At 69.5% G+C, this 57671-nt stretch carries 40 protein-coding genes (1 of these 40 only partly in view); 6 read left to right on the forward strand and 34 right to left on the reverse strand.

The features are described 5' to 3' along the window. Positions 1 to 1775 (reverse strand): Ig-like domain repeat protein (locus ACWDU4_RS14365; RefSeq protein ID WP_450114584.1); only part of this gene is annotated, 1775 nt, incomplete at its 3' end. Positions 1776 to 2054: 279 nt separating this feature from the next. On the opposite strand from ACWDU4_RS14365, the gene ACWDU4_RS14370 reads away from it, so the two are divergent. Then, positions 2055 to 2177 (forward strand): hypothetical protein, encoded by a 123-nt coding sequence (locus ACWDU4_RS14370; RefSeq protein ID WP_450114585.1) that lies wholly within the window; start codon positions 2055 to 2057, stop codon positions 2175 to 2177. A 398-nt stretch (positions 2178 to 2575) separates the two neighbouring features. Here the strand turns inward: ACWDU4_RS14370 and truA are convergent, their stop codons facing one another. The 8 genes from truA to infA all read right to left on the reverse strand — a co-directional run bounded on the left by truA (position 2576) and on the right by infA (position 7329). Further along, positions 2576 to 3448 carry a tRNA pseudouridine(38-40) synthase TruA gene (gene truA / locus ACWDU4_RS14375; RefSeq protein ID WP_450114628.1) on the reverse strand — a complete coding sequence of 291 codons (873 nt, stop codon included), beginning with the start codon at positions 3446 to 3448 and terminating at the stop codon, positions 2576 to 2578. Between the two features lie 41 nt (positions 3449 to 3489). Beyond that, complete coding sequence (gene rplQ / locus ACWDU4_RS14380; RefSeq protein WP_450114586.1) at positions 3490 to 4005, reverse strand: 50S ribosomal protein L17; 516 nt, start codon at positions 4003 to 4005, stop codon at positions 3490 to 3492. Positions 4006 to 4040: 35 nt separating this feature from the next. After that, complete coding sequence (locus ACWDU4_RS14385; RefSeq protein WP_450114587.1) at positions 4041 to 5105, reverse strand: DNA-directed RNA polymerase subunit alpha; 1065 nt, start codon at positions 5103 to 5105, stop codon at positions 4041 to 4043. Positions 5106 to 5238: 133 nt separating this feature from the next. After that, positions 5239 to 5844: a 30S ribosomal protein S4 gene (rpsD, locus tag ACWDU4_RS14390; protein WP_450114588.1), complete on the reverse strand. Its 606-nt coding sequence runs from the start codon at positions 5842 to 5844 to the stop codon at positions 5239 to 5241. Positions 5845 to 5865: 21 nt separating this feature from the next. Next, positions 5866 to 6279, reverse strand: a complete 414-nt coding sequence (gene rpsK, locus ACWDU4_RS14395; RefSeq protein WP_003938066.1) for a 30S ribosomal protein S11 — start codon at positions 6277 to 6279, stop codon at positions 5866 to 5868. Further along, entirely contained in the window at positions 6279 to 6650 is a 372-nt protein-coding gene (rpsM, locus tag ACWDU4_RS14400) for a 30S ribosomal protein S13 (RefSeq protein ID WP_450114589.1), read from the reverse strand. The genes rpsK and rpsM overlap by 1 nt, the downstream gene beginning before the upstream one ends. Before the next feature lie 264 nt (positions 6651 to 6914). Beyond that, a complete protein-coding gene (gene rpmJ, locus ACWDU4_RS14405; RefSeq protein ID WP_003938068.1) occupies positions 6915 to 7028 on the reverse strand; it encodes a 50S ribosomal protein L36 in 114 nt (37 codons plus the stop codon). A 79-nt stretch (positions 7029 to 7107) separates the two neighbouring features. Further along, complete coding sequence (gene infA, locus ACWDU4_RS14410; RefSeq protein WP_003418601.1) at positions 7108 to 7329, reverse strand: translation initiation factor IF-1; 222 nt, start codon at positions 7327 to 7329, stop codon at positions 7108 to 7110. A gap of 227 nt (positions 7330 to 7556) precedes the next feature. Here infA and dtd point away from each other — a divergent pair, with 227 nt between their 5' ends. After that, a complete protein-coding gene (dtd, locus tag ACWDU4_RS14415; RefSeq protein WP_450114590.1) occupies positions 7557 to 7988 on the forward strand; it encodes a D-aminoacyl-tRNA deacylase in 432 nt (143 codons plus the stop codon). 60 nt (positions 7989 to 8048) lie between these two features. On the opposite strand, the gene map is transcribed toward dtd, so the two are convergent. The 24 genes from map to rpsJ all read right to left on the reverse strand — a co-directional run bounded on the left by map (position 8049) and on the right by rpsJ (position 20871). Then, positions 8049 to 8843, reverse strand: coding sequence for a type I methionyl aminopeptidase (gene map / locus ACWDU4_RS14420; protein ID WP_450114591.1), 795 nt, complete (start codon positions 8841 to 8843; stop codon positions 8049 to 8051). Positions 8844 to 8863: 20 nt separating this feature from the next. After that, entirely contained in the window at positions 8864 to 9409 is a 546-nt protein-coding gene (locus ACWDU4_RS14425) for an adenylate kinase (protein ID WP_450114592.1), read from the reverse strand. Further along, positions 9406 to 10719, reverse strand: coding sequence for a preprotein translocase subunit SecY (gene secY, locus ACWDU4_RS14430; protein WP_450114593.1), 1314 nt, complete (start codon positions 10717 to 10719; stop codon positions 9406 to 9408). The genes ACWDU4_RS14425 and secY overlap by 4 nt, the downstream gene beginning before the upstream one ends. 198 nt (positions 10720 to 10917) lie before the next feature. Beyond that, positions 10918 to 11358 (reverse strand): 50S ribosomal protein L15, encoded by a 441-nt coding sequence (gene rplO / locus ACWDU4_RS14435; protein ID WP_450114594.1) that lies wholly within the window; start codon positions 11356 to 11358, stop codon positions 10918 to 10920. Between the two features lie 2 nt (positions 11359 to 11360). Next, complete coding sequence (rpmD, locus tag ACWDU4_RS14440) at positions 11361 to 11540, reverse strand: 50S ribosomal protein L30 (protein WP_345341335.1); 180 nt, start codon at positions 11538 to 11540, stop codon at positions 11361 to 11363. A gap of 2 nt (positions 11541 to 11542) precedes the next feature. Continuing rightward, a complete protein-coding gene (rpsE, locus tag ACWDU4_RS14445) occupies positions 11543 to 12196 on the reverse strand; it encodes a 30S ribosomal protein S5 (protein WP_450114595.1) in 654 nt (217 codons plus the stop codon). Positions 12197 to 12227: 31 nt separating this feature from the next. Then, on the reverse strand, positions 12228 to 12635 hold the full coding sequence (gene rplR / locus ACWDU4_RS14450) for a 50S ribosomal protein L18 (RefSeq protein ID WP_450114596.1): 408 nt from the start codon (positions 12633 to 12635) through the stop codon (positions 12228 to 12230). A 1-nt stretch (position 12636) separates the two neighbouring features. Then, positions 12637 to 13176, reverse strand: a complete 540-nt coding sequence (gene rplF / locus ACWDU4_RS14455; RefSeq protein ID WP_450114597.1) for a 50S ribosomal protein L6 — start codon at positions 13174 to 13176, stop codon at positions 12637 to 12639. A gap of 14 nt (positions 13177 to 13190) precedes the next feature. Next, positions 13191 to 13589 (reverse strand): 30S ribosomal protein S8, encoded by a 399-nt coding sequence (rpsH, locus tag ACWDU4_RS14460; RefSeq protein ID WP_345341327.1) that lies wholly within the window; start codon positions 13587 to 13589, stop codon positions 13191 to 13193. A 321-nt stretch (positions 13590 to 13910) separates the two neighbouring features. Next, complete coding sequence (locus ACWDU4_RS14465) at positions 13911 to 14096, reverse strand: type Z 30S ribosomal protein S14 (RefSeq protein ID WP_050063877.1); 186 nt, start codon at positions 14094 to 14096, stop codon at positions 13911 to 13913. A gap of 3 nt (positions 14097 to 14099) precedes the next feature. Then, positions 14100 to 14663, reverse strand: coding sequence for a 50S ribosomal protein L5 (gene rplE, locus ACWDU4_RS14470; protein WP_142100157.1), 564 nt, complete (start codon positions 14661 to 14663; stop codon positions 14100 to 14102). A 1-nt stretch (position 14664) separates the two neighbouring features. Then, complete coding sequence (gene rplX / locus ACWDU4_RS14475) at positions 14665 to 14979, reverse strand: 50S ribosomal protein L24 (RefSeq protein WP_450114598.1); 315 nt, start codon at positions 14977 to 14979, stop codon at positions 14665 to 14667. Beyond that, on the reverse strand, positions 14979 to 15347 hold the full coding sequence (gene rplN / locus ACWDU4_RS14480; protein ID WP_007531925.1) for a 50S ribosomal protein L14: 369 nt from the start codon (positions 15345 to 15347) through the stop codon (positions 14979 to 14981). Before rplN ends, rplX begins: the two co-directional genes overlap by 1 nt. Before the next feature lie 273 nt (positions 15348 to 15620). Further along, the gene (gene rpsQ / locus ACWDU4_RS14485; protein ID WP_345341315.1) at positions 15621 to 15902 is read right to left on the reverse strand and encodes a 30S ribosomal protein S17; all 282 of its coding nucleotides are present in this window, start codon (positions 15900 to 15902) and stop codon (positions 15621 to 15623) included. Further along, entirely contained in the window at positions 15899 to 16135 is a 237-nt protein-coding gene (rpmC, locus tag ACWDU4_RS14490; protein WP_007531922.1) for a 50S ribosomal protein L29, read from the reverse strand. The genes rpsQ and rpmC overlap by 4 nt, the downstream gene beginning before the upstream one ends. Beyond that, positions 16135 to 16551, reverse strand: coding sequence for a 50S ribosomal protein L16 (rplP, locus tag ACWDU4_RS14495; protein ID WP_345341311.1), 417 nt, complete (start codon positions 16549 to 16551; stop codon positions 16135 to 16137). The genes rpmC and rplP overlap by 1 nt, the downstream gene beginning before the upstream one ends. A gap of 3 nt (positions 16552 to 16554) precedes the next feature. Beyond that, the gene (rpsC, locus tag ACWDU4_RS14500; RefSeq protein WP_387478763.1) at positions 16555 to 17349 is read right to left on the reverse strand and encodes a 30S ribosomal protein S3; all 795 of its coding nucleotides are present in this window, start codon (positions 17347 to 17349) and stop codon (positions 16555 to 16557) included. Continuing rightward, positions 17349 to 17750 (reverse strand): 50S ribosomal protein L22, encoded by a 402-nt coding sequence (gene rplV, locus ACWDU4_RS14505; RefSeq protein WP_450114599.1) that lies wholly within the window; start codon positions 17748 to 17750, stop codon positions 17349 to 17351. Before rplV ends, rpsC begins: the two co-directional genes overlap by 1 nt. Continuing rightward, on the reverse strand, positions 17747 to 18028 hold the full coding sequence (gene rpsS, locus ACWDU4_RS14510) for a 30S ribosomal protein S19 (RefSeq protein ID WP_005518370.1): 282 nt from the start codon (positions 18026 to 18028) through the stop codon (positions 17747 to 17749). Before rpsS ends, rplV begins: the two co-directional genes overlap by 4 nt. A 13-nt stretch (positions 18029 to 18041) precedes the next feature. Continuing rightward, the gene (rplB, locus tag ACWDU4_RS14515; protein ID WP_378487261.1) at positions 18042 to 18878 is read right to left on the reverse strand and encodes a 50S ribosomal protein L2; all 837 of its coding nucleotides are present in this window, start codon (positions 18876 to 18878) and stop codon (positions 18042 to 18044) included. Positions 18879 to 18918: 40 nt separating this feature from the next. Next, positions 18919 to 19224: a 50S ribosomal protein L23 gene (rplW, locus tag ACWDU4_RS14520; protein ID WP_007531907.1), complete on the reverse strand. Its 306-nt coding sequence runs from the start codon at positions 19222 to 19224 to the stop codon at positions 18919 to 18921. Next, a complete protein-coding gene (gene rplD / locus ACWDU4_RS14525; RefSeq protein ID WP_450114600.1) occupies positions 19221 to 19892 on the reverse strand; it encodes a 50S ribosomal protein L4 in 672 nt (223 codons plus the stop codon). The genes rplW and rplD overlap by 4 nt, the downstream gene beginning before the upstream one ends. Next, on the reverse strand, positions 19889 to 20545 hold the full coding sequence (gene rplC / locus ACWDU4_RS14530) for a 50S ribosomal protein L3 (RefSeq protein WP_450114601.1): 657 nt from the start codon (positions 20543 to 20545) through the stop codon (positions 19889 to 19891). Before rplC ends, rplD begins: the two co-directional genes overlap by 4 nt. Positions 20546 to 20565: 20 nt before the next feature. Beyond that, positions 20566 to 20871, reverse strand: a complete 306-nt coding sequence (gene rpsJ / locus ACWDU4_RS14535) for a 30S ribosomal protein S10 (RefSeq protein ID WP_003938093.1) — start codon at positions 20869 to 20871, stop codon at positions 20566 to 20568. Positions 20872 to 21439: 568 nt separating this feature from the next. Between rpsJ and ACWDU4_RS14540 the strand changes: the two genes are divergently transcribed. The 4 genes from ACWDU4_RS14540 (at position 21440) to ACWDU4_RS14555 (ending at position 24833) form a co-directional block, all read left to right on the forward strand. Continuing rightward, a complete protein-coding gene (locus ACWDU4_RS14540; protein ID WP_450114602.1) occupies positions 21440 to 21916 on the forward strand; it encodes a hotdog fold domain-containing protein in 477 nt (158 codons plus the stop codon). Positions 21917 to 22156: 240 nt separating this feature from the next. Next, positions 22157 to 23125 (forward strand): ATP-binding cassette domain-containing protein, encoded by a 969-nt coding sequence (locus ACWDU4_RS14545; protein WP_450114603.1) that lies wholly within the window; start codon positions 22157 to 22159, stop codon positions 23123 to 23125. Further along, a complete protein-coding gene (locus ACWDU4_RS14550; protein WP_450114604.1) occupies positions 23122 to 23973 on the forward strand; it encodes an ABC transporter permease in 852 nt (283 codons plus the stop codon). Before ACWDU4_RS14545 ends, ACWDU4_RS14550 begins: the two co-directional genes overlap by 4 nt. Beyond that, on the forward strand, positions 23970 to 24833 hold the full coding sequence (locus ACWDU4_RS14555) for an ABC transporter permease (RefSeq protein WP_450114605.1): 864 nt from the start codon (positions 23970 to 23972) through the stop codon (positions 24831 to 24833). Before ACWDU4_RS14550 ends, ACWDU4_RS14555 begins: the two co-directional genes overlap by 4 nt. 119 nt (positions 24834 to 24952) lie before the next feature. On the opposite strand, the gene ACWDU4_RS14560 is transcribed toward ACWDU4_RS14555, so the two are convergent. Next, a protein-coding gene (locus ACWDU4_RS14560) for a non-ribosomal peptide synthase/polyketide synthase (RefSeq protein WP_450114606.1) crosses the window boundary here: on the reverse strand, positions 24953 to 57671 show its 3' portion. It continues 10763 nt past the right edge of the window; the window shows 32719 of its 43482 coding nt (coding positions 10764-43482); its start codon lies beyond the right edge, outside the window — the gene reads right to left on this strand; its stop codon occupies positions 24953 to 24955.

Here is a 57671-nt window from a genome sequence, read left to right on the forward strand (position 1 = left end):
GGGGCACCGATGTTGGTGTCACCGTCCTTGAACTGCACCGTGCCACCCGTCGGCGCCGGCGACACCGTCGCCTTCAACTCCACCGACTGCCCGGTGGTCGCGGTACCCGGAGCCTCCAGCGACGTGGTCGTCGCAACGTCCACCGGCGCGGGATCGGTCACCGTCACCGACGACACAGCCGACGTCGACGTCAGGAACCCGGCAACACCGGAGTAGACAGCGGTGATGCTCTTGCCACCCGCGGCATCGAAGGTGTGCGACAACGTCGCCACACCACCCGTGATGGCAACGGGGGCACCGATGTTGGTGTCACCGTCCTTGAACTGCACCGTGCCACCCGTCGGCGCCGGCGACACCGTCGCCTTCAACTCCACCGACTGCCCGGTCGTCGCCGACGCAGGCACCTCGAGCGAGGTCGAGGTCGCCGCATCCGGGTCGGTCACCGTCACGGCGCCGACGGCCGAGGTGGAACCGAGGAACCCGGCCGCACCCGAGAACACCGCGGTGACGTTCTTGGCACCCGCAGCATCGAAGGTGTGCGACAACGTCGCCACACCACCCGTGACCGCAACCGGCGCACCGATGTTCGCGTCACCGTCCTTGAACTGGACGGTTCCGGCGGCATCGGCCGGGGTGACGGTTGCCTTCAACTCCACGGCCTGCCCCGTCGTCGCCGACGCGGGCACCTCCAGCGACGTCGTCGTCGCGATATCCGGAACCGACACCGCAATCGAACCCACCGCCGATGTCGAGGTGAGGAACTCGCCCGCACCCGAGAAGACAGCAGTGATGTTCTTGCCACCCGCAGCATCGAAGGTGTGCGACAGGGTCGCGGCTCCACCGGTGACCGCAACGGGCGCACCGATGTTCGTTGCACCGTCCTTGAACTGCACCGTGCCACCGCTCGGGGCCGGAGCGACCGTCGCCTTCAACTCGACGGCCTGACCGGTGGTCGCGGTCGCCGGGACCTGGAGGGTGGTCGTGGTCGCCACGTCGGCGACCCCGACGGACACGGACTGTGCCGCCGACTGGGATTCCGCGGCGGTCGCCGTAGCGAGGAATTTCGCAGTAAGGCTGTGGTTGCCTGCGGTCGTCGGAGTCCAGCCGATCGACACGGCATTACCCACGAGCGGTCCCTGACCGATCTTGGTGGTGCCGTCGTAGAACTCGACCGTGTTACCCGCCGCGCCACCGGTGACCGTCGCCGTCAACTGCGACGACTGCCCCACCTTCGCACCCGTGACCGCGGCGAGGGTGGTGGTGGTCGCACTCTTGGCGACGGTGAGGGTCGGACCCTTGTTCGTGTACGTGCCCGAACCGAGACCGCTGGTGTAGTTCATCCACGTCGACAGCGCCGTGTCGCGCGCACAGTCCGCCCCGACGGTGTACGAGAACTCGAAGGTCCGATCCGTCCCGTTGACCAGGTTACCCACCGGCCACTGTGTCGCACCGCCCTTGACCTTAGTGTTGTCCGCGGCCACCGTGTCCACACCGATCGCAGACCCGTTCATCTTCGCGGAACCGTTGACGTACGTGAGGCACGTCGGGTGGTAGTCCGACACCGTGTAGATGTACTCACCGACGATGTTGGTGCGCTGGAACTTCGTCGACGACGTGATCACGTCACCCGCGTTCGGCGTCGTATTGCTGATGGTGCGGGTGAATCGGCTCGCACCGTCATCCCACGTCACGGACCCGGATGCGGCAGACGCCACCCCACCGACAACGGCGACGCTGAGCGTCGCCAGGGTGGCAGCACTTACCGTCCCCACCACCCGCCTCACAATCGGACGAGACATCATTTCTCCTCACGAACCAGGGGCGCGCCAATGAGCGACAAGCGCGCAAATTCAGATCACCTTAGCCAGCCCGTGGCCGGACCGTGACCGAATCGTGGAATTCTCCCAGACATCCGTCCAAGATCGTTTCCCCAGCTCACCGTGCCAATAAGAGAAGGGGCACGTTACCTCGCCAAACCGTTGGTCACGAGGGAGGCAAGCTCCTGACACGCCTCCGCATCCCCCAGCCAGGGTCGCCTCGGTTACCTGCCGGCGTTGGATCCGGACCATCGTCGCGGCGGCCAGGTCCGCGACGAACGCCGTGTGCCCGTCCCGGCGGTCGCCGGCCACCACGGCGCCTTCGCCGACACTCCGAAGTGGATCAGCGTCGAGGAGTAGAAGTGCCGGAGCCCGTGATCGCGACCGACAGGCCGCCGGACCAACGCCCGAGCGGACACCCGCTCGGTCAGGGCCGCGTTGTCGTCGGATGGGAGCAGCGCGCTTGCACGTCACACGGCGGAAGCCGGCGACTCCGGTCTCATCCCCTTCGCCTCACTTCCGGTTGTCGTATCCGATCGCGAGGATCTGGAAGATCCATCCGGAAACGGCGAATGCCCTGGCACCGGCCAGGGCATTCGATTGGCAGCCCGCTTCCCTCATGCCGCCCGCGCAACCTACGCGCATGGTCCGAGAGATCAGCACCACCGCGCGGCCACGTTCCCGGAAGCGATCACACCGGCCTGCACTCCGAAGTCGATCCGTCCACGACGAGTCGGACTGCAGGAACCCCGCCGACGTCAGTCGCCGCAGCAGCCGCCGGGCAGTGCGCGCACCTCGCGGGTCGCGGCGTTCCGGGCGGCGAGGTCCCGCTCGTCCGGGTAGTCCACCCGCACGAGGCTCAGTCCGTGTGCGGGCGCCACGAGAACGGAACTCGACCGTTCCCGTTCCTGCAGCAACGCGGTCGTCCAGTCGACGGTGCGCCGACCCTCCCCCACGGCCAGCACCGCACCGACCAGACTGCGGACCATCGACCAGCAGAACGCATCCGCGCTGACGTGGGCGGTCAGGATGTCACCCTCGCGCGTCCAGTCGAAGCGCTGAAGTTCGCGAACCGTCGTCGCGCCCTCCCGGCGCCGGCAGAACGCGGCGAAGTCGTGCAGCCCGAGCAGCGCATGGGATGCGGTCTGCATGGCGTCCAGGTCGAGCACCTTCGGCACCGACACGGTGTCGCGGGCCCGCAGCGGCTCGGCACCGTACCTCGCAGTCGTGACCCGGTACTCGTAGTGCCGACGGATCGCCGAGAACCGGGCGTCGAACTCGGCGGGTGCGGCGGTGATCGCCTTGACGCGCACATCCGGCGGGAGGAAGCGTGCGAGCCTGCGCACCAACCGATCCGGATCGTCGAGGCCGGCTCCGTGGCGCGGCCCGTTCGCCGATTCGCCGGCGCCGGACATGTCGAGGTCACAGTGCGCGACCTGCCCGCAGGCGTGCACCCCGGCGTCGGTGCGGCCGGCGACCGTCAACTGCACCGGCTGCCGCAACACCGTCGAGATCGCCTCTTCGAGCACCCCGCACACCGTCCGCAGACCGGGCTGACGGGCCCACCCCGCGAAGTCGGTGCCGTCGTAGGTGATGTCCAGTCGAAAGCGAACGAACCCGCCCTCCCGGATGGGAGCGACGGGTTCGTTCGCAGGTTCTGACGCGTTCAGCGTTAGTCCTTCTTGGCCTCGTCGGCGGACTCGGCCTCGGCGGCCGGGGCCTCCTCGGCAGCAGCCTCGACGACCTCGGTCTCCTCGACCTTGGTCTCCTCGGCCTTGGCCTCCTGCGACGCCTGGACGCGGCGAGCGCGGTTGGCCTCGGAGGTGACCGTCTGCTCCTTGACGAGCTCGATGATCGCCATCGGAGCGTTGTCACCCTTGCGGGGGACGGTCTTGATGACGCGGGTGTAGCCGCCATCGCGCTCCGCGTAGAACGGGCCGATCTCCGCGAACAGGGTGTGCACGACATCCTTGTTGCGGATGACCTTGAGAACCTCGCGACGGTCGGCGAGGGTTCCACCCTTGGCCTTGGTCACGATCTTCTCGGCGTACGGACGCAGGGCCTTGGCCTTGGCCTCCGTGGTGGTGATACGACCGTGCTCGAAGAGCGCGGTGGCCAGGTTGGCGAAGATCGCCTTCTGGTGCGAAGCCGACCCGCCGAAGCGGGCACCCTTCTTGGGCTTGGGCATGATGAATCTCCTAGTAAAGGACCTTCAGTGAGCTGTTACAGCTGCTCGGTCTCGGCATAGTCCTGGTCGTTGCCTTCACCCTCGTTGAAGGCACCGGCATCGGTGTCGCTCCAGGTCCCGGTGGCGGCGTCGTAGCCCGCAACCGTGGACGGATCGAACGAAGCCGGGCTGTCCTTGAGGGACAGGCCGAGCGAGTGCAGCTTGACCTTGACCTCGTCGATGGACTTCTGCCCGAAGTTGCGGATGTCGAGCAGGTCGGACTCGGTGCGACCAACCAGCTCGCCGACGGTGTGAACACCCTCGCGCTTGAGGCAGTTGTAGGACCGGACCGTCAGGTCCAGATCCTCGATCGGCAGTCCGAAGGAGGCGATGTGATCGGCCTCGGCGGGCGAGGGTCCGATCTCGATGCCTTCTGCTTCGACGTTCAGCTCACGGGCCAGGCCGAAGAGCTCAACCAGGGTCTTGCCCGCCGAAGCGAGCGCGTCCCGCGCGGTGATGGAGTTCTTGGTCTCCACGTCGAGAACGAGCCGATCGAAGTCGGTGCGCTGCTCGACGCGGGTGGCCTCCACCTTGTAGGTGACCTTGAGCACCGGCGAGTAGATCGAGTCGACCGGAATGCGGCCGATCTCGGCGCCGGACGCCTTGTTCTGGACGGCGGGAACGTAACCGCGACCGCGCTCGACGACGAGCTCGATCTCCAGCTTGCCCTTGTCGTTCAGGGTGGCGATGTGCAGATCCGGGTTGTTCACCGTGACGCCGGCCGGAGGCACGATGTCGCCTGCAGTCACGGCACCGGGGCCCTGCTTGCGGACGTACATGGTGACCGGCTCGTCCTCTTCGGAGCTCACGACCAGGCCCTTGAGGTTCAGGATGATGTCGGTGACATCCTCCTTCACACCGGGGACGGTGGTGAACTCGTGCAGGACGCCGTCGATGCGGATGCTGGTGACAGCAGCGCCGGGGATCGACGACAGCAGGGTGCGGCGAAGCGAGTTGCCGAGGGTGTACCCGAAGCCGGGCTCAAGGGGCTCGATGACGAACTTCGAGCGGTTGTCAGCGATGACCTCTTCGGTCAGCGTGGGTCGCTGCGAAATGAGCATTTGGTTTTCCTCCTGTACGGGCGTCCGCTATTTGACACCCACGTTGGATGGCGCCTTCGGCGCTCGTGCGCGGTCTGCGAGTCCGAGTCGTGAAACCCGGGAACACACAAACCGCGCACGAGCCGTGGGGCTTTTACTTCGAGTAGAACTCGACGATCATCTGCTCCTGCAGCGGCACCTGGATCTGTGCGCGCTCCGGCTCCTGGTGAACCAGGATCCGCAGGCGACCCGGGACGACCTGCAGCCAGCCCGCGGCGGGGCGCTCGGTGTAGGTCTCACGCGCGATCTGGAACGGCAGCGTCGCCAGCGACTTCTCCTTGACATCGATGATGTCGTACTGGGAGACGCGGTAGCTGGGGATGTCGACCTTCTTGTTGTTCACAAGGAAGTGACCGTGGCTGACCAGCTGACGGGCCTGACGACGCGTACGGGCCAGGCCGGCGCGGTACACGACGTTGTCGAGACGGGTCTCGAGGATGCGAAGCAGGTTCTCGCCGGTCTTGCCGGGGCGAGCGTTCGCCTCCTCGTAGTAGCGACGGAACTGCTTCTCCATGACGCCGTAGGTGAAGCGAGCCTTCTGCTTCTCCTGCAGCTGGAGCAGGTACTCGCTCTCCTTGATCCGCGCGCGGCCGTGCTGGCCCGGCGGGTAGGGGCGACGCTCGAACGCCTGGTCGCCTCCAACGAGGTCGACACGCAGGCGACGCGACTTACGGGTAACGGGACCGGTATAACGAGCCATGATTCTTTACCTTCCTTCCCGTTAGACGCGACGCCGCTTGGGCGGGCGGCAGCCGTTGTGCGGCTGGGGGGTGACATCGGAGATGGTGCCGACCTCGAGACCGGCGGCCTGCAGCGAACGGATCGCCGTCTCACGTCCGGAGCCCGGGCCCTTGACGAAGACGTCGACCTTCTTGACGCCGTGCTCCTGCGCCTTGCGGGCAGCGTTCTCGGCGGCAAGCTGCGCGGCGAACGGGGTGGACTTACGCGAGCCCTTGAAGCCCACGTGGCCCGACGATGCCCACGAAATGACGTTGCCGTTCGGGTCCGTGATGGACACGATCGTGTTGTTGAAGGTGCTCTTGATGTGAGCGGCACCGTGCGGGACGTTCTTCTTGTCCCTGCGACGCGCCTTCTGGGTCTTCTTCGGACCGGTGCTACGTGACTTCGGAGGCATTACTTCTTCTTCCCTGCGACGGTGCGCTTCGGACCCTTACGGGTACGCGCGTTGGTCTTGGTGCGCTGTCCACGCACGGGCAGACCACGACGGTGGCGCAGGCCCTGGTAGCAGCCGATCTCGATCTTGCGACGGATGTCGGCCTGGACCTCGCGGCGCAGGTCGCCCTCCACCTTGAGCTCGGAGCCCTCGATGTAGTCGCGGAGCTTGGTGAGGTCGTCGTCGCTCAGGTCCTTGCTACGCAGGTCCGGGCTGACGCCCGTGTTCGCGAGAATTTCCTTGGAGCGGGTACGGCCGACACCGTAGATGTAGGTCAGTGCGATCTCCATCCGCTTTTCGCGGGGAAGATCGACACCCATGAGTCGTGCCATCTGGCATTCCTTTTCGGTGTGCGGAGGTCTACTCCCAGCCCATCCCCTGTGCCATCACGGCCGGCCGTGTCCAACTGGACGGACCGGGCCGTGAAACGTCTTTCAACTAACTCAGTGGGGCCCCAGCCTCCGTGCCGGGGGTGTACCGACGCCTGCCTGTGGACTCGAACACCCGAAGGTGCCACGCCCGGTGGCCGTAAACGCCGGCTGGTGCTGGAAGGTCATCTGTGCTTGTTGCCAAGCAGATCTTCGAGGAGAAGCGATCTAGCCCTGACGCTGCTTGTGGCGCAGGTTCTCGCAGATCACCATGACCCGCCCATTACGGCGGATCACCTTGCACTTCTCGCAGATCTTCTTGACGCTCGGCTGAACCTTCACGTCTGTCTAATCTCCTGATGTGTCGCCCACCGGCAGGTGGACATACCTCTCCCAGACCAGGAGTGGCCCGGGAAGCTTGTTACTTGTACCGGTAGACGATGCGACCGCGAGAAAGGTCGTAGGGCGACAGCTCTACGACGACCCGGTCTTCCGGCAGGATGCGAATGTAGTGCTGACGCATCTTGCCGCTGATGTGTGCGAGGACCTTGTGGCCGTTCTCCAGCTCAATGCGGAACATCGCATTGGGCAGTGGCTCGACAACTCGTCCCTCGACCTCGATGGCCCCGTCTTTCTTTGCCATATCCTCCGCGATCCGTTGGTGGGCATCGTTCTCCGTTACGGTGGTGCGGACGCGATGGAGAACCGGCTGCTCGCTTGCTTCGAGTGCACCCCGAGAACGACGCGGGAAGCGGGACCGAAACAGCGCACGACCGGCACGCAGGACGCACCATTGATCCACTTTACCGGAGTTCTCCCACCAGGCCAAATGCGCCGCGTCCACCCTCCCTCCGCGAAAGGACGATGCCCGTGCGTGCGGTCGTACAACGAGTGACCGAGGCCTCGGTCGAGGTCGACGGGACGATCGTCGCCCGCATCACGCCCGACGGACAGGGTCTGCTCGTCCTGCTCGGAGTCGGGCACGACGACACCGAGACCACCGCGGCCACGTTCGCCGCGAAGATCTGGAAGCTCCGAATCCTGGAAGGCGAGAAGTCCGCCTCCGACGTCGATGCCCCCGTCCTCGTCGTCAGCCAGTTCACCTTGCTCGGCGACGCCCGCAAGAGTCGCCGGCCGTCGTGGTCGGCGGCGGCTCCACGCCCCGTCGCGGAACCACTGGTCGATGCGTTCGCCGCAGCGCTGCGCGACTTCGGCGCCACCGTGGAAACAGGCCATTTCGGGGCCCACATGCGGGTGTCCTCGGTGAACGACGGACCGGTCACCCTGGTCATGGAGGCGTGAGCGAAACGACGAACGGGCAGTCGCACACTGTGCGACTGCCCGTTCCGTTGAGAAGGAGTGCTACTCCGGCCGGAGCGTCAGGATCCGCGGACCGTCCTCGGTCACTGCCACGGTGTGCTCCCAGTGCGCGGCGCGGGACCCGTCGATCGTGACGACGGTCCAGTCGTCATCGAGGGTCTCGGTCTCCGTGGTCCCCAGCGTCAGCATCGGCTCGATCGCCAGCACCGATCCGACGACGAGCTGCGGACCCTTACCGGGCGCACCCTCGTTCGCCAGAAACGGATCCATGTGCATCTCTCGACCGATGCCGTGCCCGCCGTAGCCGTCGACGATGCCGTAACGGCGATCGTGCGCACGCTCGGCGGCGTGGGTGCCCTCCTCGATCGCGTGCGAGACGTCGGTGAGCCGGTTGCCCGGCAACATCGCCGCGATACCGGCCTCCATCGACAGTCGCGTCGCCTCGCTGAGGTCGCGGTCCGCATCGATGATGTCGCCGACCCCGAACGTCCAGGCCGAGTCGCCGTGCCAGCCGTCGAGGATCGCGCCGCAGTCGATGGAGACCAGGTCCCCCGCCACCAGGATCTCGTCGGCGGACGGGATGCCGTGCACGACACGATCGTTCACGGACGAACAGATCGACCCGGTGAACCCGTGGTAGCCGAGGAACGACGGCACCGCGCCGGCGTCCCGGATCGTCTGTTCGGCGATCCGGTCCAACTCGAGGGTGCTGACCCCCGGCTTGGCCGCCGCCCGCACGGCCACCAGAGTGGCGCCGACGATCGCCCCCGCCGCCGCCATGGCGTCGAGCTCACCGGCGGTGCGGAACGGAACGACCTTCTTACGACGAAACCCCACGAACAAATCCCTCTTGGTTGTTACTTGCCGAGCGCGGCGAGCGCGCGGGCGTTGACCTCGTCGACCGTGCCGACGGCGTCGACGGTGACGATGCTGCCTGCGTAGTAGTCCAGCAGCGGAGCGGTCTCCTCGCGGTAGACCCGCATCCGGTTGCGGATGACGTCCTCGGTGTCGTCGGCGCGCCCACGGGCCAGCATCCGCTCGACCACGACGTCGTCGTCGACGTCGAACGCAAGGACGCCGTCGAGCGTGACGTTCAGCCCGGCCAGGATCGCCTTCAGCGCCTCGGCCTGGTCCACCGTCCGGGGGAAGCCGTCGAGGAGGAACCCGTTCGCGGCATCGGGCTCGGCGACCCGGGCCTTGACCATGTTGTTCGTGATCTCGCTGGGCACGAGGTCGCCGGCGTCCATGTACTTCTTCGCCTCGAGACCGAGAGCCGTCTGCTGCCCGATGTTCGCGCGGAACAGGTCGCCCGTCGAGATGTGCGGAACGCCGAGCTTTTCCGACAGGATTTCGGCCTGCGTGCCTTTACCGGCACCGGGAGGACCAACGAGGACGAGTCTCACTTCAGGAACCCTTCGTAGTTGCGCTGCATGAGTTGGCTCTCGATCTGCTTGACGGTGTCGAGGCCGACGCTGACGAGAATCAGGACGGCCGCACCACCGAAGATGCTGCTGCCCGCGGTTCCCTTCGCAAGGAAGAGATTGGGCAGGACCGCGATCAGACCGAGATAGATGGCGCCCGGCAGCGTGATGCGGCTGAGCACGTACTGGAGGTAGTCCGCCGTGGGTCGGCCGGGACGGATACCGGGAATGAAGCCGCCGAACTTCTTCATCTCATCGGCGCGCTCCTCCGGGTTGAAGGTGATCGCGACGTAGAAGTACGTGAAGAAGACGATGAGCAGGAAGTAGATGAGGATGTAGACCGGGTTCGACGGGTTCACCAGGTACTCGTTGATGATCCGCTGCCACCAGCTCGGATCGGTCGAGCTGGCCGCGCCCGTCAGCTGGGCGATCAGGTTCGGCAGGTACAGCAGCGAGGACGCGAAGATCACCGGGATGACGCCGGCCTGGTTCACCTTCAGCGGCAGGTACGTTGACGAGCCGCCGTACATCTTGCGGCCGACCATGCGCTTGGCGTACTGGACCGGGATCCGGCGCTGGCCCTGTTCCACGAAGATGACGCCGGCGAGCAGCACCAGCGCGGCGACACACACCGCGGCGAAGATCAGTCCGCCACGCGAATCGAGGATCGCCTTGCCCTCGGACGGCAGCCGGGACGCGATGCCGGAGAAGATCAGCAGCGACATGCCGTTACCCACGCCACGCTCGGTGATCAGCTCACCCATCCACATCACCAGTGCGGCACCGGCAGTCATCACCAGCACGATGGTCACCAGCGAGAACACCGAGTCGTCGGCGAGGATCGGTTCGCTACACCCCTGGAGCAGCTGCCCCCGCGCCGCGAGCGCCACGATGCCGGTGGCCTGCAACACGGCCAGCGCGATCGACAGGTACCGCGTGTACTGGGTCATCTTCGCCTGACCCGACTGGCCCTCCTTGCGGAGCTCCTCGAATCGCGGGATCACGACTGTCAACAACTGGACGATGATGCTCGCCGTGATGTACGGCATGATGCCGATCGCGAACACCGACAGCTGCAGCAGCGCGCCACCGGAGAAAAGATTGATCAGCGAGTAGATGCCCGCCTGGTCGCTCCCCGAGATCTGGTCGATACACGCCTTCACGTTGCCGTAGTCGACACCGGGAGACGGCAGCGTCGCACCGAACCGATAGAGCGCGATCAAACCGAGTGCGATGAGGATCTTCCGCCTCAGGTCGGGAGTCCTGAAGGCCGAGACGAAGGCGGAAAGCAAAGATCCTCCTGGGCACGACGAGAGTGAGGTGGGCGGAACGCCCGATGGTCGAGTGAACTCTAGAACTCTAGCAGTGGCGTGCGGAGCGACTGCTGGGCAATCCCACAATTGCCGGCCACAAATGCCGACACCGGCCGCCGAACGACGACGGCCGCGGCACCTCGCGGTGCCGCGGCCGTCGCGGTGTTCAGAATCCGATCACAGTTCGGTGGCGGTGCCACCGGCAGCGGTGATCTTCTCCTTGGCGGCACCGGTGAACTTGTTCGCGGTGACCTGAACGGCAACCGTGAGTTCGCCGTCGCCCAGAACCTTCACGAGCCGGTTCTTGCGAACCAGGCCCTTGGCGATGAGCTCCTCGACGCCGATCTGGCCGCCCTCGGGGAACACCCGAGCGATGTCGGCCACGTTGACGACCTGGTACTCGACCCGGTTCGGGTTCGTGAAGCCCTTGAGCTTGGGCAGCCGCATGTGCAGCGGCATCTGCCCGCCCTCGAAGGCGGCCGGCACGTTCTTGCGGGCCTTGGTGCCCTTGGTGCCGCGACCGGCGGTCTTGCCCTTCGAACCCTCACCACGGCCGACGCGGGTCTTGTCGGTCTTGGCGCCCGGCGCAGGCCGGAGATGGTGCAGCTTGATGGTCATGGTTAGACCTCCTCAACTGTGACGAGGTGGCGAACCACGTTGATCAGGCCGCGGTTCTGGGCGTTGTCCTCACGGACGACGCTCTTGCGGATGCCCTTGAGGCCGAGCGTCCGCAGGCTGTCGCGCTGGTTCTGCTTGGCACCGATCGAGCTCTTGACCTGGGTGACCTTCAGTTCGGCCATGATCAGACTCCCTGTCCCGCACGTGCGCGCAGCATGCCGGCCGGGGCCACGTCCTCGATCGGCAGACCGCGACGAGCGGCCACCTCCTCGGGACGCTGCAGACCCTTGAGGGCGGCAACGGTCGCGTGCACGACGTTGATCGCGTTGTCGCTACCGAGCGACTTGGCAAGGATGTCGTGAACACCGGCGCACTCGAGCACGGCACGCACCGCACCACCGGCGATCACACCGGTACCCGGGCTGGCCGGACGGAGCATGACGACGCCGGCAGCGGCCTCGCCCTGCACCGGGTGAGTGATGGTGCTGCCGATGAGCGGCACGCGGAAGAAGCCCTTGCGAGCCTCCTCGACACCCTTCTGGATGGCCGCGGGAACTTCCTTGGCCTTGCCGTAGCCGACGCCAACGAGTCCGTTGCCGTCGCCCACGATCACGAGAGCGGTGAAGCTGAAGCGCCGACCACCCTTGACCACCTTGGACACGCGGTTGATCGCAACCACGCGCTCGATGTGGTTCGACTTCTCCGCAGCGTTGTCGCGACGGTTGTCGCGGCGGTCACGACCGCCACCACGGTTGTCGCCACCGCGGCTGTCGCCACCGGCGGGTCCGTTCTGTCCGGCGGGTCCGCTGCCGCCGTCACGCCTCTGACGTCCCGGCATCAGACTGTCCTTCCGTTCGAAATCTTGGTCATCAGAACTTCAACCCGCTTTCGCGAGCGGCGTCCGCGAGGGCCGCGATACGGCCGTGGTAGCCGTGGCCACCGTGGTCGAAGACCACGGCTTCGATGCCGGCAGCCTTGGCGCGCTCGGCGATCAGCTGACCGACCTTCGCGCTGAGGGCCTTCTTGTCGCCCTCGGCGGCACGCAGGTCCGCCTCGGTGGTCGACGCCGCGGCCAGGGTGTGGCCGGCGAGGTCGTCCACGAGCTGGACGTGGATGTGCCGGGAGGACCGGTTCACGACGAGACGGGGACGCTCGGGCGTGCCGGAGATCTTCTTGCGCAGACGGAAGTGACGACGCGTCTTCGACAGACGACGCGTGGTGGACACGTCCTTGCCCAGCGGAATCCGCTTGGCCTTCTGGTTTGCAGTCTGGCTCATATCACTTACCCGTCTTTCCGACCTTGCGGCGGACCTGCTCACCCTCGTAGCGGATGCCCTTGCCCTTGTACGGGTCGGACTTGCGCAGACGACGGATGTTGGCGGCGATCTGGCCGACCTTCTGCTTGTCGATGCCGGAGATCGAGAACTTGGTCGGCGACTCGACCGCGAACGAGATGCCCTCGGGCGCCTCGATCGGAACCGGGTGGCTGTAGCCGAGCGAGAACTCGAGGTCCTGGCCCTTGAGCGCGACGCGGTAGCCGACGCCGTGAATCTCCATCTTGGTGGTGTAACCCTGGGTCACACCGGTGATGAGGTTCGCGACGAGGGTGCGCGACAGACCGTGCAGCGCGCGGCTGCGACGCTCGTCGTCGGGACGGGTGACCAGCAGGGCACCGTCCTCACCCTTGGCGATGGCGATCGGCTCGGAGATCGTCAGCGACAGCTGGCCCTTGGGGCCCTTCACTGCGACGTCCTGCCCGTCGATGGTCACCTCGACACCCGAGGGGACGGTGACCGGAATCTTTCCAATACGCGACATTGTGGTGGCCTCCCTTACCAGACGTAGGCGAGGACTTCGCCGCCCACGCCCTGCTTGGCCGCCTGACGGTCCGTGAGCAGGCCGGAGGACGTGGAGATGATCGCCACGCCGAGGCCGCCGAGAACCTTGGGCAGGTTGGTGGACTTCGCGTAAACCCGGAGGCCGGGCTTGGAAACACGACGGACGCCGGCGAGGCTGCGCTCACGGCTGGGGCCGTACTTGAGGTCGACGATGAGGGTCTTGCCCACCTCGGCGTCCTCGGTGCGGTAGTCGGAGATGTAGCCCTCGCGCTTGAGGATCTCGGCGATGTTCGCCTTGATCTTCGAGTGCGGCAGCTTCACCTCATCGTGGTACGCCGAGTTGGCGTTGCGCAGACGCGTCAAGAAGTCTGCGATGGGATCGGTCATGGTCATGGTTCGACCTCGACACCTTTCTCGCTGCGGTTCCCATGCACCACCGGAAGACCGGTCGTGGGCCTACAACAATTCGGCTGGTCCGGGCGACGTTCGTCGGCCGGATTGAGTCGTGCCGTTCGAGCATCGCCGGCACGCAAAGGGCCGACGTTGCACAGGCAACCGCTCTAGTGTAGGCAAAACCCCAGCACAGGCCAAATCGGCCGAGGTTCGCCCACTCCCCCGCACGGATCCCACACCGGAATCCACGGCGAAGGCCGTCAAATACAGCGAGGGCGCGGACCCCATCGGAGTCCGCGCCCTCACCTCACGTGCGTGGTGTCACCAAGAGCTCTTGTGAACACCCGGCAACTCGCCGGCGTGCGCCATCTCACGCAGGCACACGCGGCACAGACCGAACTTGCGGTAGACCGCGTGCGGACGGCCGCACTTCTGGCAGCGGGTGTACGCGCGAACCGCGAACTTGGGCTTCTTGTTGGCCTTGTTGACCAGTGCCTTCTTCGCCATGGCTCAGTTCTCCTTGAACGGGAAGCCGAGGTGCTTGAGCAGGGCACGGCCTTCTTCGTTGTTGGTGGCGGTCGTCACGACGGTGATGTCCATACCGCGCGGGCGATCGATCTTGTCGACGTCGATCTCGTGGAACATCGACTGCTCGTTGAGACCGAAGGTGTAGTTGCCGTTGCCGTCGAACTGCTTGCCGGACAGGCCACGGAAGTCCCTGATTCGGGGAAGAGCGATCGACACGAGACGGTCGAGGAACTCCCACATCCGGTCGCCACGGAGGGTGACGCGGGCACCGATGGGCATGCCCTCACGCAGCTTGAACTGCGCGATGGACTTGCGGGCCTTACGGATCTCGGGCTTCTGACCGGTGATCAGAGCGAGATCGGCAACCGCGCCGTTGATCAGCTTCGCGTCACGAGCGGCGTCACCGACACCCATGTTGACGACGACCTTGACCACGCCGGGGATCTGCATGACGTTGGCGTACTTGAACTCTTCGTTCAGCGCGTCCTTGATCTCGGCGCGGTAGCGCGCCTTGAGCCGGGGCTGAATCTTCTCGGTGCTCGTCATATCAGATGTCCTTCCCGTTCTTACGGGAGATCCGAACCCGCTTGCCGTTCTCGTCGGTCCGGTAGCCCACGCGGGTGGGGTTGCCGTCCGAGTCGATGACCGCGACGTTCGAGACGTGAATCGGGGCCTCCTGCGTCACGATGCCGCCGGAGGAGGCGCCGCGCTGGTTCGCAGAAACCGCGGTGTGCTTCTTGATCCGGTTCACACCCTCGACGAGGACCTTGTCGGTCGCCGGGTAGGCCTGGATGACCTTGCCCTTGGCGCCCTTGTCCTTGCCCGAGATGACCAGAACGGTATCGCCCTTGTGCACCTTCATCACAGCACCTCCGGCGCGAGCGAAACGATCTTCATGAACTTCTTGTCACGCAGCTCGCGGCCGACGGGGCCGAAGATGCGGGTGCCACGCGGATCGTGGTCCGGCTTGATGAGCACGGCGGCGTTCTCGTCGAACTTGATGTACGAGCCGTCCGGACGGCGGCGCTCCTTGGTGGTGCGCACGACGACGGCCTTGACGACCTCGCCCTTCTTGATGTTTCCACCCGGGATGGCGTCCTTGACGGTGGCGACGATGATGTCACCGATCCCGGCGTAGCGACGAGACGAGCCACCGAGAACGCGGATGCAGAGAATCTCCTTGGCACCCGTGTTGTCGGCGACGCGAAGTCGCGACTCCTGCTGAATCACTGATCTCTCCTAGACCTGGATTTTCGTACGTAGCGGATTACCGACCCGATACGCGCGGTCTGTCCCCGGCCGGCCGCATGCGGACATGCGGAGGCGCAGGCAACCGCTCTAGTGTAGGGAATCGACCTCGGGAAACCAAATCGGCGAAACCGATCATCCCTGGTAGAACCCATCACGGCCGAACGGCCCGCCCCTGAAACCCGGGACGGGCCGTTCGACAGTTGACTCACGCGTACGGGCACGTAGTGCCTGTTCGGCGAGGGCTCGAAAAGCCTACTTGGCCTTCTCGAGCACCTCGACCAGACGCCAGCGCTTGGTCGCCGACAGCGGTCGGGTCTCCATCAGCTGAACGCGGTCGCCGATGCCGGCCAGGCCGTTCTCGTCGTGCGCCTTCACCTTGGTGGTACGGCGGATGATCTTGCCGTACAGCGGGTGCTTCACACGGTCCTCGAGCTCGACGACGATCGTCTTCTCCATCTTGTCGGAGACGACGTAGCCGATGCGGACCTTGCGGGTCCCACGCTCTTCGGTCACTGCGGTGTCCTTCTCACTCATGCCGCGTCACCCGCATCCGGGCCGGCGGCGAGGCCGAGCTCACGCTCGCGCATAACGGTGTAGACGCGCGCGATCTCGTGACGAACGGTGCGCAGCCGACGGTTGTTGTCCAGCTGACCGGTCGCCATCTGGAAGCGAAGGTTGAACAGCTCTTCCTTCGACTCGCGGAGCTTGGTGACCAGCTCCTCCTCGGTGAGCTCGCGGAGCTCAGCGGCGGGGGTTCCAGTAGCCATCAGAACTGCTCCTCCCTGGTGACGATCCGGCACTTGCACGGGAGCTTGTGCATCGCGCGACGCAGGGCCTCGCGAGCGATCTCCTCATTGGGGTAGCTCATCTCGAACATGACCCGACCGGGCTTGATGTTCGCGACCCACCACTCCGGCGAACCCTTACCGGAACCCATGCGGGTCTCGGCGGGCTTCTTGGTGAGCGGGCGATCCGGGAAGATGTTGATCCAGATCTTGCCGCCACGCTTGATGTGGCGCGTCATGGCGATACGAGCGGACTCGATCTGACGGTTGGTGATGTACGCCGGCTCGAGAGCCTGGATGCCGTACTCACCGAAGGTGACCTGGGTGCCACCCTTGGCCGCACCCGAACGGCTCGGGTGGTGCTGCTTGCGGTGCTTGACCCGACGTGGGATCAACATGCGTCAGCCCTCCTGATTCGATTCGGTCGAGGCCGGAGCCTCGGCGGTGGCGGCGCGACCGGCCTCGGTGCTGGTCGCGGTGGTGCCCGAGGCACCGGAGCGACGCGGACGGCTCGGACGCTCGCGGCGCGGACGCTCGGCCGGCGCGGCGGCGGACAGCTCACGCTTGCCACCGACGATGTCGCCCTTGTAGATCCAGACCTTCACGCCGATACGACCGAAGGTGGTCTTGGCCTCGTACAGGCCGTAGTCGATGTCCGCGCGCAGCGTGTGCAGCGGAACCCGACCCTCACGGTAGAACTCCGAGCGGGACATCTCGGCACCGCCGAGACGGCCGGAGCACTGCACCCGGATGCCCTTGACGTTCGGCTGACGCATGGCCGACTGAATGGCCTTGCGCATGGCGCGACGGAACGCGACACGGTTCGAGAGCTGCTCGGCGACGCCCTGCGCCACCAGCTGGGCCTCGGCCTCGGCGTTCTTGACCTCGAGGATGTTCAGCTGGACCTGCTTGCCGGTCAGCTTCTCGAGCTCGGCGCGGATACGGTCGGCCTCGGCGCCGCGGCGGCCGATGACGATGCCCGGACGCGCGGTGTGGATGTCGACGCGGACCCGGTCACGGGTGCGCTCGATCTCGACCTTCGCGATGCCGGCCCGCTCCATGCCCGTGGCGAGGAGCTTGCGGATCGCGACGTCTTCCTTGACGTACTCCGCGTACTGCTTGTCTGCGTACCAGCGGGACTTCCAGTCGGTGGTGATACCCAGGCGGAAGCCGTGCGGGTTGATCTTCTGGCCCACTACTGAGCACTTCCCTTCCGGCGATTGCGGTTCGAGGTGCCGGCCTTGGGCAGGCTCTCCACGATGACCGTGATGTGGCTGGTGCGCTTGCGGATGCGGAACGCACGGCCCTGGGCACGCGGCTGGAAACGCTTGAGGGTGGCACCCTCGTCCACGTACGCGGTGGCGACGACCAGCGTGCTGGGGTCAAGGCCGAGGTTGTTCTCGGCGTTGGCAGCGGCGCTGGCAACGACCTTGGCGACCGGCTCGCTGGCGGCCTGCGGTGCGAACTTGAGGATGTTCAGGGCGTCCTCGACGGAACGACCACGAACCAGGTCCACGACACGACGGGCCTTCATCGGCGTCACGCGCACGTGGCGCGCGATCGCCTTGGCGGTGGGGTTCTGAGTTTCAGTGCTCATCGACGCTTGCTCTTCCGGTCGTCCTTGATGTGACCCTTGAACGTGCGGGTCGGTGCGAACTCACCGAGCTTGTGACCGACCATCGAATCGGACACGAACACCGGCACGTGCTTCCGACCGTCGTGAACGGCGAACGTGTGACCGATGAAATCGGGGATGATGGTCGAACGACGCGACCAGGTCTTGATGACCTGCTTGGTGCCCTTCTCGTTCTGCACGTCCACCTTCGCGAGGAGGTGGTCGTCGACGAACGGGCCCTTCTTAAGACTGCGAGGCATAGTTCACTCCCTCCTAGCGCTTCTTGCCGGTACGACGGCGGCGGACGATGAGCTTGTCGCTCGGCTTGTTGGGCTTGCGGGTGCGGCCTTCCGGCTTACCCCACGGGCTGACCGGGTGGCGACCACCGGAGGTCTTACCCTCACCACCACCGTGCGGGTGGTCGACCGGGTTCATCACGACACCACGGACGGTCGGGCGCTTGCCCTTCCAGCGCATGCGGCCGGCCTTGCCCCAGTTGATGTTGGACTGCTCGGCGTTGCCGACCTCGCCGATGCTGGCGCGGCAGCGCACGTCGACGCGGCGGATCTCACCCGACGGCATACGCAGGGTCGCGTACGGACCCTCCTTGCCGAGGAGCTGGATGCTGGCGCCGGCGGAGCGGGCCATCTTGGCGCCGCCGCCCGGACGCAGTTCCACCGCGTGGATGGTGGTACCGGTCGGGATGTTGCGCAGCGGCAGGTTGTTGCCGGGCTTGATGTCGGCGCCGACGCCGGACTCGACCCGTGCACCCTGCTTGAGGTCCTTCGGCGCGATGATGTAGCGCTTCTCGCCGTCGGCGTAGTGCAGCAGCGCGATGTTCGCGGTGCGGTTGGGGTCGTACTCGATGTGCGCGACCTTGGCCGGCACGCCGTCCTTGTCGTTGCGACGGAAATCGATCAGCCGGTAGGCGCGCTTGTGTCCGCCACCCTTGTGTCGGGTGGTGATGCGACCGTGTGCGTTACGACCGCCACGACCGTGCAGCGGGCGGATGAGCGACTTCTCGGGCGTCGACCGAGTGATCTCGGCGAAGTCCGAGACGCTCGAGCCGCGACGGCCCGGGGTAGTCGGCTTGTACTTACGGATTGCCATGAGTCTTCTCGTCCTCTATATCTCGTCAAGTCCCGCTCGCTTACGCGACCGGGCCTCCGAAGATCTCGATGGGCTTGCTGTCGGCCGAGATGGTCACGAGCGCGCGCTTGGTGTCCTTGCGCTTGCCGTAGCCGAACCGGGTCCGCTTGCGCTTGCCCTGACGGTTGGCGGTGTTGACGCTGGTCACGGTGACGCCGAAGACCTTCTCCACGGCAATCTTGATCTGCGTCTTGTTCGAGTCCGGGTGCACCAGGAAGGTGTAGGTGCCTTCCTCGATCAGTCCGTAGGACTTCTCGGAGATGACCGGCGCGAGCAGGATGTCGCGGGGATCGGCGATGGTGCTCACTTGCTCTCCTCCTTCTGCGCCGACTCGGCCGGGCCGTGGATGAACGTGTTGAGCGCCTCGACACTGAACACGACGTCGTCGCTGTTGAGCACGTCGTAGGTGTTCAGCTGGTCGGGGGCGATGGGGTGCACACCCTCGAGGTTCTGCACGCTCTTCCAAGCCGCGATGTCCTCACGGCCGACGACGAGCAGGAACTTCTTGCGACCCGAGATCTCGCCCAGGAACTTGCGGGCGCTCTTGGTGGACGGGGTCTGCCCGGCAACCAGTTCGGTGATCACGTGGATGCGCTCGTTGCGGGCCCGGTCGGAGAGGGCACCGCGGAGGGCGGCTGCCTTCATCTTCTTCGGGGTCCGCTGGCTGTAGTCGCGCGGCTTCGGGCCGTGGACGGTGCCACCACCGGCGAACTGCGGCGCGCGGGTCGAGCCCTGACGGGCGCGGCCGGTGCCCTTCTGCCGGTACGGCTTCTTGCCACCGCCGCGGACCTCGCCGCGGGTCTTGGTGGAGTGCGTGCCCTGACGTGCCGCGGCCAGCTGAGCGACGACGACCTGGTGCATCAGCGCGATGTTGGCCGTCGCATCGAAGATCTCGGCGGGCAGGTCGACGGTGCCGTTGGTGCCGCCGTCGGCGTTGCGGACGTCGAGGGTGAGCTTGGTTGCGGTCTCGGTCATGCGGACGCACCACCCTTCACTGCGGTCTTGACGATCACGAGGCCACCCTTGCGGCCGGGGATCGCACCCTTGATCAGAAGCAGGCCGGCCTCGGCGTCCACCTTGTGGACGGTGAGGTTCTGCGTGGTGACGCGGTCGCTACCCATGCGGCCCGACATGCGCATGCCCTTGAACACGCGGCCCGGGGTGGCGCAGCCACCGATCGAACCGGGGCGACGGTGAACGGCCTGCGCACCGTGGGAGGCGCCCTGACCGGCGAAGCCGTGACGCTTCATGGTGCCGGCGAAGCCCTTGCCCTTGGAGGTGCCGGTGACGTCGACGTAGGCGCCGTCCTCGAACACAGCGGCGGTGAGCTCCTGGCCGACCTCGTACTCGCCGGCGTCGGCGACGCGCAGCTCCACGACGTGGCGGCGGGGGGTGACACCGGCCTTGGCGAACTGGCCGGAGGTCGGCTTGTTCACCTTGCGGGGGTCGATCGCGCCGTAGGCGAGCTGCACGGCGCTGTAGCCGTCACGCTCCTCGGTGCGGATCTGGGTGACGACGTTCGGTCCGGCCTTGACGACGGTGACCGGAACGACCCGGTTGTTCTCGTCGAAGACCTGGGTCATGCCGAGCTTGGTGCCCAGGATGCCCGTGATCTTGTTCTCAGTCATTGTTGTTGTCTCCGCCGCGCTCACTGGATGTTGACATCGACGCTGGCCGGCAGGTCGATGCGCATGAGCGCGTCGACCGTCTTGGGCGTCGGGTCGAGGATGTCAATGAGCCGCTTGTGGGTGCGCATCTCGAAGTGCTCGCGCGAGTCCTTGTACTTGTGCGGCGAACGGATGACGCAGTACACGTTCTTTTCGGTCGGCAACGGCACCGGTCCGACCACACGGGCCCCGGTACGGGTCACCGTCTCCACGATCTTGCGCGCAGACGCGTCGATCGCCTCATGGTCGTAGGCCTTGAGCCTGATGCGGATCTTCTGTCCCGCCACGCTTGTGTCCTCTTCCTTGCCCGATGTGATTAGGCCCTCGCGACTCGCTGTGTCTGTCGATCACGTGGAGCCGCTCGTTTGCACGTAGACCCGTCAGGGGCTACCTCGTCTGCACAGTTCCCACCCACTTCCGGGCGAAGAAGAACGTTGGCGATCGGACTGCACGCCCGATGCCGATCGGGATGTCCGATCCGCTGCCGCTGTTCATCTGTCATGGAACTGTTCCCGGTCCACGCGGTCGGGCGTGTCGCCCTCCCGCTCATCCCCCGACCCGTGTTTGCACACGGATCGGCCAGCGGAATGTGTTCCGGGCTGCACCCCAGGCGGGGCGCAGGTGGTCACTGCTTCCGTCTTGCGACGATTGTCCTGCATTGGCCGGACCGGGAACCACCGGCGGAATCTATCCGCGCGAGCTTCCGGTCCTCGACCCTTTCTCGCCAGGCGAAGGCCGTGCGCGTGCACGTCCCTGGCCCAGGCAACCTGAACAGTATGCCGGAGACCGGTCCGGACTTCAAATCCGGGCGGACGGACACCCCGTATCGAACTTACTTCAGAGTAAGATTCCGTCATGACCACCACGACCACCACCTACCGGACCTGGCAGCGGCTCCCCCGGAACCGCGTCGGATCCACACTGTTCTCCCTTGGCATGTGCATCCGCGTGCCCTACTTCGCCACCGTCCTCCCCCGCGTCGTCGCACTGGAGCCCGGCCATTGCGAGGTCCGAGCCCCGAAATGGTGGGGTGTGCACAACCACATCGGCACCTACCACGCGATCGCGGCGTGCAACCTCGCCGAGGCCGCGATGGGCATGCTCGCCGAGGCCACCGTCCCACCCACACACCGGTGGATTCCGAAGGCCATGCACACGCAGTACCTGACGAAGGCGACCACCGGACTGCACGCGACCGCCACACTGCCCTCGCTGCCCGACTTCGCCGCCATCACCGAGGGCGCCGACCTGGTCGTGCCCGTTTTCATCCGCGACAAGGCGGGCACCGAGGTCGTACACGCCGACATCACCGTCTGGGTCACGCCGAAGTAGCGGCCGCTCCTGCGCAACCCCACCGGCCGACACAAGGAACACCACGACGTGACCTGCTTCACATCCAGTTGTCGGCCGCCTGCGCGCCGGCACGCGCAGCATGCCCGCCCGGACCACGGGACGGAATCATCGGACGCGAGCAACGCGACGTTACCGACGCGTAGATCGTCAGCGATTTGCAGGCAACCGCGGTCCCCCGGTCTGCCTCGGCGTTCTCCGATGCGTGACATACTCGCTGGCATGCCTACACCCCACTCTGCCGTCCTGGTCGAGGGAATCCGCAAGTCCTTCGGTGAAGTGCAGGCGCTCAGGGGGGTCAACTTCGAGGTGCCTCGCGGCACCGTGCTCGGAATCCTCGGCCCCAACGGCGCTGGCAAGACGACAACGGTCAACGTGCTGTCCACCCTGCTGCGCCCGGATTCGGGGCGCGCGCTGGTCGCCGGTCACGACGTCGTCACCCAGGCACCGGCGGTGCGGCGATCGATCATGATGACCGGTCAGTACGCGGCGCTCGACGAGCAGTTGACGGCACGGGAGAACCTCGTGCTTTTCGGGCGTCTGATGGGACTCAACCGCCAGTCCGCCAAGGCACGCGCCGAGGAACTGCTGCGCCAGTTCGACCTCGAGTACGCGGCCGAGCGCAAGGTCGCAGGCTACTCGGGCGGTATGCGCCGACGCGTCGACATCGCGTGCGGCCTGGTGACCCGGCCCGAGGTGGTCTTCCTCGACGAGCCGACGACCGGCCTCGACCCGCGCAGCCGGCAGGGCGTCTGGTCGCTCGTCTCGACACTCAAGGAGCAGGGCATCACCATCCTGCTGACCACGCAGTACCTCGAAGAGGCCGACGTGCTCAGCGACAACATCGTCGTCATCGACCGGGGCACGGTGATCGCGGAGGGCACCGCCGACCAGCTCAAGGAACGCACCGGCGGCAGCTACTGCGAGGTCGTGCCGCTCCGGCTGGCGGACCTGCCGCGTGTGCACGCGGTGCTGACCAGCCTGGTGCCGCCGGAGTACGTCACCGCAACCGGCCACGATCGGCTGTCGATCCCCGCCCAGTACGGCGCGCAGACGCTCGCCGAGGTGCTGCGCCGGCTCGACATCTCCCGGATCCCCCTCGCCGACATCGCGCTGCGGCGGCCGTCGCTCGACGACGTGTTCCTTGCACTGACCGGTCAGCCGGCCGCCGAAGAGAGCGAAGCATCATGACCGCCATCGCTGCGCGCGCAGCACAGTCGGACGAGACCCCACCCGAGCCACAGTCCAAGGCCGTGGCCCGCGTCGGCCGGCACCGTCGGCCGGAACTGTCGGCAACCGGACAGTGGCTCGCGCTGACCGGCCGCAACGTTCGCGGCATGTGGACGAGTGGGCAGCTGTTCATCGCGATCCTCGCACCCGCGATCTTCACGATCGGCTTCTACCTGCCGCTGCGCTTCGTGATGAAGTTCCAGGGCATCGACTACGCCCAGTTCGTGATGCCGATCATCGTGCTGCAGGCGATGGCCTTCACCGCCATCTCCGCCGCGGGCAAGGCCGCACTCGAAGCCGTCAACGGCATGAACGCGCGATTCCAGACGATGCCCATCTTCGCCGGCGTTCCCTTGGCGTCCCGGATGACGGCGTCGTTCGTGCACTGCACCATCTCGCTGATCGCCGCACTCGTCTACGGCCACATCATCGGATTCCGGTTCACCGGCGGCATCGGCAACGCCACGCTGTTCGTGGCGATGTCACTGGCGATCGCGATGACGCTGTCGCTGGGCGGCGACCTGATCGGCACGCTGAGCAAGAGTCCCGAGATGACCAGCCAGGCGTTGACGCTGCCGCAGCTGATCCTCGGTATGTTCTCGGCCGGCTTCGTTCCGGTCTCGCAGTTCCCCTCGTGGTCCCAGGCGTTCGTTCGCAACCAGCCGATCTCCCAGTTCGCGATCTCGATGCGCGCGATCGCCGACGGCTCCGTGACTATGCACCTGATGACGCCCGCCGTGCTGTGGTGTCTGGGGCTCTTCGCGGTGATCGCTCCGCTGACCGTGTGGGCGAACGTGAGGCGCAAATGACCACCGCACCAACCCACGAGCGGCGCGAAGACGCCCCGATCACCGAGATCACCTTCCACGAGACCACCGAGGTGTACCCGGAGGACTCCCGGCAGGCACTGGTCACGCACAGCCTGCTGCAGACGCAGCGGCTGTTGACCCGGTGGCTCCGCGACCCGTACACGATGCTGCAGGCGATCGTGTACCCGTCGCTGATGCTGATCATGTTCAACGCTGTGCTGGGGATCTCGGTCACCAAGGCCACCGGCGTCAACAGCGTGTACGGCTACGCACCCATGATCGCGCTGGTCGGCTCGATGTTCGGTTCCATCGCCAGCGGCATGCAGCTGAAGATGGAGTGGCGCCGCGGCCTGCTCAGCCGATTCTGGATCCTGCCGGTCCATCGGGCGTCGGGCCTGGTCAGCCGGCTACTGGCCGAGGCGGTCCGCATCCTGCTGACGACAGTGCTGATTCTGACGGTCGGATTCGCCCTCGGGTTCCGCTTCAACCAGGGCCTCATCGCCGGGTTCGCAATGATCTGCGTGCCACTGCTGATGGGTCTGGGGTTCGCGACCATGGTCACCGCGCTGTCGGTGAGCGCCGCCAAACTGCCCCTCGTGGAACTGCTGTCCCTGGTGTGCTCGCTGCTGATGTTCTTCAACTCCGGCTTCGTCCCCACCGCGGCGTACCCGACCTGGCTGCAGGGCTTCGTCGAGAACCAGCCGATGTCCACGGCCATCGACGCGATGAAGGGGCTGAGCCTGGGCGGTCCGGTCGCCGAACCGCTGATCAAGACCACACTGTGGGCCGTCGGGATGATCGCGCTCTTCACCTGGCCCGCGGTCCGCGGCTACCGCAAGGCGGCCGGCACCCCCATCTGATCCCATCCGATCCGTCCCGGGGACGGCGTAGCCGAGATTCACCTACGCACCACCCGAACACAGCGCTCAACGAAAAGGGCCCCACCGCATCGCGGTGGGGCCCTTTCTGTGCCCGGGTGTCAGTCCCGCTCGCGCAGGATCCCGTCGAGCACTGGCCCGATCTGCGCCAGCGCCCGCGGCGTCGTCATTCCGTTGTGGTCGGAATCGACGTCGTGGATGACGGTGGCCCCGACGAACTCGGACCACTGTGCAGCCCCGTCGAGGTGGCCGAGGTCCCCGCGCCGGGCGGCGAAGAAGTCCACCCGTCCGTCGTACCGCTGCGGGGCGTACGCCTCGATGAGGTCCCCGGCGCGCCCGGCGCTGGCGAGGATCCGGTCGAGGTCCGCCGCGGTCAGCGACGCCGGGAAGCCCGGCACCGCCTGCAGCAGTTCCAGCAGCCGCTGCGGGGTCAGCTCCGCCGGATCGGGCCCGAGATCGATGCCGAACCCGAGTCCGGCGACGACCTCGCCCATGTTGTCGGCGGCCGCGACCGATCCGACCTCGACGAGGTCGCGGAAGCTGTCGAGCATGACGAGGGACTCCACCCGCTCGCCCAGTGCCCGCAGCCGGACGGCCATCGCGTGCGCGACGACACCACCGAACGACCAGCCGAGCAGGTGGTACGGGCCCTCCGGCTGGACCGCGCGGATCTGCTCGACGTACAGCTCCGCGATGTCCTCGATCGTGTCGGGCAGGACCCCACCGGACAGTGCCGGCGACTGGATGCCGTACACCGGGCGGTCCGCGGACAGGTGCTGCGCGAGCCCGCCGTACGACCAGGACAGGCCGACGAACGGGTGCACGCAGAACAGCGGCGGCTGCGACCCGGCGCTGCGCAGCGGCAGCATCACCTGCAGTGCGGCCTCGCCCTCGGTCGATCCGGCGCGGGCGGCGTCGATGCGTTCGGCGATGCGGCGCGGGGTCGGGTCGGTGAACATCCACTGCAGCGGCACGCGCACCCCGGCTCGGTCGCCGACCATGGCGACCAGGCGGGTGGCGAGCAGCGAGTGGCCACCGAGATCGAAGAAGCCGTCGTCGATGCCGACGCCGTCGGCACCGAGCACCTCCTCGAACGCCTCGACGACGATCCGCTCGGTCGGTGTGCCGGGAGCGACGTACGGCGCCCGCTCCGCGAACTGGGGTTCCGGCAGTGCCTTGCGGTCGATCTTTCCTGCGCCGGTCAGCGGGATCTCGCTGATCGGCACGATCGCCGCCGGAACCATGTACGCGGGCAGCCCCTCCCCGACGAACGCGGTGAGCGTCACCGGGTCGACTTCGGCACCGTCCACGGGCAGCACGTATGCGGCCAGCGCGGTCGCGCCGCCGGGACCGGGCACACCGATCACGTGTGCGAATTCCACGCTCGGGTGCGCGGTCAACGCCGACTCGATCTCGCCGAGCTCGATCCGGAAACCACGGACCTTCACCTGGAAGTCGGAGCGACCCAGGTAGTCGACGATCCACCGATCGTCGCCGTCGCCGGGGATCCACTGCGCGACGTCGCCGGTCCGGTACATCCGCTCGCCGGGTGCACCGAACGGGTTTGCCACGAACCGCTCGGACGTGAGACCCGCGCGGCGGTGGTAGCCACGGGCCAGCGACGTGCCGAACACGTACAGCTCGCCGGGAACACCGGCGGGTACCGGCCGCAGCTGCCGGTCGAGGATGACGGCTCCGACGCCGGCCAGCAGGCCACCGATCGTGACGTGTTCCCCGGACTGCAGTCCTCCGGTGGCGGTGACCCAGATCGTCGTTTCGGTCGGACCGTACGCGTTGACGAACGTCCGGCCGGGTGCCCACCGGGTCACCAGGTCCGCGGGGCACGCCTCGCCACCGACCACCACGACCCGGAGTTCGTCGAGTCCGTCGGGGTCGACGGACGCCAGCGAACCGGGCGTCATGAAGGTGTGGGTGACGTGCTGCTTGCGGATCAGGTCGGCCAGGTCGGCGCCACCGAACACCGACGCCGGCGCCACGACCATCGTCGCGGCCGATCCGAACGCCATCAGGTATTCGAGCACGGACGCGTCGAAGCTCGGCGAGATCACGTGCAGCACCCGGTCGCCGGCCTCGATGTGGAAGCGCGTGCGCGCCTCTTCGGCGGTGGTGAACAGGTCGCGGTGGGTGACCACGACGCCCTTCGGCAGGCCCGTCGATCCGGAGGTGTAGATCATGTACGCCGCCGAGGCCGGGCGCACCGGGTGGGTGCGGTCGGCATCGGTGATCGGGGCCGAGGCCGTCTCCCCGAGCCGCGCCGCAACGTCGGCGTCGTCCAGGACGATCCACGGCAACCCGGCGTGCGGGCCGTCGCGGTGGGCACCGATCGTCAACCCGAGCACTGCACCGGAGTCGGTGAGCATGTGCTCGATGCGATCCGCCGGGTAGCTCGGGTCGATCGGCAGGAACGTGGCCCCCGCCTTCGCGGTCGCCCAGATCGCGGTGACCGATTCGATCGACCGGGACAGCGCGATCGCGACGACGCTCTCGGTACCGACACCGGATTCGAGCAGCAGCCGGGCGACCCGGTTCGACCGCTCGTCGAGGTCCCGATACGTCAGCGCCTCGTCGCCCTCGATCAGGGCGAGCGCGGTCGGATCCACGGCGACGGCGGCGGCGAGCACGTCCGGCAGGCTGCGGAACCCGTGGCCCTGCGGGCCGTGGGCCGGCACCAGCTCGGCGCGGTGCGCCGGGTCGAGCAGGTCCAGCGACGCCAGTGCCGTGTGCGGAGCCCGGGCGAACGCCTGGACCGCGCGGGTCACGAATCCGAGGACCTCCTGCGCCCGGTCCACCGAGACGACGCCGTCGAGGAACTTCAGACGCAGCGCCAGCGTGCCGTCGTACTCCGCGACCAGTGCCAACGGGTAGTGCACCGAGTCGCTGCCGGACATTCCCGCAACGGTCATGCCGTCGATGTCGCCGCCCCCGGCGCCACCGGCGTCCGGGTACGACTCGAACACCGCGAGGGTGTCGAACACCGTGCCCTGGCCGGCGACGGACTGGATCTCCGCCATACCGACGTAGTGGTGGTCGAGCAGGTCGGCCTGCTCCCCCTGCAGCCGCGACAGCAGCTGCGTCACGGACTCGGTCACGTCGAGCCGCACCCGAACCGGCAGCGTGTTGATGAACAGGCCGATCATCTCTTCGACGCCGTCGATCTGCGGCGGACGGCCGGAGACGGTGGCGCCGAAGGTGACGTCCTCGCGTCCGGTCAGGGTCGCGACGACCAGCGCCCACGCGGCCTGCACGACGGTGTTCATGGTGAACCCGTGTTCGCGGCCGAGAGCGACCAGCGCGTCGGACAGCTCGGTGTCGAGGTGGGCGGCGAGCTCGTGCGAGTCGCCGAGTTCGTCGCCGCTGTCACCGATCACCATGGTCGGCTCGTCGCTGCCCTCGAACGCGGTCCGCCACGCCTCGAGCGAGTGCGCGCGGTCCTGCCGGGACAACCAGGCCAGGAAATCCCGGTACTGACGGGCCGGCGGCAGGTGCGTCGCGTCGCCACGGGTGGCGTACAGCGCGAACAGGTCCCGCAACAGCAGCGGCGTGGACCAGCCGTCGAGCAGGGCGTGATGGTTGAGCAGCATCAGCCGGTACTCGTCGTCGGCAAGCTTGACCAGGGTGAACCGGATCAGGGGCGCCGAGGCGAGGTCGAAGCCCTCGCTGCGGTCCGCGGCCAGCAACTCGGTCAGCGCCGCGTCCCGCTCGGTGACCGGGACCGAGGTCAGGTCGACGGTGCGCCACGGCAGGGTGACGGTGCGCTGAACGATCTGTGCGCCGACGCCGCCCTCGTAGCTGAAGGCAACCCGCAGGTTCGGGTACCGGTCGAGCAGCGCCTGCCCGGCCGCCCGGATCCGGTCGGCGTCCACCGTGCCGGTCAGGGTCAGCATCATCTGGACCTGGTAGTAGTCCGTGTCGTCGCCGGCCAGTTGAGACTGGTACAGCAGACCGTCCTGCAGCGGCGAGAGCGACCAGACGTCGGACATGTCCGGGTACTGCGCCTCCCACTTCTCGATCTGCCGCTGGTCGACGGTGACCAGTTCGAAGTCGGACGGGGTGCGGCCGCCGGCGTCGGGACGGTCGGCGTGCGCGGCCAGTGCCGTCAGCGCCTCGACCCACAGGTCCGCGAACCGCTGCACCTCGTCACGGCCGAGCAGTCCGGTCGCGTACGACCAGGTGGCCACCAGCTTCGCGCCGGACGGGGTGCCCACCGCGATCGCGTTGACGTCCAGCACCGCGGGCACGGCCATGTCGTCGTTGCGGGCTCCGGCCAGGTTGACCTGCGAACCCTCGCGTGCCTGCTGCTCGTCGGACACCGAGCTCTGCTCGTCGGACACCGAGCTCTGCTCGTCGGATACCGTGCCGCGCCGGCCCAGGTAGTTGAAGCCGATCTGCGGCGCCGCGAACCCGCCGAGGACCTCGGCGGTCTCGGGGTTGAGCCGGCTGAGCAGGCCGTAGCCGATGCCGTGGTCGGGAACCGCGAGCAGCTGTTCCTTGACCGCCTTGACCGCGACGCCGAGGTCGGCGCCGCCGGTGAACGCGGCCGTGAGGTCCACGCCCGACAGGTCGAGGCGGACCGGGACCTGGGTGGTGAACCAGCCGACGGTGCGCGAGAGGTCCGCACCGGGCAGCACCTGCTCCTCGCGGCCGTGGCCCTCGAGGTTGACCAGTGCGGTCGTCTCGTCGATGCCCCGCTCGGCGCGCCAGGTGACGAGCGCCATCGCGAGCGCGGTGAGCAGTCCGTCGTTGGCGGTGCCGTGGAACTTGCGCGGCAGCACGGTGAGCACCGTCTCGGCGATCTCGGCCGGGACCTCGACGTGCAGGTCCTCGACGGTGGCGACGACGTCGCGGGCCGTATCGAGCGGTCGCGACCCGAGGTCCGGGTCCGGGCCCTCGAGGATGCCGCGCCAGATGTCCAGTTCGGCGACCCGGCGCTCGGACCGCGCCTCGTCGACGAGGCCGTGCGCCCAGCGCCGCGCGGAGGTGCCGACCGGGGCGAGCTCGATCGACTGACCGTGCGCGAGCTGACCCCACGCGGCGACCAGGTCGCCGCTGAGGATCGGCCAGGACACGCCGTCGATCGCGAGATGGTGCACGAGCAGCATCAGCTGACCGGGCGCCTGCTCGTCGGCGGGAACGAACCACACCGCCTGCAGCATCACGGCGCGGGCCGGGTCGAGCCGGTCCGCGGCCGCATCCAGTTCCGGTGCCGCGGCGGCGACGAAGTCGTCCGCGTACGACACCGCGTGCACCAGGTCCGCGGCGTCGACGGTGCCGGCCTCGAGAACCTCGAGGGCCCCGACACCGTCGGTGACGGTCAGCCGGGCGCGCAGCATGTCGTGGTGGTCGAGCACCGCCTGCACCGCGCCGGTCAGGTGGGTGAGGTCGACGTCCCGCGGCAGCGTCAGGATCTCGGCCTGCGAGAACCGGTCGTAGCTGCGTCCGTGCTCGATCATCCAGTGCCCGATGGGCGAAAGCGGGATCTCGCCGACACCGCCGCCGGGCAGTTCCTCGAGCACCTCGAGTTCGACGCTGGCGGCCGCCGCGGCCAGCGCCGCCACGGTCCGATGCTCGAACACCATCTTCGGGGTCAGGACGATGCCTGCGGCCTTGGCGCGGGCGACCAGCTGGATGGACAGGATGCTGTCGCCGCCGAGCGCGAAGAACGAGTCGTCCACGCCGACCGAGTCGAGGCCGAGGAGCTGCGCGAACAGGTCGCAGAGCACCTTCTCGGTCTCGGTCCGCGGCGCCCGCGAGGTGCGGACACGCGCCGCGAAGTCGGGCGCGGGCAGCGCCTTGCGGTCGAGTTTGCCGCTGCGGTTGAGCGGGAACTCGTCGAGTCCGACGAACACCGCGGGGACCATGTAGTCCGGCAGACGTCGGCCGAGCGCCGCGATCAGCGCCGCCTCGTCGACGACCGCACCCGGGGTGGGCACCACGTAGCCGACGAGCAGCTGCTGGCCGGGGTTGTCCTCCCGTACCAGCACCGCCGCCTGCGCGACGGTGTCCTGCTCGTGCAGCACCGCCTCGATCTCGCCGAGCTCGATCCGCAGACCACGCAGCTTGACCTGGAAGTCGGCGCGGCCCAGGTAGTCCAGCTCGCCGGAGTTGCTCCAGCGCACCAGGTCACCGGTCCGGTACATCCGGGAACCGCTGTCGCCGAACGGGTTCGCGACGAACCGGTCCGCCGTCTGGCCGAACATGGCGCCGTAGCCGCGGCCGACGGCGATGCCGCCGACGTACAGCTCGCCGGCCACCCCGATCGGAGTCGGCCGGAGCCGGTCGTCGAGCACGAACAGCTCGACCCCGGGGATCGGCGAACCGATCGGCACGGCGCCGCGCTCGTCGCGACCCACCTCGTGGAAGGAGACGACGTCCGACGCCTCGGTCGGGCCGTAGCTGTTGAACACCCGCAGTCCGCCGTCGATCAGCGCGCGCAGCGGCGTCAGCTTGACGGCCTCGCCGCCGAGGAACAGCATCTTCAGCCCCGCCAGCACGCCCGCGGCGTCGGCGTCGACGACCGCCTCGAACGCGGACGGCGACATGTTCGCCACCGCAACCGCGTTGGCGGCGATGATGCCGAGGATGGCCGCCGGGTCGAAGCCCTCCCCCGCCAGATGGACGGTGGCACCGGACGCGAGCGCGGCCCACACGTTCTTCTGGGTCAGGTCGAAGCTCGGCGACGACGCGACGAGCACACCGTCTCCGGCGGACAGGTCGAGTTCGCGGCGATACCAGTCGACGGTGTTGGCGATGCCGGCCATCGGCACCAGGGTCGGTTTCGGCCGCCCGGTGGAACCCGAGGTGGAGATCACGTAACCGAGGCGCGCGCCGGCACCCGGCTCGGACCACACGTCGGCGGGAGCCGCCGTCTCGCCGGCCTCGCGCGCGTCCACCACCAGGACGGCGGCGTCGGCGAGGGTGTCACCGGGGCCCGCGGCCGCGATCCACTCCGCTGTCGCGACCAGCGCACGGGCGCCGGTGTCGGCGAGCAGGGCGGCGATTCGGTCCACCGGGTGCGCCGGGTCGACCGGGGCGTATCCCGCTCCGACCTTCCACGCCGCGAGCATGCCGACGATCCAGTCGACCGACCGGCCCAGCGCCAGCGCGACCACGTCGTCTCGACCCGCACCCGCCGAGGACAGTTGCGCGGCAAGGGCGTTCGCGCGTTCGTCCAGGTCGCGGTAGGACAGCTCCAGGTCACCGTCGACGACGGCTGCCGCATCCGGGATCCGGGCGACCTGTGCAGCGACCAGGCCGAGCAGCGTGGCCTCCCCGACCGCGGAGCCGGCACCACGGCCGAACTCCGCAACCCGGGCGCGTTCCTCGGCACCGAGCAGGTCCACGTCGCCGAGGCGCACCGCCGGGTTCGCCGACACCTGCGCGAGCACGCGCAGGAACCGGTCCGCGAAACCGCGGACGGTGGACGCGTCGAACAGGTCGGTGGCGTAGCTCAGCGACGCCGCGATCTCCGCGGGCGCACCGTCCTCACGGTAGGTCTCCTGCAGGCCGAGGGTCAGGTCGAACTTCGCCGGTTCCGGACCCGATTCGACGGCGGCGACCGTCAGGCCGGGCAGCTCGAAGCTCGCCTGCTCCAGGTTCTGGAACGTGAGCATCACCTGGAACAGCGGCGAGTGCGCGGTCGACCGCTCGGGGTCGAGCACCTCGACGAGCCGCTCGAACGGGATGTCGGTGTTGCCGAACGCCCCGAGGTCGCTTTCGCGGACCGCTTCGAGCAGGTCGGCGAACGTGATGTCCGGGTCGACCTCGGCGCGCAGCACGAGCGTGCCGACGAACATGCCGACCAGGTCGTCGAGCGCGGCGTCGCCGCGGCCCGCCGAGGGGGTGCCGACGGCGATGTCGGTGGTTCCCGACAGCCCGGCGAGCAGCACCGACAGGGCGGCGTGCATCACCATGAAGACGCTGGCGCCGCCGGCGCGGGCCACCTCGACCAGTGCACGGTGCGTGTCGGCGTCGACGCTGAACTCGACGGTGTCGCCTGCCAGGGACTGCACCGGCGGCCGCGGCCGGTCGGTGGGCAGTTCCAGCTGCGTCGGCAGGTCGTCGAGCGCCTCCCGCCAGTAGGCGATCTGCTGTGCCGCGAGGGACTGCGGATCGTTCTCGTCGCCGAGGACCTCCCGCTGCCAGATCGCGAAATCGGCGTACTGCACCGGCAGTTCGGTCCACTGCGGCGGCAGGCCCGCGGTCCGCGAGCCGTAGGCGACCATGACGTCACGCGCGAGCGGTGCCATGGACGAACCGTCGCCGGCGATGTGGTGCACGACCACGACCAGGACCCGGTCGCTCGGCCCGGTCTCGAACAGGGCGATTCGCAGCGGCGGGGCGACGGTGACGTCGAATCCACCGGACGCGAAGTCGACCACCGCGGCGAGCAGGTTCTCCTCGGAGACGGGACGCGGCGCCAGTGCAGGCATCACCTCGTCGGCCGGCAGCACCACCTGGTACGGCTCGCGGCCGACCGCCGGGTACACGGTCCGCAACGTCTCGTGCCGATCGACGACGTCGGCGACGGCGCGAGCCAGCGCCGCGACGTCGAGGTCGCCGGACAGCCGGACGGCCAACGGGATGTTGTAGGCCGCCGAGTCGGTGTCGAACTGGTTGAGGAACCACATGCGCCGCTGCGCCAGTGAGAGCGGGATCCGCTGCGGACGGGTCGCCGGCACCAGCGCGGGGCGCGAGACGCCCTGCGTGCGAACCGAGTCCACGTACGCGGCCAGTGCGGCGACGGTCGGGGCGTCGAACACCTGGCGCACACCGAGGGTGGCACCGAGCACGGCACCGACGCGGGCGGTGACCCGGGTCGCGGACAGCGAGTTGCCACCGAGGTCGAAGAAGCTGTCCGTCGAGCCGACGCGTCCGACTCCGAGCACCTCGGCGAACACGCCGGCGACGATCTCCTCGGTCGCGGTCCGCGGCGGCACGAATCCACCGGTGACCGTGACGATCTCGGGCTCCGGCAGCGCCCGGGTGTCGAGCTTGCCCGCCGGGGTCGTCGGCAGCTCGTCGAGCACCACGATCGCGGACGGGACCATGTACGCGGGCAGGGTCCGGGCGATGTGCTCGGACACCGCGGCGACCCGGATGTCGACGCCCGGGGCCGCGAGCACATACGAGACCAGATGGGTCTCGCCGGACTCGGCGACGTGACCGGCGGTGTGCGCGAAGTCGATTCCCGGGTAGGACGCCAGCGCCGCGTTGATCTCGCCGAGTTCGATGCGGAAGCCACGGACCTTGACCTGGGAGTCGGACCGGCCGAGGTACTGCAGCCGCAGCGCGGAGCTCTCCCCGGTCCACCGGACCACGTCACCCGTGCGGTACATCCGGGCACCGGCGACATTCCCCGTCGCTCCGCTCGCCCCGACCGCGAACGGGTTGGCCACGAAGCGGTCCGAGGTCAGCCCGGCCCGCGCGTGGTAGCCACGGGCCAGTTCCGGACCTGCGACGTACAGCTCGCCGGGCACGCCGACCGGCACCGGCCGCAGCCGGGCGTCGAGCACCAGCGCCTCGACACCCACCGTGGGTGTGCCGATCGCGACCGGCTCGCCGGCGACCATCGGGCCGTCGATCACGACCGCGATCGTCGACTCGGTCGGCCCGTACATGTTGAACATCGCACGGCCGCGCGCCCAGCGCTCGGCGAGTTCGGGCGGGCAGGCGTCGCCGCCGGTGCCGACCATCTCCAGCCGGTCCAGCGCACTCTCGTCCAGGGACGCGAGGGCGGCCGGGGTGATGAAGGCGTGGGTGACCTCCTGGTCCCGCATCAGCGCCGTCAGCTCGGCACCACCGAAGACCTCCGGCGGGGCGATCACCAGGGCCGCGCCCGAGCCGAAGGCCATCAGGTACTCGATGATCGACGCGTCGAAGCTCGGCGTGGTCACGTGCAGCACACGGGACGCCGGGGTGATCGCGCAGCGGGTGCGTACGTCCGCGGCCAGGTTGTGCAGGCCCTGGTGGGTGACCGCGACACCCTTGGGCAGACCCGTCGAACCCGAGGTGTAGATCAGGTACGCCGCATTGCGGACGTCGAGCGGGGCGGTGCGCTCGGAGTCGGTGATCGGCGCGTCCGACTGCCCGGCCCATTCGGCGGTGAAGTCCGCGTCGTCGAGCACCAGCCAGTCGATGGAGTCGTCGAACGACTCGCGGTGCGCGCGGACCGTGATGCCGATCGGCGCACCCGAGTCGGTGAGCATGTGCGCGATCCGGTCCGCCGGGTAGTTCGGGTCCACCGGCAGGAACGCGGCGCCGGACTTGGCGACCGCCCACACCGCGGTGACCGACTCGATGGACCGGGACAGCCCGAGGGCCACGAAGCTCTCCGGTCCGACGCCGCGGTCGACGAGGATCCGGGCGAGTCGCGTCGAGCGCTCGTCGAGTTCCCGGTAGCCGACCGTCACGTCGCCGAAGGCGAGCGCGGTCGCGGCCGGATCCTGTGCGGCGGCCGCGGCCAGCAGCTCGGGCAGGGTGCCCACACCGACGGCGGCGGCGCCGCGGACCGGCGCCAACTGCGCGGCCTCGGCAGCGCCGAGGATCTCGATGTCCCCGACCGGTGCCGACGGGTCGGCGGCGATCGCGTCGAGGATCCGGGCCATCCGCGCGGTGAACAGCTCCACCGTGGCGGCGTCGAAGATGTCGGTGGCGTAGCCGAACCGGGCGGTCATGCCCTCGGCGCGACCGCCGGCGTCGACCCGCTCCGCGTACGACAGTTCCAGGTCGAACTTCTCGACGTGCGTGTCGTCGGCGATGCCGCTGACCGTCAGCCCGGGCAGCTCGAACCGTTCCTCGCCGATGTCCTCGGTGGAAAGCACCACCTGGAACAGCGGCGAGTGCGACGTCGAGCGGGCCGGGTCGAGGATGTCGACGAGCCGCTCGAACGGCAGGTCGGCGTGGGCGAACGCACCCAGGTCCACCTCGCGGGCCTGCTCGAGCAGCGCATCGAAACCACGGGCTGCGTCCACCTCGGTGCGCAGCACCAGGGTGTTGACGAACATGCCGACGAGGTCGTCGAGGGCGCGTTCGCCGCGGCCGGCGATCGGGGTGCCGACCGCGATGTCGGAGGTGCCGGACAGCCGGGCGAGCAGCACCGCGAGCGCGGAGTGCATCACCATGAACAGCGTGGCGCCGTTGTCCTTGGCGATCGCCCGCAGCCGCTCGTGCGTCTGCGCGGTGATCTCGAACTCGGCGGTCGCGCCCTGCTGGGTGCGGTCCGCCGGGCGCGGCCGGTCGGTCGGCAGCGCCAGCACCTCGGGCACCCCGGCCAGGGCGCCGGTCCAGTACGCCACCTGTTCGGCCGCGAGGGACTGCGGGTCGTCCTCGGCGCCGAGCAGTTCCCGCTGCCACAGCGTGTAGTCCGCATACTGCACCTCGAGCGGCGCCCAGCCGGGCTCCTCACCCGTCGAGCGGGCGAGGTAGGCGACCATGACGTCGCGGGCCAGCGGCGCGGTCGACGATCCGTCACCGGAGATGTGGTGGACGACGAACGCGAGCACGTGCTCGTCGGCCGCGATCCGGAACAGCGCGACCCGGACCGGGGCCTGCGCGGTCACGTCGAACGGCGTGACCGCGAATTCGCCCACCACCGAGACGATCTCGTCGGCGGTGACGTCGATCGGGGTCAGCTCGGTGAGGACGTCGTCGACGCCGAGGATCACCTGGTGCGGACCGTCCGCCGAGTCGGGGAACACCGTGCGGATCGACTCGTGGCGAGCGACGACGTCCCGGACCGCGGCGGCCATGGCGGCGACGTCGAGGTCACCGGACAGCCGCACCGCGAGCGGGATGTTGTACGCCGCCGAGTCGGTGTCGAACCGGTTGAGGAACCACATCCGCTGCTGTGCGAGCGAGAGCGGGATCCGCTCCGGACGCGGGCGCGGCGCGAGCGCAGGCCGGGCGTGGCCGGCACCGGCACGTTCGACCTGCTGCGCGAGACCGGCGACGGTCGGCGCGTCGAACAGCGCGCGGACGCCGAGGGCGGTTCCGAGCGCGGCGTTGACGCGCGCGATCACCCGCGTCGCGACCAGCGAGTTGCCGCCGAGTTCGAAGAAGCTGTCGGTGGCGCCGACCCGGTCGAGGCCGACGACCTCCGCGAACACCGCCGCGACGATCTCCTCGACGGGGCCACGCGGCGCCACATAGGCGGCCTGGTCGACCTCGATGTGCGGGGCGGGCAGGGCGCGGCGATCCAACTTGCCGCTGGCGTTCAGCGGCATCTCCTCCAGCGCGACGAACGCCGCCGGGACCATGTAGCTCGGCAACCGCTGCGCCAGGTGCGCCTTGAGCTCGGCCGGGTCGATGATGTCGGCGGCGCCGACGGGCTCGACGCCTCCGCCGACGACGTACGCCACCAGCTGGTCGCCGGTGTGCGGGTCGCTGTGCAGCACCACGACGGCCTGCTCGACCCGCGGGTGCGCCAGCAGCGCCGACTCGATCTCGCCGAGCTCGATACGCAGGCCGCGCAGTTTCACCTGGAAGTCGGTGCGGCCCAGGAACTCCAGCTGCCCGTTCGCATTCCAGCGCACCAGGTCGCCGGTGCGGTACAAGCGGGACCCGTTGCCCTCGAACGGGTTCGCGACGAACCGGTCCGCCGTCAGGTCGGGACGGCCGACGTAGCCGCGGGCCAGCTGGTCGCCACCGTGGTACAGCTCACCGGCGACGCCGACGGGCACCGGCTGCAGGCGCGCGTCGAGCACGTAGGCGGTGGTGTTCCAGACCCCGCGGCCGATCGGGACGATCCACTCGCCGGCCTCGGCTGCGTCGAACGCGGTCGTGGTGATCGCGGCCTCGGTCGGACCGTAGGTGTTCTCCACGGCGGTACCGAGATCGGCGATCTTCCGCGCGGTCTGCGGGGTCAGTGCCTCGCCGCCGGCGAGGATGTGCCGCATCGAGGCGGGCACCCCCATGTCGGGGCTGGCGAGCAGCATTTCGAGCAGCGACGGCACGAACTCGGCAATGGTGATGCCCTCGGCGGCCATCACCTCGGTCAGGTACTCGGGGTCGCGGTGCCCGTCGGGGCGCAGCACGACCACCCGGCCACCGACCTGCAGCGCGGCGAAACACTCCCACACCGACACGTCGAAGGTGATCGGCGCCTTCTGCATCACCCGGTCGTCGGCGGTCATGCCGAAGTGGGCGTGCATCCAGCGGGTCTGGTTGGTGATCGCGGCGTGCTCGACCGCGACGCCCTTCGGCCGCCCGGTCGAGCCGGACGTGTAGATGACGTACGCGGTGTTCTCCGGACGCAGCGGAGCGATCCGCTCGGCGTCGGTGACCGGCGACGCGTCCCGACCGGAGAGGTCGAGGGTGTCGACGTACAGCACGGTGCGGTCGGCGGGCAGATCCACACCGTCCGTGGTGGTGGTCAGCACGATGCGCGGATCGGCGGACGCGAGCACGTAGGCGGTGCGCTCGGCCGGGTGGTCCGGGTCGAGCGGCAGGTACGCGCCACCGGTCTTGACGATCGCGTACATGCCGATCATCAGGTCCAGCGAGCGACGCATCGCGAGGCCGACCAGGCTCTCCGGTCCGACACCGGCGTCGATGAGCTCCCGCGCCAGTCGGTTCGCGGCGGCGTCGAACTCGGCGTAGGTGAGCTGCTCTCCCTCGAACAGCACCGCGACCCGGTCCGGGGTGCGGGCCACCTGTTCGTCGAACAACGACACGAGCGTCGCGGGCGCGAGCTCGGTCGCGGTCTCGTTCCACGTCCGCAGCACCTGCGCACGCTCCGCCGGGGCGAGCACGTCGACGTCCCCGACCCGCAGCGACGGGTCGGCGACGGCGGCGTCGAGGATCCGCACGAACCGCTCGGCGAACCCGGCGACCGTCGACTCGTCGAACAGGTCGGTCGCGTAGGTGAAGTACGCGTACATGCCGTCCGGTGCGCCGGCCTCGCCGACGCCCTCGCCGACCGTCAGGTCGAGGTCGAACTGTGTGACCTCGGCACCCGGGTCGAGGGCGCTGATGGTCAGGCCGGGCAGCTCGAACTCGGCCCGGTCCTGGTTCTGCAGCGACAGCGACACCTGGAACAGCGGGTGGTGCGCGGTCGAGCGGGTCGGGTTCAGCACGTCGACGAGCCGCTCGAACGGCACGTCGGTGTGCCCGAACGCGCCGAGATCGGAGTGCCGGACGCGGGCGAGCAGGTCCGCGAACGTGTCGTCACCGTCGACCTGTGCCCGCAGCACGATCGTGTTGACGAACATGCCGACGAGATCGTCGAGCGCGGCCTCGCCGCGGCCACCGATCGGAGTGCCGATCGCGATGTCGGTCTCCCGGGTCAGGCGCGAGAGCAGCACCGTCAGTGCCGTGTGCAACACCATGAAGGGGGTGGCGCCGTGCGCGGTCGCCACCTCGTGCACGGCCCGGCGGGTGTCCTCGCCGATCGAGAACATGTGGCGTCCGCCGCGCATCGACTGCTCGGCCGGCCGCGGCCGGTCGGTGGGCAGGTCCAGCGCATCCGGCAGCCCGGCGAGCGCGGTGGTCCAGTAGTCGACCTGCTGCGCGGCGAGGGACTGCGGGTCGTCCTCGGACCCGAGCAGCGCGCGCTGCCAGATCGCGAAGTCCGCGTACTGCACCGGAAGCGGAAGCCACTGCGGCGCAATCCCGTTGACGCGGGAGGTGTACGCGATCATGACGTCCCGCGCGAGCGGCGCCATGGACATGCCGTCGGCGCTGATGTGGTGCACCACCATCACCAGCACGTGCTCGGTGCTTGCGGGTCGTTCCGCAGACTCCACTCCTGCGGCGTCGACGGCGAGCAGCCGGGCCCGCACCGGCGGGGCGGCGGTGACGTCGAAGCCGGTGGACAGCAGGGCGACGACGGCGGCGGCCAGCTCGGCCTCCGGCACCGCGACCGGGGCGAGGTCGAACTCGACCTCGGCGGCCGGGACGACCACCTGGGCCGGGCCGTCGACGGAGTCGGGGAACACGGTCCGCAGCGACTCGTGCCGGGCCAGGACGTCGCGCACGGCCGCGGCCAGCGCGTCGGTGTCCAGCTCGCCGGACAGTCGCACCGCCATCGGGATGTTGTAGGCCGGGGATTCCGGATCGAAGCGGCTCAGGAACCACATCCGCTGCTGGGCCAGCGACAGCGGCACCCGGTCGGGGCGCGGGCCCGCGACGAGCGCCGGGCGGTCGGCACGATCGGCGTGCTCGAACCGCTGCGCCAGCTCGGCGACGGTCGGCGCCTCGAACAGGTCCCGGACGCCGACGCGGGCGTCGAGGGCGGCGTTCGCGCGGGCGACCACTCGGGTCGCGACGAGAGAGTTGCCGCCGAGGTCGAAGAAGCTGTCGTGGACACCCACACGCTCGGCGCCGAGCACCTCCGAGAAGACCGCGGCGATCGCCTCCTCCACCGGGGTCCGGGGGGCGACGAACTCGGTTGCCGCGGAGAGGAAGTCCGGGGCGGGCAGAGCGCGGCGGTCCAGCTTGCCGTTCGCGGTCAGCGGGAACTCGTCGAGCACGACGAGCGCCGACGGCACCATGTACGCGGCGAGGAACTCGCCGACGAACGCCAGTACCGCATCCGCATCGACGGTGACACCGGCCTCGGGGACGACGTAGCCGACGAGACGGTCACCGGTGTGCTCGTCGGAGCGCACCAGCACCGCGGACGCCGCGACACCCTCGTAGCGCAGCAGCGCCGACTCGATCTCGCCGAGCTCGATCCGGAAGCCGCGCAGCTGCACCTGGAAGTCACTGCGCCCCAGGTACTCCAGCTGACCGTCGGCATTCCAGCGCGCCAGGTCGCCGGTGCGGTACATCCGATCCCCGACAGCAACATTCCCCGTCGCCCCGGTCGCGAACGGGTTCGCCACGAAACGGTCCGACGTCAGGTCGGGGCGACCGAGGTAGCCGCGCGCCAACTGCCCACCGTGGACGTACATCTCGCCGACCACACCGACCGGCGCAGGCTGCAGCCGCGCGTCGAGCACGTACACACCCATGCCCGGCAGGCCGCGACCGATGACGCTGGCCTTCGACTCCCGCGCGAACTCGCGGTCGAGGGACAGGAAGCTCACGTGCACCGTGGTCTCGGTGATGCCGTACATGTTCACCAGGCGCGGAGACTGCTCGTCGTGCCGCTCGTACCACCGCTCGAGCTGGCCGAGGTCGAGGGCCTCGCCACCGAAGATCACGTACCGCAGGCTCAGCTGATCGGAGACAGACCTGTCCCCCGCGCCGGAGACAGACCTCTCCCCTGCAACCCGGTCCGCTTCCGCGAGCTGGTAGAACGCCGACGGCGTCTGGTTGAGCACCGTCACCCGTTCCCGCCGCAGCAGTTCCAGGAACTCCTCCGGCGAGCGCGAGGTCAGGTAGTCGACGATGACCAGTTCGCCGCCGAACAGCAGCGGACCCCACAGCTCCCACACCGAGAAGTCGAACGCGTAGCTGTGGAACATGGTCCACACGTCGGTCTCGTCGAACCCGAACTTGGTCTGCGTGTTCGCCATCAGGGTGAGCACGTCCATGTGCGGCACCACGACGCCCTTGGGGCGACCTGTGGAACCGGACGTGTAGATCACGTACGCCGGGTGCTGCGGCGACAACGCCGCAACCCGCTCGGTGTCGGTGACCGGCGCGGCCGACACCTGCGACATCCGGGCCGCCAGCTCCGTGGAGTCCAGGAGCAGCTTCGGAATGTCGTTGTCCGGCAACGAGTCCACGTCCGCGGCGGTGGAGAGCACGACCACCGGCTTCGAGTCGGCGAGCATGTACGCCAGCCGGTCCTGCGGGTAGGTGACATCCACCGGCACGTAGCCGCCGCCGGCCGTGAGCACCGCGAGCAGGGCGACCACCAGGTCGGCGGTACGCGGCATCGCGACCGCGACCATCGACTCCGGCCCGACGCCCTCGGCGATCAGCACGCGGGCGAGTCGGTTCACCCGCTCCGCGAGCTCGCCGTACGACAACCGCTCGCCGGCAGCAACCACCGCGGTGCGGTCCACGTACGCCGCCGCCTGCCGCGCGAACGCGGCGGGCAGCGTGCCCGTCGGCGTCGCGACACCCGGATCGACCCACGCGGTCAGCACCTGCTCACGCTCGGCCACACCGAGCACGTCGAGCGCGGCAACCCGCTGGTCCGGCGCGTCCGCGAATGCGGTCAGCACCCGAAGCACCCGGTCGAGCAGGGTCTGCACCTCGGCGGCGGTGTACACGCCGGTCAGGTACTTCAGCTGCAGGTGCAGCCGGTCTGCGACGCTGGCGACCAGGGTCAACGGGTAGTGCGTGGAGTCCATGCCGCGCAGCCCGGTCACCCGCATGCCGTCGATGTCGGCGGCCTGGGCGAGCGCGTCCTGATCCACCGGGTAGGACTCGAACACGGTCAGGGTGTCGAACGACGCCGCGGCGCCGACCGTGTGCTGGATCTGCGACAGGCCCACGTAGTGGTGATCGAGCAGATCGGCCTGTTCGACCTGGACCCGCTCGAGCAGGCCGGTCAGCGTCTCGGCCGGGTCGAGTGCCACCCGCACCGGCAGGGTGTTGATGAACAGACCGATCATCGACTCGACGCCGGGCAGATCCGCGGGACGACCGGAGACGGTCGACCCGAACACCACGTCGGTGCGGGACGTGAGCGCCGACAGCACGATGCCCCAGGCCGCCTGCACGACGGTGTTCAGGGTGACGCCGTGCCTGCGAGCGAGCGCGGTCAGGTCCGCGGTCAGCTCCGCGGACGCGAAACGGGACAGGTCGGTGGACTCCACCGAGCCGTCGCCCTCCCCGAGCGCGAGCAGCGACGGCTCGTCGAGACCGGCGAACGCGTCCTTCCACGCGGCGGTGGAGGCGTCGAGGTCACGGCCGGCCAGCCACGCAAGGAAGTCGCGGTACTCGCCCGCAGGCGGCATCGTCGATGCGTCACCGCCGGTGGCGTACAGGTACAGCAGATCCTTGAGCAGCAGCGGCGTCGACCAGCCGTCGAGCAGCACGTGGTGGTTGGTCGAGACCATCCGGTACCGGCCCTGGCCGAGGTCGGCGAGCGTGAACCGGATCAGCGGCGCGGTCGCCATGTCGAACCCGCGCGCCCGGTCCTGCCGCAGCAGGTCGGCGAACGCCGCATCGGGATCCGGCGACGCAGCCAGATCGACTGTCTGCCACGGCAGCTCGACCTCGGCGGGAACGATCTGCACCGGTTCGCCGGAGGCGGTGTCGAACGCGACCCGCAGGTTCGCGTGGCGACGCAGCAACGCCTGCCCGGCCGCCCGCAGTCGCTGCGGATCGACGGTGCCCTCGAGATCGAGCACCGTCTGCACCAGGTAGGCGTCGAGGTGCTCACCCGCGAACTGCGCGTGGAAGAGCAATCCCTCCTGCAGCGGCGAGAGGGACCACACGTCGGCCAGACCCGGGTGGCGGGCCTCGAGGTGCTCGACCCCGGCCTGGTCCAGCGGGACCAGCGGGAGGTCCGACGGGGTCAGGCCGCCTGCGCCCGGGGTGGCGGAGTACTCGCTGAGCGCGGTCAGTGCCGCGACCCACAGGTCCGCAATGGCCTGCGCGTCGGCGCCGTCGAGGACGCCGGTCGCGTACGAGAAGGTGGCACCGAGGCGGGTGCCGTCGGCGGTGTCGACCGCGGATGCGTTGATGTCGAGGATCACCGGTGCGGTCATGCCCGCGTCGCGCACGCCACCGAGGCTGCCCGATTCGGTGTCCGGGACCCAGGCGGCGTCGCCACCGACCTCGGCGGTCGCGACACGGCCGAGGTAGTTGAACCCGATCTGCGGTGCCGGCAGTTCCCGCAACTCGGCGGCGGTGTCCGCGTTCAGGTAGCGGAGCAGGCCGTAGCCGATGCCGTGGTCCGGGATCGAGAGCAGCTGTTCCTTGACCCGCTTGATCGCGTCTCCGGCCGCGGCACCGCCGGCGAACGCCTCGTCGAGGTCGATGCCGTCGAGGTCCAGCCGCACGGGGAACGCGGTGGTGAACCAGCCGACCGTGTTGGCGAGGTCCGCGCCGGGCACGGCCTGTTCCTCGCGGCCGTGGCCCTCGAGGGTGACGACGGCACCGGGCGCGTCGACGCCCCGATCCCGCCGCCACTTCGCGACCGCCAGCGCGAGCGCGGTGAGCAGTCCGTCGTTCGGGGTGCCGTGCACCATCGCGGGCACCCGCCCGAGCACCGCCTCCGCGACACCGGAGTCGAGTTCGACCCTCAGGTCGGCGAGGCTCGAGACGGTGTCGGCCTCGGGATCGAGCGCGCGGGCACCGAGCAGCGGGTCCGGGCCGTCCAGCACGGACCGCCACAGCGGCAGTTCGACGACGCGATCGGCGGCGGCGTCGGCCAGGCCGTGGGCCCAGCGCCGGAACGAGGTGCCCACGGCGGACAGCTCGGGCCCGTCGCCCTGCGTGGCCCGGACCCAGGCCAGAGCCAGATCCGGCACCAGGGCACGCCAGGAGACACCGTCGACCACCAGGTGATGGGCGAGCACGAGCAGCCGGCCCGCACCGGACGGCTCGGTGTCGAGCCAGACGAACTGCACCATCGACCCGGCTTCGGGGTCGAGGCGGCGTGCCGCGGCACGCATCTCGGCCTCGGCGCGAGCGCCGAACCCGGCCGAGCCGGGCGCGTCGGCCACCCGAACCCGGGTGATGACCGCGTCCGCGGACACCGACCCGACGCCGGTGACCGCGAGGTGGCCGCCGTCGCCTGCGCCCACCAGACGCGAGCGCAGCATGTCGTGGTGATCCAGCACGGTCTGCACGGTGGCGTGCAGGTCGCTCTCGGTGATGCCCGCGGGCAGCGTGAGCATCACGGCCTGCGAGAACTCGTCGAACTCCCGAAGATGCTCGATCATCCAGTGCACGATCGGGGTGAGCGGCAGCTCACCGATGCCGCCGCCCGGCAGTTCCTCGAGCGTGACCGCGTCGGCACCGACCGCCGCGACCCGTGCGAGGGCCGCGATCGTCTTGTGCTCGAACACGAGCGCGGGCTTGAGCACGATGCCCTCCCGCTTGGCCCGGGAGACCAGCTGGATGGCCATGATCGAGTCGCCGCCGAGCGCGAAGAACGAGTCGTCCACGCCGACGCGGTCCAGGCCGAGCAGTTCGGCCACCAGCCGGCACAGCACGGTCTCGGTCGGGGTGCTCGGCGCCCGGTAGGTCTCCGCCCGGTCGGTGAGGTCCGGTGCGGGCAGCGCCTTGCGGTCGAGCTTGCCGGATGCGTTGAGCGGCAACGAGTCGAGGACTATCAGCACCGACGGCACCATGTACTCGGGCAGCCTCGCGGACAGCGCCGAGGTCAGCGTGTCGACCTGCGGGGCCGCGCCCGGGGCCGCGGTCAGGTAGGCGACGAGCTGCTGTGCGCCCGGAATGTCCTCGCGCACGAGAACGGCCGCCTGCGCGACCTCGGGCTGTTCGAGGAGCACCGACTCGATCTCGCCGAGCTCGATCCGCAGACCGCGCAGCTTGACCTGGAAGTCGGTCCGCCCCAGGTACACCAGTTCGAGTCCGCCGGTGGAGCCTTCGACCCACTTGACGAGGTCACCGGTGCGGTACATCCGCTGACCGTCGGCCATCGGGCTGGCGACGAACCGGTCCGCCGACAGGTCGGCGCGTCCGACGTACCCGCGTGCGAGCTGGGCGCCCGCCAGATACAGCTCACCCGCGACACCGAGCGGGACCGGACGGAGCCGGCCGTCGAGCACGTGCAGCTGGGTGTTCCAGACGGGGGCACCGATCGGCACCGTGGCGGTGTCGGCCGGCGTGTACTGGTGGAACGTGACGTCGACGGACGCCTCGGTCGGCCCGTAGAGGTTGTGCAGCGCCGCCGCACTCAGGCCGGCGAACGCCTGCGCGGCCTGCGGTGTCAGTGCCTCGCCGGAACAGAAGACCTGACGCAGGGACGGCACCCGCCCGGCGTCGACCACGGACGTGAAGGCCGACAGCATCGACGGGACGAAGTGGGCGGTCGTGACGGACTCCGCCTCGATGAGCTCCGCCAGGTACAGCGGATCGCGGTGCCCGTCCGGGCGTGCGATCACCAGGGTGGCACCAACCTGCAGCGGCCAGAAGAACTCCCACACCGAGACGTCGAAGGTCGACGGCGTCTTCTGGACTACCGTGTCCTCGGGCCCCATCGGGTACTGCGCCTGCATCCACTCGAGGCGGTTGACGATGCCCGCGTGCGGCACCGCGACACCCTTCGGGCGGCCGGTGGACCCGGACGTGTAGATCACGTAGGCGGTGTTCGAATCACGCAGCCGCGCAACACGTTCCGCGTCGACAACCGGGGCGTCCGAGTATCCGCTCGTGTCGAGGGAGTCGAGCGACCAGATCGTGGTGCCTGCAGGCACGTCGAGGTCGACGTCACCACCGGTGAGCACGACGGCCGGCGCGGAGGACTCGAGCACGTACCGGGTCCGGTCGGCGGGATGGTCGGGGTCCACCGGCACGTAGGCACCACCGGCCTTGACCACCGCGTACATGCCGACCAGCAGCTCCACCGACCGGCGCGCCGCCAGGGCGACGAGCACGTCCGGACCGACGCCGGCGTCGATCAGCTTGCGCGCCAAACGGTTCGCGCGCGCGTCGAACTCGGCGTAGGTCAGGCGCTCGCCCTCGAAGACCAGCGCGACCGCGTCGGGGGTGCGGGCGACCTGAGCGTCGAACAGGTCGACCAGGGTGGCCTCGGCCACCGGGTGCGCCGTCGCGTTGACCGCGGCGATCGCGGACAGGTCCGCGGCACCGGCGATCTCCACGTCACCGACCACGACCTGCGGGTCGGCGGCGACGGCGGCCAGGATCCGCAGGTAGGCGTCGGCGAAGCCGCGCACCGTCGCCTCGTCGAACAGCGCGGTCGCGTAGCTCAGGGTGGAGGTCAGGTCGGCGGGCGAGCCGTCCTCGTCGCGCGCGTCGCCGACGGTCAGCTGCAGGTCGAACTTGGCGACGTCGAAGTCGGACGTCAGTCCGCTCACGGCCAGTCCGGGCAGCTCGAAGGTCGCCTGGGTGTTGTTCTGCATCGTGAACATCACCTGGAACAGCGGCGAGTACGCCGTCGACCGGGTCGGCGCGAGCACCTCGACCAACTGCTCGAAGGGCATGTCCGCGTGGGTGAACGCGGACAGGTCGGTCTCGCGGGCCGCCTCGATCAGCGACTCGAACGTCGCCCCCGGATCCACCTCGGTGCGGAGCACCAGTGTGTTGACGAACATGCCGACGAGGTCGTCGAGGGACTGCTCGCCGCGACCGGCGACCGGGGTGCCGATCGCGATGTCGGACTCGCGGCCCAGGCGCGCGAGCAGCACCGCGAGCGCGGAGTGCAGCACCATGAACAGGCTGGCGCCGCGGCTGCGGGCCACGTCCAGGAGCCGGGCGTGGGTGTCGGCGTCGATGACGAACTCGACGTTCGCACCGGCCGTGGACTGCACCGCGGGACGCGGCCGGTCCATCGGCAGATCGAGCACCTCGGGCAGTCCTGCGAGCCGCTCCCGCCAGTACGCACTCTGCTTGGCGATCAGCGACTCGGAATCGTCCGGCGCACCGAGGGTCTCGCGCTGCCAGATCGCGTAGTCCGCGTACTGCACGGGCAGGGCGGCCCACTGCGGCGCGCCACCGTGCGCGCGGGCACCGTAGGCCACCATGATGTCGCGGGCCAGCGGCGCCACCGAGGCACCGTCGGCGGCGATGTGGTGCATCACCACGACCAGCACCCGCTCGGTCGGCGAGGTCTGCAGCAGCGTGACCCGCACCGGCGGCGCAGCGGTGACGTCGAAGCCGCGGGAGATCAGCTCGACCGCACGACCGACGACCTCGGACTCGACCACCGCGACCGGGGTCAGGGACACCGGCAGGTCCGAGATCGGCAGGATCTCCTGGTACGGACCGTCCGCCGAGTCCGGGTACACCGTCCGCAGCACCTCGTGCCGGGCCAGCACGTCGGCCACGGCCCGTTCGAGCGCGGCGACGTCGAGGTCACCGGACAGTCGAACGGCCATCGGCACGTTGTAGGCCGCCGAGTCGGTGTCGAACTGGTTGAGGAACCACATCCGACGCTGCGCCAGCGACAGCGGAATCCGCTGCGGCCGCGCCGTCGCGGTCAGCGCCGGCGCCTCCACGGTCGACGAATGTTCCACGCGTGCCGCGAGTTCCGCGACGGACGGGGCGTCGAACAGTTCGCGCACCCCGATCCGCACGCCGAGCGCGGCGCCGACCCGGGCGGTGACCTTGGTTGCGGACAGCGAGTTGCCGCCGAGGTCGAAGAAGCTCGCGGTCACGCCGACCCGGTCCACGCCGAGCACCTCGGCGAAGACACCGGCGACGATCTCCTCGGTGAGGGAGCGCGGCGCGACGTAGTCGACGCCGGGGGTGACGAACTCCGGCTTCGGCAGGGCGCGCCGATCCAGCTTGCCCGCCGGGGTCAGCGGGACCTCGGCGAGCCCGATCACGTGCGACGGCACCATGTACGCGGGCAGGAACTCCGCCGCGAAGGCGCGCAGCGTGTCTTCGTCCACCGTGCGCCCGGCCGCAGGCAGCACGTAGGCGACCAGGACGGTGCCGCCGTCGGGGGCGGTGACGCCCTCGGTGGTGACGAAGCCGACGCTCTCGTGGCAGGCCAGCACGCCGCTGATCTCGCCGAGTTCGATGCGGAACCCGCGCACCTTGACCTGGAAGTCGGACCGGCCGACGTACTCGAGGGTGCCCTCGGCGGTCCAGCGCACCACGTCGCCGGTGCGGTACATCCGCTCGCCGGGACGCCCGAACGGGTTGGCGACGAAGCGCTCCGACGTCAGCGGCCCACGCGCGTGGTAGCCGCGCGCCAGCGCCGGACCGGACAGGTACAGCTCGCCCGCGACGCCGACCGGCGCCGGCCGCAGGCGGCCGTCGAGGACGGCGACCCGGAAACCGCGGGTGGGGGCACCGATGGTGATCGGCTCACCGGCCTGCAGCGGCGCCGACACCGTCGACCACACGGTGGCCTCGGTCGGGCCGTACAGGTTCAGCATCGTGCGGTTCGGCGCCCAGCGGGCCACCAGTTCCGGCGGGCACGCGTCACCCGCGACCGCCAGGACACGCAGGGTGTCGAGGCCGGTCGGGTCGGCCGCGGCGAGCGCGGCAGGGGTGATGCAGGCATGGGTCACCCGCCGGCTCAGCAGGAACTCGGAGAGCTCCACACCGCCGAACAGGTCGGCGGGGGCGATCACCATGGTGGACGCACTGCCGAACGCCATCAGCATCTCGAACACCGACGCGTCGAAGCTCGGGGACGCGAACTGCAGTGTGCGCGAGCCCGGTTCGATGAGCATGTGGGCACGCTGCTCGGCCACGAGATCGGCCAGGCCGCGGTGGGTGACCACCACGCCCTTCGGCTGGCCGGTCGAGCCGGACGTGTAGATCACGTACGCGGCGTCGTCGACCTGCACCGGCCGGGCCGGCTCGACGGCCTCGTCGGACCCGGCGGCGATCGCGTCGACATCCTCGTCGAGGACGAGCCAGTCCACCCGATCCGACAGTGCGGCGCGGTGGCGAGACGTCGTGACACCCACGGCCACGCCGGAATCGGTGAGCATGTGCGCGATGCGCTCGGCCGGATAGTTCGGGTCGACCGGCAGGAAGGCGGCCCCCGCCTTCGCGATCGCCCACACCGCGGCGACGGTGTCGATCGAGCGCGGCATCGCGATGGCGACGAAGGAGCCGGCACCCACACCCCGGTCGATCAGGAGCCGGGCCAGACGGTTCGAGCGGGCATCGAGATCGCGGTAGCTGATCCGGGTGTCCCCGGCGTCGACGGCGTCGCGCGCCGGATCGACCGCGACGGCCGCCGCGAGGATCTGCGGGAGGGTGCGGGGCGGGAGCCCCTCAGGACCGGCGACGCCGGCGAGTTCGTGCTCCTCGCGCGGGTCGAGGATCGGCACGTCACCGACCGGGATGGTCGGATCGACGACCACGGTCGACAAGATCCGCACCAGCCGGTCCGCGAACGTGCGCACCGTGGCGGGGTCGAACAGGTCGGTGGCGTAGGTGAACGCCGCCTGCATGCCGTCCGGTCGGCCGTCGGTGTCCACCTGCTCGCTCAGCGAGAGCTGCAGGTCGAACTTCGCGACGTCCGCGCTGATCTCCTCCGGGGAGATCGTCAGGCCGGGCAGTTCGAGCCGCACGTCCGTGGCGCTCTGGAAGTCGATCGCCACCTGGAACAGCGGATGGTGCGACTGCGACCGAGACGGGCTGAGCACGTCGACGAGCCGCTCGAACGGCAGCTCCGTGTGCGCGAACGCGGCGAGGTCGGTGGTGCGGGTGTGCTCGAGCAGGGTGGCGAAGTCGGTTTCCGGCTCGACCCGGGTGCGCAGCACCAGGGTGTTGACGAACATGCCGACCAGCGCGTCGAGTTCGGGCTCCCCGCGGCCGGCGACCGCGGTGCCGATCGCGATGTCCGTGGTGGTGCTCAACCGGGCAAGCAGCACCGCGAGGGTGGCGTGCATGACCATGAACACGGTGGCGCCCTGGGCCCGCGCGATCGCGGCGACCGCGCGGTGGACCTCGGCGTCGATCGCGAACTCGACCCGGCCGCCGCGCATCGAGGCGCGGGCGGGCCGCGGCCGGTCGGTCGGCAGGTCGAGCTGGTCGGGCAGCCCGGCCAGCGCGCCCGTCCAGTGCGACAGCTGTGCGGCCGCCCGGGACTGCGGGTCCTCGGCGTCGCCGAGCAGTTCGCGCTGCCAGATCGCGTAGTCGGCGTACTGCACCGGCAGCGCGGTCCACTGCGGCTCCTGCCCGTCGAGGCGGGCCGCGTAGGCGGTCATCAGGTCGGTCACCAGTGGCGTCAGGGAGACACCGTCCGCGGCGATGTGGTGCATCACCAGCACGAAAACGTGCTCGTCCGGGACGTCGCGATCGGTGGCCAGTTCGAGCAGCGCGGCCCGGACCGGGACCTCCGCCGTCACGTCGAAGCCTTCGGTCGCGAGCGCGGTGATGCGCTCGACCAGCTGCTCGGCCGCGATCGACTCGGCCGCGACGTCGAGCTCGACGGCATCGAGGTCGAGCACGACCTGGTGGCCACCGTCCGCAGAATCGGGGTAGACGGTGCGCAGCGTCTCCTGCCGGCCGACCACGTCACGCAGCGCCGCGCGCAGCGCCGCCACGTCGAGCGAACCGGACAACCGGACCGCCAGCGGAATGTTGTAGGCCGCCGACTCCGGATCGAGCCGGTTGAGGAACCACATCCGCTGCTGTGCGAGCGACAGCGGAACGGCGCCGTCCCGGGGCTGCGCGACGAGCGCGGGCCGCGTGCTGTCGCCGCCCCGCACGACCCGGGCCGCGAGCTCGGCGACGGTGCGCGCCTCGAACAGGTCGCGCACGCCGATCGCGGTACCGAAGGCCTGATTGACCTGTCCGACAACGCGAGTCGCGACCAGCGAGTTGCCGCCGAGGTCGAAGAAATCGTCGGTGGCTCCGACGCGCTCCGCGTTCAGGATCCGGCCGAACACCTCGGCGATTCCGGTCTCGACGTCGCCGCGCGGTGCCACGTACACCGCGGCACCGGCGAACTCGGGGGCGGGCAGCGCGGACCGGTCGAGCTTGCCGAGGGCGGTGAGCGGCACCTCGTCGAGCACCATGATCACCGCAGGCACCATGTACGGCGGCAGGGTCTTCGCGATGTGCGCCGCGAGGGCGTCGGTGTCCAGTGCCGTCCCGGCCACCGGCTGGACGTACGCGACCAGCGCGAGGTCACCCGCCGGGCCGGGGCGGCCCACGGTCGCGGCGAACGCCACCGCCGGGTGTGCGGACAGGGCGGCGTCGATCTCGCCGAGCTCGACGCGGAAACCACGCACCTGGAGCTGGAAGTCCGAACGTCCCACGTACGCCAGGTCCATCGAACCGGTCCACCGGACCACGTCGCCGGTGCGGTACATCCGCTCGCCGGGAGCGCCGTACGGGTTGGCGACGAAGCGTTCGGAGGTCAGGCCGTAGCGGGCGTGGTAGCCGCGGGCGAGACCGGCATTGGTGATGTACAGCTCGCCGGGGGTGCCCACCGGCACCGGGCGCAGCCGCGAGTCGAGAACCAGGGCGTGCACGCCGCGCATCGGCGCGCCGATGGTGATCGGCGTGCCCGGCGCGAGCGGTTCGGTGATGGTGACGATGACGGTCGTCTCGGTCGGGCCGTACGCGTTGCGCAGCCGGCCACCCCAGCGGGCCGCCAGCTCCGGCGGACACACGTCACCACCGACGACGACCCGCTCGACGAGATCGAGACCGGTGGCGTCGATCGTCTGCACGCCCGTCGGGGTGCCGACGACCAGGGTGATCCGCTGGTCGCGGATGAAGCCGGCGAGCTCGGCGCCGCCGTACAGGTCGGTCGGGGCGATGACCATGGTGGCGCCTGCCCCGAACGTCGAGAGCATCTCGCCGACCGCGGCGTCGAAGCTGATCGCCGCGAACTGCAGCACCCGCGAGGCGGTGGAGGTGCCGTAGAGGTCGACGACGTCGGCGGTCAGCGAGGCCAGGCCGCGGTGCGGCACCGCGACGCCCTTGGGCAGACCGGTGGTGCCTGAGGTGTAGATCATGTACGCGACGTGGTCCACCGACAGCGCGGCGGTGCGGTCGGCGTCGGTCAGCGGCGCCGCGGACCGGGCCGCTACGCCCGCGGCGAGCGCCGTGTCGTCGAGCTCGAGCCAGCCACCCGCGGGGCGGGCCGCCTCCGGCAGCGCGGCGTGGAACTCGGCGGTGGTCAGGCCGAGCACCGCACCGGAGTCCGTCACCATGTGGGTGATCCGGTCGGCAGGCAGCTTCGGGTCGATCGGCACATAGGCGCCACCCGTCGCGGCGACCGCCCAGATCGCCACGATCGCGTCCACCGAACGCGGAATTGCCAGCGCCACCATGGAGTCCGGCCCGACACCGAGGTCGACCAGGTGCCGCGCCAGCCGGTTGGACCGGGCCGCGAGCCCCGCGTAGGTGACGTGCTCGCCGGCGAACTCGATCGCGGTGCGGTCGGCGTTCTCCGCCGCCGCGGTGGCAAGAATCTGCGCCAGCGTCCGCGGCGCCGTGGCATCGGCGCCACGGGCGGTGGTCAGCGCGGATCGCTCGGCCGCATCGAGCACCGCGAGATCGCCGACCGGGGTGGCCGGCGCAGCCAGTGCCGTGGCGAGCAGCAGACACAGCCGCTCCCCGAACCGCGTCACGGTCGCGGCGTCGAACAGGTCGGTCGCGTAGGTCAGCACCGCGTCGGCGCCGGCATCCGCCCGCTCGAGCACGGTCAGCATCAGGTCGTACTTGGCCGAGCCGGTCGGCGCCTCCAGAGCGTCGACGTCGAGACCGGCCAGCTCGAACCGGGACCGCGTCGGCGACTGGAACGCCAGCGCCACCTGGAAGAGCGGCGAGTGCGCCGTCGAACGCGGCACGTCGAGCACGTCCACCAGCTGCTCGAACGGGATCTCGGCGTGCTCGAACGCGGCGAGGTCGGTGGCCCGGACACGGGCGACCAGGCCGTCGAAGCTCTCACCGCGGTCCACCGCGGTGCGCAGCACGAGGGTGTTGACGAACATGCCGACGAGGTCGTCGAGTGCCCGCTCCCCCCGGCCGCCGACCGGGGTGCCGACGGCGATGTCGTCGGTGCCGGACAGCTGCGCGAGCAGCGTCGCGTAGGCGGCGTGCACCACCATGAACGGCGTCACGCCACGGCGGCGCGCGTAGGCGGTGACCTCCGCGTACAGCTCCGCCCCGAGAGCGAAACGGTGGTCGGCGCCCCGCATGGACTGCGCGGGCGGACGCGGGCGGTCGGTCGGCAGGTCGAGGCGGTCCGGCAGCCCGTCGAGGGTCCGGCGCCAGTGGTCGATCTGTCCGGCGGCGAGGGACTGCGGGTCGGCCGAGTCGCCGAGCACCGCCCGCTGCCAGATGCTGTAGTCGGCGTACTGGACGTCGAGCGGCGCCCAGGTGGGCACCTCTCCCGCGAGCCGGGCGCCGTACGCCACCATCACGTCGCGGGCCAGCGGAGTCATCGACAGTGCGTCACCCGAGATGTGGTGCAGCACGAGGACGAGCACGTGCTCGCCTCGGGCGTCGCCGTCGGTGACGCGAAGCAGCCGAGCATGCAGCGGCACCTCGACGGTCACGTCGAAGCCGCGGGTCACGGTCTCGGCGACGGCGGCGGACAGCCCCGCCGAGTCCACCTCGACCGGAGTCAGGTCGGGCACCACCGTGCCGGTGGGCACGATCACCTGGTGCGGGCCGGACTCGGAATCCGGGAACATCGTGCGCAGCGACTCGTGCCGTTCGATCACGTCGGCCACCGCGGCCCGCATCGCGTCGACGTCGAGCCCGCCGACGAGACGGACCGGCAACGGCAGGTTGTACGCGGGCGAGGACGGGTCGTAGCGGTTGAGGAACCACATCCGCTGCTGGGCGAGCGACAGCGGCACCGCCGCGCCGCGGTCCTGACGCACCAGCGCCGGGCGGTCCCGACGGTCGGACAGCTCCAGCCGCGCCGCGAGCTGCGCGACGGTCGGGGCCTCGAACAGGTCCCGGACCCCGACGCGGATCCCGAGCGCCTCGCCGACCTGCGAGACCACCCGGGTCGCGACCAGCGAGTTGCCGCCGGCGTCGAAGAAGCTCTCCTCCACGCTGATCCGCGGCACGCCGAGCACGTCGGCGAACACGCCGGCGACCACCTCTTCGACCGGGTCGCGCGGCGCAACGTACTCCGCCGTGACGAGGTCGAACACGGGCTCCGGCAATGCCTTCCGGTCCAGCTTGCCGCTGCCGTTGAGCGGGAACTCGTCGAGCACCATGACCGCGGCGGGCACCATGTACGACGGCAGCGACTGCGCGGCGTGCGCGGCCACGGCGTCGCCGGTGACCTCCCACTCGCCGGTCGGCACGACGTAGCCGACGAGCTGGTCGCCGGTGTGCGCGTCGGTGCGAACCACCACGACGGACTGGCTGACGCCCGGCGCGGACAGCAGCGCCGCCTCGATCTCGCCGAGCTCGATCCGGTTGCCGCGCACCTTGACCTGGAAGTCGGTGCGGCCGACGTACTCCAGCACCCCATCGGCCCGGTGACGCACCAGGTCGCCGGTGCGGTACATCCGGTCACCGGCGGCGCCGAACGGGTCGGCGACGAAGCGGTCCGAAGTCAGGTCGACCCGGCCCTGGTAACCGCGTGCCAGCTGGACGCCCGACAGATACAGCTCACCCGCGACACCCACCGGAACCGGCTGCAGGCGCGAGTCGAGCACGTACAGACGGGTGTTCCACATCGGGACGCCGATCGGCACGACGCCCCGGTCGTCGGCGGTGTGCCGCCAGTACGTGACGGCGAGGGACGCCTCGGCCGGGCCGTACAGGTTGTCGAGCGGCGCGGACGCCAGCGCCCGGAACCGTTCGGCGGTCTCGATCGGCAGCGCCTCACCGATCGCGATCACCGCGCGCACCGAATCCGGGATGCGCGCAGACGAATTCGACACGAACATCGCCAGCATCGAGGGCACGAACTGCACCACGGTGACGTTCTCGTCGACCATCAGCCCCGACAGGTACTCGGGGTCGCGGTGCCCGTCCGCGCGGGCGATGACGAGCCGGGCGCCGGTCTGCAGCGTCCAGAAGAACTCCCACACCGAGACGTCGAACGTCATCGGGGTCTTGAGCATCACCGCGTCGTCGGTGGTGAGCGCGTACTCCGCCTGCATCCAGCGCAGCTGGTTGACCAGGCCGGCATGCGGCACCGAGATGCCCTTGGGCCGACCGGTGGAGCCGGAGGTGTAGATCAGGTTCGCCGGGTGCTCCGGGCGCAGCGGGGTGATCCGGTCCGCGTCGGTGACCGGGGCGGCGTCGAGGGCGGCGGTGTCGATCTCGTCGATCCGCAGCGCGGGCGCGTCGGCGGGCAGCGCGTCGGCGTCGCGGGAGGTGGTCAGCACGCACACCGGTGCCGCACTGTCCAGGACGTAGCCGTTGCGCTCGGCCGGGTGGTCCGGGTCCAGCGGCACGTAGGCGCCACCGGCCTTGAGGATCGCGTACATGCCGACGAGCAAATCGATGGAACGGCGAATCGACAGGCCCACAACCGATTCCGGACCCACGCCCAGACCGATGAGGTGCCGTGCGAGGCGGTTCGCCCGCGCGTCGAACTCGGCGTACGTCAGCTGCTCGCCCTCGAACACGAGGGCCACCGCATCCGGGGTGCGGGCCACTTGCGCGTCGAACAGTGCGGCGAGGGTGTCCGTCCCGGCCGCGACCTCCGGCACCTCGTGCGCGGTGTCGTTCCAGGTGTCGAGGACCAGGGTGCGCTCGTCCTCGGAGACGAGCGCGATGTCACCCACCGCGACCGCGGGATCGGCGGCCACGGCGTCGAGGACGGCGGTGAACCGGCGGGCGAAGGTCTCCGCGGTCGACCGGTCGAACAGGTCGCTCGCGTAGGTGAGCACGATGTCGATGTCACCGGGCGCCCCCTGGGCGTCGGTGGTGTCCGTGACGGTCAGCTGCAGGTCGAACCGGGACTGGCCGGTCTCGAACTCGGCGGGCGCCACCGTCAGGCCCGGCAGCTCGAGGGCGGCGCGGGTGATGTTCTGGAACCACAGCGACACCTGGAACAGCGGGTGGTAGGCCGCCGACCGGGTCGGGTTCAGCGCCTCGACGAGCCGCTCGAACGGGATGTCGGTGTGCGTGAACGCGGCCAGGTCGCCCTCGCGGACCCGACCGAGCAGGTCCGCGAACGAGGCGTTCTCGTCGACCTCGGTCCGCAGCACCAGGGTGCCGACGAACATGCCGACCACGTCGTCAAGCGCGGCCTCGCCGCGGCCCGCGATCGGGGTGCCGACCGCGATGTCCTCGCTGCCCGACAACCGGGCCAGGAGCACGGACAGGGCGGCGTGCACGACCATGAACAGCGTCGAATTCGTCTGCCGCGCAACCTCGATCAGGCGCGCGTGCAGCGCGGCGTCGAGGCTGAAGGCGACGTCGCCGCCCCGGTAAGACTGCTGCGCCGGACGTGGCCGGTCGGTGGGCAGTTCCAGCAGGTCGGGCAGGTCCGCGAGCGCGGTGCGCCAGTAGTCCAGCTGCCGCGCGGCCAGCGACTGCGGGTCCTTCTCGTCGCCGAGCAGCTCGCGCTGCCAGATCGCGAAGTCGCCGTACTGCACCGGCAGCGGGGCCCAGGCCGGCGCCTCCCCCGCGGTGCGCGCGGTGTACGCGATCATCAGGTCCCGGGCCAGCGGCGCCGAGGACCAGCCGTCGAACGAGATGTGGTGCAGGACGAACACCAGCACGTATTCAGCGACGGCGGTGCCGTCCATGTCGGCAGTGGTGGTGGCGAGCAGCCGTACCCGCAGCGGCGGGGCCGCGGTGACGTCGAACGGGGCGGTCGCCAGCGCGACCACCTCCCGTTCGAGCTCGCCCTCGGCGACCCGGACGACCTCGAGGTCCGCGGTCGCCGCGACCTGCTCGGCGGGCAGCACCACCTGGTGCGGGCCCGACACCGAGTCCGGGTACACCGTGCGCAGGGTCTCGTGCCGGTCCAGCACGTCACGCATCGCCGCGCGCAGCGACGGCACGTCGAGCTCGCCGGTGAGGCGGATCGCGAACGGCATGTTGTAGGCGGCCGACGCCTGGTCGAACCGGTTGAGGAACCACATCCGCTGCTGTGCCAGCGACAGCGGCACCTCGCCGTTGCGGTCGCGGGCGGTCAGCGCGGGCCGCGGCGCGGCCTCGTCTCCGGCCTCGGCACGCACGGCGAGCTCGGCGACGGTCGGCGCGTCGAAGATCTCGCGCACTCCGAGCCCGGTCCCGAAGGCGGCGTTGACGCGGGAGATCACCTGGGTGGCGATCAGCGAGTTGCCGCCGAGATCGAAGAAGTTGTCGGTCGCGCCGACCCGCGGTGCGCCGACGACC

It is taken from the genome of Rhodococcus sp. NPDC003348 (assembly GCF_053589375.1).

What these genes read in the sequence shown, in the direction of transcription:
- rplQ (WP_450114586.1), bottom strand. Translation starts at nt 4,005, where the DNA reads ATGCCCAAGCCCAAGAAGGGTGCCCGCTTCGGCGGGTCGGCTTCGCAC.
- ACWDU4_RS14385 (WP_450114587.1), bottom strand. Translation starts at nt 5,105, where the DNA reads ATGCTCATTTCGCAGCGACCCACGCTGACCGAAGAGGTCATCGCTGAC.
- rpsD (WP_450114588.1), bottom strand. Translation starts at nt 5,844, where the DNA reads ATGGCTCGTTATACCGGTCCCGTTACCCGTAAGTCGCGTCGCCTGCGT.
- rpsK (WP_003938066.1), bottom strand. Translation starts at nt 6,279, where the DNA reads ATGCCTCCGAAGTCACGTAGCACCGGTCCGAAGAAGACCCAGAAGGCG.
- rpsM (WP_450114589.1), bottom strand. Translation starts at nt 6,650, where the DNA reads ATGGCACGACTCATGGGTGTCGATCTTCCCCGCGAAAAGCGGATGGAG.
- infA (WP_003418601.1), bottom strand. Translation starts at nt 7,329, where the DNA reads ATGGCAAAGAAAGACGGGGCCATCGAGGTCGAGGGACGAGTTGTCGAG.
- rplO (WP_450114594.1), bottom strand. Translation starts at nt 11,358, where the DNA reads ATGACCATCAAGCTGCACCATCTCCGGCCTGCGCCGGGCGCCAAGACC.
- rpmD (WP_345341335.1), bottom strand. Translation starts at nt 11,540, where the DNA reads ATGGCCGAACTGAAGGTCACCCAGGTCAAGAGCTCGATCGGTGCCAAG.
- rpsE (WP_450114595.1), bottom strand. Translation starts at nt 12,196, where the DNA reads ATGCCGGGACGTCAGAGGCGTGACGGCGGCAGCGGACCCGCCGGACAG.
- rplR (WP_450114596.1), bottom strand. Translation starts at nt 12,635, where the DNA reads ATGAGCCAGACTGCAAACCAGAAGGCCAAGCGGATTCCGCTGGGCAAG.
- rplF (WP_450114597.1), bottom strand. Translation starts at nt 13,176, where the DNA reads ATGTCGCGTATTGGAAAGATTCCGGTCACCGTCCCCTCGGGTGTCGAG.
- rpsH (WP_345341327.1), bottom strand. Translation starts at nt 13,589, where the DNA reads ATGACCATGACCGATCCCATCGCAGACTTCTTGACGCGTCTGCGCAAC.
- ACWDU4_RS14465 (WP_050063877.1), bottom strand. Translation starts at nt 14,096, where the DNA reads ATGGCGAAGAAGGCACTGGTCAACAAGGCCAACAAGAAGCCCAAGTTC.
- rplE (WP_142100157.1), bottom strand. Translation starts at nt 14,663, where the DNA reads ATGACGAGCACCGAGAAGATTCAGCCCCGGCTCAAGGCGCGCTACCGC.
- rplX (WP_450114598.1), bottom strand. Translation starts at nt 14,979, where the DNA reads ATGAAGGTGCACAAGGGCGATACCGTTCTGGTCATCTCGGGCAAGGAC.
- rpsQ (WP_345341315.1), bottom strand. Translation starts at nt 15,902, where the DNA reads ATGAGTGAGAAGGACACCGCAGTGACCGAAGAGCGTGGGACCCGCAAG.
- rpmC (WP_007531922.1), bottom strand. Translation starts at nt 16,135, where the DNA reads ATGGCTACTGGAACCCCCGCCGCTGAGCTCCGCGAGCTCACCGAGGAG.
- rplP (WP_345341311.1), bottom strand. Translation starts at nt 16,551, where the DNA reads ATGTTGATCCCACGTCGGGTCAAGCACCGCAAGCAGCACCACCCGAGC.
- rplV (WP_450114599.1), bottom strand. Translation starts at nt 17,750, where the DNA reads ATGAGCACTGAAACTCAGAACCCCACCGCCAAGGCGATCGCGCGCCAC.
- rpsS (WP_005518370.1), bottom strand. Translation starts at nt 18,028, where the DNA reads ATGCCTCGCAGTCTTAAGAAGGGCCCGTTCGTCGACGACCACCTCCTC.
- rplB (WP_378487261.1), bottom strand. Translation starts at nt 18,878, where the DNA reads ATGGCAATCCGTAAGTACAAGCCGACTACCCCGGGCCGTCGCGGCTCG.
- rplD (WP_450114600.1), bottom strand. Translation starts at nt 19,892, where the DNA reads ATGACCGAGACCGCAACCAAGCTCACCCTCGACGTCCGCAACGCCGAC.
- rplC (WP_450114601.1), bottom strand. Translation starts at nt 20,545, where the DNA reads ATGACTGAGAACAAGATCACGGGCATCCTGGGCACCAAGCTCGGCATG.
- ACWDU4_RS14540 (WP_450114602.1), top strand. Translation starts at nt 21,440, where the DNA reads ATGACCACCACGACCACCACCTACCGGACCTGGCAGCGGCTCCCCCGG.
- ACWDU4_RS14545 (WP_450114603.1), top strand. Translation starts at nt 22,157, where the DNA reads ATGCCTACACCCCACTCTGCCGTCCTGGTCGAGGGAATCCGCAAGTCC.
- ACWDU4_RS14550 (WP_450114604.1), top strand. Translation starts at nt 23,122, where the DNA reads ATGACCGCCATCGCTGCGCGCGCAGCACAGTCGGACGAGACCCCACCC.
- ACWDU4_RS14555 (WP_450114605.1), top strand. Translation starts at nt 23,970, where the DNA reads ATGACCACCGCACCAACCCACGAGCGGCGCGAAGACGCCCCGATCACC.